Source organism: Microbacterium sp. NPDC055910, from assembly GCF_042271185.1.
Taxonomy (GTDB): Bacteria; Actinomycetota; Actinomycetes; order Actinomycetales; family Microbacteriaceae; genus Microbacterium.
In genome coordinates, this window is record NZ_JBHJZS010000002.1 from 50,606 (window position 1) to 107,176 (window position 56,571).

The 56,571-nt window shown below is 69.0% G+C and carries 52 protein-coding genes and 4 tRNA genes (1 of these 56 running past the window's edge); 35 read left to right on the forward strand and 21 right to left on the reverse strand.

All coding sequences use genetic code 11. The annotated features are described in order from the left end of the window. Positions 1–221 (forward strand): hypothetical protein (locus ACFC3F_RS01630; RefSeq protein ID WP_376125744.1); only part of this gene is annotated, 221 nt, incomplete at its 5' end. Between the two features lie 6 nt (positions 222–227). Here ACFC3F_RS01630 and ACFC3F_RS01635 read toward each other — a convergent pair. Continuing rightward, positions 228–935: a DUF4191 domain-containing protein gene (locus ACFC3F_RS01635; RefSeq protein ID WP_376125747.1), complete on the reverse strand. Its 708-nt coding sequence runs from the start codon at positions 933–935 to the stop codon at positions 228–230. A 122-nt stretch (positions 936–1,057) separates the two neighbouring features. Here ACFC3F_RS01635 and ACFC3F_RS01640 point away from each other — a divergent pair, with 122 nt between their 5' ends. Next, entirely contained in the window at positions 1,058–2,401 is a 1,344-nt protein-coding gene (locus ACFC3F_RS01640; RefSeq protein WP_376125750.1) for a hypothetical protein, read from the forward strand. A gap of 12 nt (positions 2,402–2,413) precedes the next feature. Here the strand turns inward: ACFC3F_RS01640 and sucB are convergent, their stop codons facing one another. From sucB to ACFC3F_RS01655, 3 genes are all read right to left on the reverse strand, one after another. Continuing rightward, the gene (sucB, locus tag ACFC3F_RS01645; RefSeq protein ID WP_376125752.1) at positions 2,414–4,141 is read right to left on the reverse strand and encodes a 2-oxoglutarate dehydrogenase, E2 component, dihydrolipoamide succinyltransferase; all 1,728 of its coding nucleotides are present in this window, start codon (positions 4,139–4,141) and stop codon (positions 2,414–2,416) included. Between the two features lie 64 nt (positions 4,142–4,205). Then, positions 4,206–5,579 (reverse strand): dihydrolipoyl dehydrogenase, encoded by a 1,374-nt coding sequence (gene lpdA / locus ACFC3F_RS01650; RefSeq protein ID WP_376125755.1) that lies wholly within the window; start codon positions 5,577–5,579, stop codon positions 4,206–4,208. Then, positions 5,576–7,048, reverse strand: a complete 1,473-nt coding sequence (locus ACFC3F_RS01655) for a leucyl aminopeptidase (protein ID WP_376125757.1) — start codon at positions 7,046–7,048, stop codon at positions 5,576–5,578. Before ACFC3F_RS01655 ends, lpdA begins: the two co-directional genes overlap by 4 nt. Positions 7,049–7,132: 84 nt before the next feature. Between ACFC3F_RS01655 and ACFC3F_RS01660 the strand changes: the two genes are divergently transcribed. From ACFC3F_RS01660 to ACFC3F_RS01675, 4 genes are all read left to right on the forward strand, one after another. Beyond that, on the forward strand, positions 7,133–8,053 hold the full coding sequence (locus ACFC3F_RS01660) for a proteasome assembly chaperone family protein (RefSeq protein ID WP_376125760.1): 921 nt from the start codon (positions 7,133–7,135) through the stop codon (positions 8,051–8,053). A 231-nt stretch (positions 8,054–8,284) separates the two neighbouring features. After that, positions 8,285–9,622: an RNA polymerase sigma factor gene (locus ACFC3F_RS01665; protein WP_376125763.1), complete on the forward strand. Its 1,338-nt coding sequence runs from the start codon at positions 8,285–8,287 to the stop codon at positions 9,620–9,622. Continuing rightward, complete coding sequence (locus tag ACFC3F_RS01670; RefSeq protein ID WP_376125766.1) at positions 9,619–10,926, forward strand: MurT ligase domain-containing protein; 1,308 nt, start codon at positions 9,619–9,621, stop codon at positions 10,924–10,926. Before ACFC3F_RS01665 ends, ACFC3F_RS01670 begins: the two co-directional genes overlap by 4 nt. Continuing rightward, positions 10,923–11,678 (forward strand): glutamine amidotransferase, encoded by a 756-nt coding sequence (locus ACFC3F_RS01675; protein WP_376125769.1) that lies wholly within the window; start codon positions 10,923–10,925, stop codon positions 11,676–11,678. The genes ACFC3F_RS01670 and ACFC3F_RS01675 overlap by 4 nt, the downstream gene beginning before the upstream one ends. Before the next feature lie 13 nt (positions 11,679–11,691). On the opposite strand, the gene ACFC3F_RS01680 is transcribed toward ACFC3F_RS01675, so the two are convergent. Further along, positions 11,692–11,916: a hypothetical protein gene (locus ACFC3F_RS01680; RefSeq protein ID WP_376125771.1), complete on the reverse strand. Its 225-nt coding sequence runs from the start codon at positions 11,914–11,916 to the stop codon at positions 11,692–11,694. Between the two features lie 169 nt (positions 11,917–12,085). On the opposite strand from ACFC3F_RS01680, the gene ACFC3F_RS01685 reads away from it, so the two are divergent. Both ACFC3F_RS01685 and ACFC3F_RS01690 read left to right on the forward strand, forming a co-directional pair. Next, positions 12,086–14,179 carry a type IIA DNA topoisomerase subunit B gene (locus ACFC3F_RS01685; protein WP_376125774.1) on the forward strand — a complete coding sequence of 698 codons (2,094 nt, stop codon included), beginning with the start codon at positions 12,086–12,088 and terminating at the stop codon, positions 14,177–14,179. Between the two features lie 286 nt (positions 14,180–14,465). Next, entirely contained in the window at positions 14,466–14,756 is a 291-nt protein-coding gene (locus ACFC3F_RS01690) for a GIY-YIG nuclease family protein (protein WP_376125777.1), read from the forward strand. Positions 14,757–15,018: 262 nt separating this feature from the next. Here the strand turns inward: ACFC3F_RS01690 and ACFC3F_RS01695 are convergent, their stop codons facing one another. Next, positions 15,019–17,478, reverse strand: a complete 2,460-nt coding sequence (locus tag ACFC3F_RS01695) for a DNA topoisomerase (ATP-hydrolyzing) subunit A (RefSeq protein WP_376125780.1) — start codon at positions 17,476–17,478, stop codon at positions 15,019–15,021. Between the two features lie 69 nt (positions 17,479–17,547). On the opposite strand from ACFC3F_RS01695, the gene ACFC3F_RS01700 reads away from it, so the two are divergent. Continuing rightward, on the forward strand, positions 17,548–18,666 hold the full coding sequence (locus tag ACFC3F_RS01700; RefSeq protein WP_376125782.1) for an alkaline phosphatase family protein: 1,119 nt from the start codon (positions 17,548–17,550) through the stop codon (positions 18,664–18,666). 1 nt (position 18,667) lies between these two features. Here ACFC3F_RS01700 and sepH read toward each other — a convergent pair whose 3' ends face one another. Beyond that, the gene (sepH, locus tag ACFC3F_RS01705; protein ID WP_376125785.1) at positions 18,668–19,708 is read right to left on the reverse strand and encodes a septation protein SepH; all 1,041 of its coding nucleotides are present in this window, start codon (positions 19,706–19,708) and stop codon (positions 18,668–18,670) included. Between the two features lie 210 nt (positions 19,709–19,918). Here sepH and ACFC3F_RS01710 point away from each other — a divergent pair, with 210 nt between their 5' ends. Continuing rightward, the gene (locus ACFC3F_RS01710) at positions 19,919–20,212 is read left to right on the forward strand and encodes a DUF4193 domain-containing protein (protein WP_376125788.1); all 294 of its coding nucleotides are present in this window, start codon (positions 19,919–19,921) and stop codon (positions 20,210–20,212) included. A gap of 34 nt (positions 20,213–20,246) precedes the next feature. Here ACFC3F_RS01710 and ACFC3F_RS01715 read toward each other — a convergent pair whose 3' ends face one another. Further along, a complete protein-coding gene (locus tag ACFC3F_RS01715) occupies positions 20,247–20,732 on the reverse strand; it encodes a DUF3093 domain-containing protein (RefSeq protein WP_376125791.1) in 486 nt (161 codons plus the stop codon). Between the two features lie 18 nt (positions 20,733–20,750). Between ACFC3F_RS01715 and dut the strand changes: the two genes are divergently transcribed. The 5 genes from dut to dxs all read left to right on the forward strand — a co-directional run bounded on the left by dut (position 20,751) and on the right by dxs (position 27,635). After that, positions 20,751–21,200, forward strand: coding sequence for a dUTP diphosphatase (dut, locus tag ACFC3F_RS01720; protein WP_376125793.1), 450 nt, complete (start codon positions 20,751–20,753; stop codon positions 21,198–21,200). Continuing rightward, positions 21,197–21,796 (forward strand): DUF3710 domain-containing protein, encoded by a 600-nt coding sequence (locus ACFC3F_RS01725; RefSeq protein WP_376125796.1) that lies wholly within the window; start codon positions 21,197–21,199, stop codon positions 21,794–21,796. Before dut ends, ACFC3F_RS01725 begins: the two co-directional genes overlap by 4 nt. After that, entirely contained in the window at positions 21,793–22,575 is a 783-nt protein-coding gene (locus tag ACFC3F_RS01730; protein WP_376125798.1) for a DUF3159 domain-containing protein, read from the forward strand. The genes ACFC3F_RS01725 and ACFC3F_RS01730 overlap by 4 nt, the downstream gene beginning before the upstream one ends. Positions 22,576–22,709: 134 nt before the next feature. Continuing rightward, positions 22,710–25,562, forward strand: a complete 2,853-nt coding sequence (locus ACFC3F_RS01735; protein WP_376125801.1) for an aconitate hydratase — start codon at positions 22,710–22,712, stop codon at positions 25,560–25,562. Positions 25,563–25,685: 123 nt separating this feature from the next. Further along, positions 25,686–27,635 (forward strand): 1-deoxy-D-xylulose-5-phosphate synthase, encoded by a 1,950-nt coding sequence (dxs, locus tag ACFC3F_RS01740; RefSeq protein WP_376125804.1) that lies wholly within the window; start codon positions 25,686–25,688, stop codon positions 27,633–27,635. Between the two features lie 71 nt (positions 27,636–27,706). Here the strand turns inward: dxs and ACFC3F_RS01745 are convergent, their stop codons facing one another. The 4 genes from ACFC3F_RS01745 to ACFC3F_RS01760 form a co-directional block, all read right to left on the reverse strand. Beyond that, the gene (locus ACFC3F_RS01745; RefSeq protein WP_376125806.1) at positions 27,707–29,851 is read right to left on the reverse strand and encodes a 3-hydroxyacyl-CoA dehydrogenase NAD-binding domain-containing protein; all 2,145 of its coding nucleotides are present in this window, start codon (positions 29,849–29,851) and stop codon (positions 27,707–27,709) included. Positions 29,852–29,864: 13 nt separating this feature from the next. Then, positions 29,865–31,070, reverse strand: a complete 1,206-nt coding sequence (locus ACFC3F_RS01750) for a thiolase family protein (protein WP_376125808.1) — start codon at positions 31,068–31,070, stop codon at positions 29,865–29,867. 77 nt (positions 31,071–31,147) lie between these two features. Beyond that, positions 31,148–32,347: a ribonuclease D gene (locus ACFC3F_RS01755; RefSeq protein WP_376125811.1), complete on the reverse strand. Its 1,200-nt coding sequence runs from the start codon at positions 32,345–32,347 to the stop codon at positions 31,148–31,150. Then, entirely contained in the window at positions 32,340–32,930 is a 591-nt protein-coding gene (locus ACFC3F_RS01760; protein ID WP_376125814.1) for a DUF3000 domain-containing protein, read from the reverse strand. The genes ACFC3F_RS01755 and ACFC3F_RS01760 overlap by 8 nt, the downstream gene beginning before the upstream one ends. A gap of 25 nt (positions 32,931–32,955) precedes the next feature. Between ACFC3F_RS01760 and ACFC3F_RS01765 the strand changes: the two genes are divergently transcribed. After that, on the forward strand, positions 32,956–34,167 hold the full coding sequence (locus ACFC3F_RS01765) for an alpha/beta hydrolase family protein (protein ID WP_376125817.1): 1,212 nt from the start codon (positions 32,956–32,958) through the stop codon (positions 34,165–34,167). Between the two features lie 7 nt (positions 34,168–34,174). Here ACFC3F_RS01765 and ACFC3F_RS01770 read toward each other — a convergent pair whose 3' ends face one another. Together ACFC3F_RS01770 and ACFC3F_RS01775 are read right to left on the reverse strand one after the other, a co-directional pair. Continuing rightward, positions 34,175–34,618, reverse strand: coding sequence for a SufE family protein (locus ACFC3F_RS01770; RefSeq protein WP_376125820.1), 444 nt, complete (start codon positions 34,616–34,618; stop codon positions 34,175–34,177). After that, positions 34,615–35,520: a sulfurtransferase gene (locus ACFC3F_RS01775; RefSeq protein ID WP_376125822.1), complete on the reverse strand. Its 906-nt coding sequence runs from the start codon at positions 35,518–35,520 to the stop codon at positions 34,615–34,617. Before ACFC3F_RS01775 ends, ACFC3F_RS01770 begins: the two co-directional genes overlap by 4 nt. Positions 35,521–35,638: 118 nt before the next feature. On the opposite strand from ACFC3F_RS01775, the gene zapE reads away from it, so the two are divergent. The 3 genes from zapE (at position 35,639) to ACFC3F_RS01790 (ending at position 38,647) form a co-directional block, all read left to right on the forward strand. Beyond that, entirely contained in the window at positions 35,639–36,667 is a 1,029-nt protein-coding gene (gene zapE, locus ACFC3F_RS01780; RefSeq protein WP_376125825.1) for a cell division protein ZapE, read from the forward strand. A gap of 163 nt (positions 36,668–36,830) precedes the next feature. Further along, positions 36,831–38,072, forward strand: coding sequence for an ammonium transporter (locus ACFC3F_RS01785; protein WP_376125827.1), 1,242 nt, complete (start codon positions 36,831–36,833; stop codon positions 38,070–38,072). 26 nt (positions 38,073–38,098) lie between these two features. Further along, positions 38,099–38,647 (forward strand): type II toxin-antitoxin system PemK/MazF family toxin, encoded by a 549-nt coding sequence (locus tag ACFC3F_RS01790; RefSeq protein WP_376125830.1) that lies wholly within the window; start codon positions 38,099–38,101, stop codon positions 38,645–38,647. A gap of 31 nt (positions 38,648–38,678) precedes the next feature. On the opposite strand, the gene ACFC3F_RS01795 is transcribed toward ACFC3F_RS01790, so the two are convergent. The 3 genes from ACFC3F_RS01795 to ACFC3F_RS01805 form a co-directional block, all read right to left on the reverse strand. Further along, positions 38,679–40,055: a CoA transferase gene (locus tag ACFC3F_RS01795; RefSeq protein WP_376125831.1), complete on the reverse strand. Its 1,377-nt coding sequence runs from the start codon at positions 40,053–40,055 to the stop codon at positions 38,679–38,681. Next, the gene (locus ACFC3F_RS01800) at positions 40,052–40,288 is read right to left on the reverse strand and encodes a DUF5658 family protein (RefSeq protein ID WP_376125832.1); all 237 of its coding nucleotides are present in this window, start codon (positions 40,286–40,288) and stop codon (positions 40,052–40,054) included. The genes ACFC3F_RS01795 and ACFC3F_RS01800 overlap by 4 nt, the downstream gene beginning before the upstream one ends. Positions 40,289–40,352: 64 nt before the next feature. After that, positions 40,353–41,096 carry a thermonuclease family protein gene (locus ACFC3F_RS01805; protein WP_376125835.1) on the reverse strand — a complete coding sequence of 248 codons (744 nt, stop codon included), beginning with the start codon at positions 41,094–41,096 and terminating at the stop codon, positions 40,353–40,355. 63 nt (positions 41,097–41,159) lie between these two features. Here ACFC3F_RS01805 and ACFC3F_RS01810 point away from each other — a divergent pair, with 63 nt between their 5' ends. The 3 genes from ACFC3F_RS01810 (at position 41,160) to ACFC3F_RS01820 (ending at position 43,968) form a co-directional block, all read left to right on the forward strand. Next, the gene (locus ACFC3F_RS01810) at positions 41,160–41,801 is read left to right on the forward strand and encodes a nitroreductase family protein (RefSeq protein WP_376125838.1); all 642 of its coding nucleotides are present in this window, start codon (positions 41,160–41,162) and stop codon (positions 41,799–41,801) included. A 71-nt stretch (positions 41,802–41,872) separates the two neighbouring features. Continuing rightward, positions 41,873–42,142, forward strand: coding sequence for a hypothetical protein (locus tag ACFC3F_RS01815; RefSeq protein WP_376125841.1), 270 nt, complete (start codon positions 41,873–41,875; stop codon positions 42,140–42,142). A gap of 197 nt (positions 42,143–42,339) precedes the next feature. Beyond that, on the forward strand, positions 42,340–43,968 hold the full coding sequence (locus ACFC3F_RS01820; protein ID WP_376125843.1) for an ABC-F family ATP-binding cassette domain-containing protein: 1,629 nt from the start codon (positions 42,340–42,342) through the stop codon (positions 43,966–43,968). Positions 43,969–44,018: 50 nt separating this feature from the next. On the opposite strand, the gene ACFC3F_RS01825 is transcribed toward ACFC3F_RS01820, so the two are convergent. Beyond that, a tRNA-Val gene (locus ACFC3F_RS01825) sits at positions 44,019–44,091 on the reverse strand. Positions 44,092–44,238: 147 nt separating this feature from the next. On the opposite strand from ACFC3F_RS01825, the gene ACFC3F_RS01830 reads away from it, so the two are divergent. The 7 genes from ACFC3F_RS01830 to ACFC3F_RS01860 all read left to right on the forward strand — a co-directional run bounded on the left by ACFC3F_RS01830 (position 44,239) and on the right by ACFC3F_RS01860 (position 48,823). Further along, positions 44,239–44,311 (forward strand) — tRNA-Gly (locus ACFC3F_RS01830). Between the two features lie 52 nt (positions 44,312–44,363). After that, positions 44,364–44,434, forward strand: a tRNA-Cys gene (locus tag ACFC3F_RS01835). Positions 44,435–44,462: 28 nt separating this feature from the next. Then, positions 44,463–44,537 (forward strand) — tRNA-Val (locus ACFC3F_RS01840). 136 nt (positions 44,538–44,673) lie between these two features. After that, positions 44,674–45,510, forward strand: coding sequence for an SDR family oxidoreductase (locus ACFC3F_RS01845; protein WP_376125846.1), 837 nt, complete (start codon positions 44,674–44,676; stop codon positions 45,508–45,510). Between the two features lie 159 nt (positions 45,511–45,669). Then, entirely contained in the window at positions 45,670–46,074 is a 405-nt protein-coding gene (locus ACFC3F_RS01850; RefSeq protein ID WP_376125849.1) for a hypothetical protein, read from the forward strand. 83 nt (positions 46,075–46,157) lie between these two features. Beyond that, on the forward strand, positions 46,158–48,182 hold the full coding sequence (thrS, locus tag ACFC3F_RS01855) for a threonine--tRNA ligase (RefSeq protein ID WP_376125852.1): 2,025 nt from the start codon (positions 46,158–46,160) through the stop codon (positions 48,180–48,182). Between the two features lie 107 nt (positions 48,183–48,289). After that, entirely contained in the window at positions 48,290–48,823 is a 534-nt protein-coding gene (locus tag ACFC3F_RS01860) for an HIT domain-containing protein (RefSeq protein WP_376126120.1), read from the forward strand. 131 nt (positions 48,824–48,954) lie between these two features. Here ACFC3F_RS01860 and pdxY read toward each other — a convergent pair whose 3' ends face one another. Together pdxY and ACFC3F_RS01870 are read right to left on the reverse strand one after the other, a co-directional pair. After that, positions 48,955–49,806: a pyridoxal kinase PdxY gene (pdxY, locus tag ACFC3F_RS01865; RefSeq protein ID WP_376125855.1), complete on the reverse strand. Its 852-nt coding sequence runs from the start codon at positions 49,804–49,806 to the stop codon at positions 48,955–48,957. A gap of 7 nt (positions 49,807–49,813) precedes the next feature. Continuing rightward, on the reverse strand, positions 49,814–51,157 hold the full coding sequence (locus tag ACFC3F_RS01870; protein WP_376125857.1) for an aminotransferase class I/II-fold pyridoxal phosphate-dependent enzyme: 1,344 nt from the start codon (positions 51,155–51,157) through the stop codon (positions 49,814–49,816). A 98-nt stretch (positions 51,158–51,255) separates the two neighbouring features. Between ACFC3F_RS01870 and pdxS the strand changes: the two genes are divergently transcribed. Continuing rightward, complete coding sequence (gene pdxS, locus ACFC3F_RS01875; RefSeq protein ID WP_376125860.1) at positions 51,256–52,146, forward strand: pyridoxal 5'-phosphate synthase lyase subunit PdxS; 891 nt, start codon at positions 51,256–51,258, stop codon at positions 52,144–52,146. A 46-nt stretch (positions 52,147–52,192) separates the two neighbouring features. Then, positions 52,193–52,774, forward strand: a complete 582-nt coding sequence (gene pdxT / locus ACFC3F_RS01880) for a pyridoxal 5'-phosphate synthase glutaminase subunit PdxT (RefSeq protein ID WP_376125862.1) — start codon at positions 52,193–52,195, stop codon at positions 52,772–52,774. Between the two features lie 2 nt (positions 52,775–52,776). Here the strand turns inward: pdxT and ACFC3F_RS01885 are convergent, their stop codons facing one another. Continuing rightward, on the reverse strand, positions 52,777–54,159 hold the full coding sequence (locus ACFC3F_RS01885) for a pyridoxal phosphate-dependent decarboxylase family protein (protein ID WP_376125865.1): 1,383 nt from the start codon (positions 54,157–54,159) through the stop codon (positions 52,777–52,779). 57 nt (positions 54,160–54,216) lie between these two features. Between ACFC3F_RS01885 and ACFC3F_RS01890 the strand changes: the two genes are divergently transcribed. From ACFC3F_RS01890 to ruvB, 4 genes are all read left to right on the forward strand, one after another. Next, on the forward strand, positions 54,217–54,975 hold the full coding sequence (locus ACFC3F_RS01890; RefSeq protein ID WP_376125868.1) for a YebC/PmpR family DNA-binding transcriptional regulator: 759 nt from the start codon (positions 54,217–54,219) through the stop codon (positions 54,973–54,975). A gap of 67 nt (positions 54,976–55,042) precedes the next feature. Continuing rightward, on the forward strand, positions 55,043–55,618 hold the full coding sequence (gene ruvC, locus ACFC3F_RS01895) for a crossover junction endodeoxyribonuclease RuvC (RefSeq protein ID WP_376125870.1): 576 nt from the start codon (positions 55,043–55,045) through the stop codon (positions 55,616–55,618). Between the two features lie 45 nt (positions 55,619–55,663). After that, a complete protein-coding gene (gene ruvA / locus ACFC3F_RS01900) occupies positions 55,664–56,287 on the forward strand; it encodes a Holliday junction branch migration protein RuvA (RefSeq protein ID WP_376125873.1) in 624 nt (207 codons plus the stop codon). Then, on the forward strand, positions 56,280–56,571 hold the 5' portion of the coding sequence (gene ruvB, locus ACFC3F_RS01905) for a Holliday junction branch migration DNA helicase RuvB (protein ID WP_376125876.1). 737 nt of this gene lie beyond the right edge of the window; the window shows 292 of its 1,029 coding nt (coding positions 1–292); the start codon lies at positions 56,280–56,282; its stop codon lies off the right edge, out of view. The genes ruvA and ruvB overlap by 8 nt, the downstream gene beginning before the upstream one ends.

Here is a 56,571-nt window from a genome sequence, read left to right on the forward strand (position 1 = left end):
CCGGTGCTCATCCGCGCCTGACCCACCCCACACGGATCTCGATACGCCGCATTCGCGGCTACTCGATCTCTCGCCGACGCGGCTCGACAAAGCAGCGGGCACGGTGCTCATCCGCGCCTGACCCACCCCACACGGATCTCGATACGCCGCATTCGCGGCTACTCGATCTCTCGCCGACGCGGCTCGACAAAGCAGCGGGCACGGTGCTGGTCCGCGCCTGACGCTCGTCAGCGCGGGCGCGGCGCCCGGGCCTTCGTGGGGTCGATCCCCTTGGGGATCGGCAGCGAGGCGAGCGACTGCGACACCGAATCGACACGCTTGATGACAGCGGCCATCGTCGCCCGATCGATCGACTTCGGCAGCGACTTGATGGTCGGCGCCAGCTTGCTGATGGGCACTTCGTCTTCACCGTGGCCCACGTAGAGCACCGTGATCGGCACGCCCGAGGCGACGCGCTGCACCTTCATGCGCTCGTCGTTCACAAGGCGCGTGAGGCGCCCGCGGGCACCTTCGCCGATGATGACGACGCCTCCGCGGCCGATCGCGCGGAACACGGCCTCCTGCGTCTTCGGGTTCACTCCGACGGGCATCTCGCTGGCCTGCCACTTGCGCCCGAGCGACGTCGAGATGACGTGGCCCGCGGCCCCCGGCATCCCGTCGAGTCGCGTGTACATCGCGCGTGTCGACAACCGCGTCATCACCATGAGCGAGCCCAGGATGCCGAACATGAGTCCCGTGACACCCCACAGGATGACACTCCAGACTGCCGTCGGAGGGATGAGGAGTCCGACGGTGACGCCGATTCCGATGCCCACCAGCAGAATGCCGACGAGGAGGAAGGGAAGCCACCGGAACGCCTTCTGTGTGAAGACGTAGAGGGTGCGGATCTGCGAGAAGAAGCCGGGCCGCTTCTCGGGAGCGGTACTGCGGGCCATGAGACCCAGCCTACCTTTTCCGCTCCTGTGACCGTTCCTCCCCAACCCGATCGACCGGCGCATCACCCACAGATGCTCCGCTCGCCCCTCGGCGTCATCCGATCGCAGGACACACTTCTCGTATGCCGACCGCCGCGAACGAGCGCCTGCTCGAGCCCTACCGCGTCGTGCGACGTGTGACGGCGGGCGTGGACGCGCCGTGGCCGGGTACCCTCGTGCGTCTTGCCGACGGACGATCGCGCGTGCTCACCGATGCCTCGGTGTTCGACGACTCGTGGCCGGGGTGGCATGCCTCGGAAGGCGGTCACGTGCTCGCCTGCCTCGATATCGCGCGCCGCACGGATGGCCATGACGTCGTCCTTCCGGCGTGCCCGCGCCGCGTGGCGGACGCGCTTCGTCGCCGACGCGAAGCACGTGTCGAGCTCACGAACGGCGAGCGGGTGACGATCGCCGTCAGCGTGCTGCGCGGTATCGCCGAGCTTGCTCGGATCCCTCGCACGCTCGACGAAGCGTCGGTGACAGGGGAGTGGTGGCTGACCGACGCCGGCAGGCCCGTGCTGGCGACCGGGCTCTCCTCCGACGACGCGGTCGAGGCCTCGACCCGACTGCTCGACGAGCTCGCCGAGCCGTCGTCCCCCGTCTGGCACGACCTGATCGAGACCATCACCACCCGCGCGCTCACCGATCCCGCCGTCGCACGGCTCGAAGACGAGCTGTTCGCACTGGCCCGACCCGAGCCGCTCGGCGACGCGGTCCTCGCTGCGCCGTCCGCGTCGTGGCGTTCGGAAGCGTCATCGACAGCGCGCGAGCGCTCCGTCACGACACCGGCCGAGGCACGTGAGCGAGGCACCCTCTTCGACAGTCTCGCCCGACACGTCGACGCCGACGTCTCCGACCTCGTGTCGCGCACGACGACGCGAGTATGGCGGCGATGGCGCGAACGCGGCACCCGCACGCACGGGCGGCCGTGGGCCGTTGCCGCCGGCGTCGCGGGCCTTGTCATCGCCGTCGGTGCCTTCTGGCCCGGTGACGCCGAGCCCGTCGCGGCGAACACGCCCGCGGCAGAGATGGCCGACGTCATCGAGACGGGCGAGGTCGTCGAGACGGCCGATACGGGCGAAGCCCCGTCTCTCGAGAGCGCGCCGCCGTCAGAAGAGAGCACATCACCGCCCGAGAGCGCGGGCGACGATCACGCCTCGGTCCTGGCCCGCCTTCTGACCGCGCGCGACGCCTGCGGCTCGTCGGTGGAATGCCTCACCGAGGTGCAGACGGATCCGCGCGCGACGTTCTCCGCCGGGCCCATCGACCGCAACGCGAGCGACCGCAGCGTCACGCTGCTCGACGACTTCGGAGGTGTGGCCGTGCTGAGAGTCGACGCACCGGACGAGGCGTCTCAACTCGTGGTCATCCAGCGCACAGACGACTCATGGCTGTTGCGCGACGTCTACGCCGCGCAACAGCCATGAGGATGCGTCAGATCAGGCGCCGAGCTGGCCCTCGAAGTCCGCCGCCTCGAGCCGGGACTTGACGGCCCCGAGGAAGCGGGCGGCGTCGGCTCCGTCGATGATGCGGTGGTCGTACGACAGCGCGAGGTAGACGTACGAGCGGATCGCGATCGCGTCCTTGCCGTCGACCGTCACAAGGCCGGGGCGCTTGACGACGATTCCGGTGCCGAGGATCGCGGACTGCGGAAGGAACACGACGGGCGTGTCGAAGAGCGCCCCGCGCGATCCCGTGTTCGTCAGCGTGAACGTGCCGCCGGCGAGCTCATCGGGCTTGAGCTTGTTCTCACGCGTGCGGGCTGCGAGATCGGCGATCTCGCGGGCGATCTGCGCGATGTTCTTGCTCGCGGCGTCGCGCACGACGGGCGTGAGCAGACCCCGCTCGGTGTCGACGGCGATCGAGAGGTTCTCGGACGCCGGGTACACGATGTCGGTGCCGTCGACCGTCGAGTTGACGACGGGGTAGGCCTGCAGTGCTTCCGCGGCCGCCAGGGCGAAGAAGGGCAGGAACGACAGCTTGTCGCCCGTCTTGGCGAGGAAGTCGGCCTTCGTGCGATCGCGGAAGGCGGCGAGCTTCGTCACGTCGACCTCGACGACCGTCGTCAGCTGCGCCGTCTGCTGCATCGAGGCGACAGCACGCTCCGAAAGCACCTTGCGCAGACGAGACATCGGCTGCGTCGTTCCGCGCAGAGGCGAGACCTCGAGCGAAGCGGGTGCGGCTGCGGGCGCCTCAGCGGCCGGCTTCGATGCAGCTTCGGCAGCCTTGAGCACGTCTTCCTTGCGGATGCGTCCGCCGACGCCCGTGCCGGTCACCGTCGAGAGGTCCACGCCCTGCTGCTGCGCGAGGCGGCGGACGAGCGGTGTCACATACGCGGGTGCGTCGGCCGTGCTTGCCGCGGGGGCAGGCGCGGCGGGTGCCGGAGCAGCGGCCTGTGCGGCGGGTGCCGGAGCAGCGGCCTGTGCGGCGGGTGCCGGAGCAGCGGCCTGCGCGGCCGGTGCCGCTGCGGGCTCGGGCTTCGCCTCGGGCTCGGGGGCGGCAGGCGTGTCGGCCGGGGCAGCGCTCGCACCGTCGCCGATCTCGGCGAGCACGGCGCCCACCTCGACGGTCTCGTCCTCTTCCGCGAGCACCTTCTGCAGCACGCCGGCGTAGGGGGACGGGATCTCGGTGTCGACCTTGTCGGTCGAGATCTCGAGCAGCGGCTCATCGACGGCGACCTCGTCACCGACCTGCTTGAGCCAGCGGGTAACGGTTCCCTCGGTGACGCTCTCGCCGAGTTCCGGCAGCACGACCTGCTTGCCTTCGGACGCCGCCTGGGCGGGGGCATCCGACTGCGCGGGAGCCTCCGCGGCCGGGGCCTCAGCGGGTGCGGCCTCGGCGGGTGCGGCTTCTTGTGCGGCCGGCTCGGGCGCGGGCTCCTCAGCCGGCGCAGCGGCTTCGGGTGCGGCATCCGAGGATCCCGCTCCTGAACCGTCGCCGATCTTCGCGAGCACAGCGCCCACCTCGACGGTGTCGTCTTCTTGCACGAGGATCTCTTCGATCACGCCGCTGACGGGGGAGGGGATCTCGGTGTCGACCTTGTCGGTAGAGATCTCGAGCAATCCCTCGTCCGCCTCTACGGTGTCGCCGACGTTCTTGAGCCAGCGGGTGACCGTTCCCTCGGTGACGCTCTCGCCGAGCGCGGGGAGGACCACGGAAGTGCTCATGGGCTTGTCTCCTTCAGGATGACTGATGTCGTATCTAGCTTAGTGATGCCGATGCGCGCGCAGGTCAGAGCGCGTGCAGCGGTTTGCCCGCGAGAGCCAGGAACGCTTCGCCGAGCGCCTCGCTCTGCGTCGGATGGGCGTGGATGAAGGGGGCGATGTCTTCGGGGTGCGCCTGCCAGCCCACCGCGAGCTGACCCTCGGTGATCAGCTCGCCGACGCGGTCGCCGAGCAGGTGCACGCCGACGATGGGGCCGTCCTTCTGGCGGACGACCTTCACGAGGCCGCCCGTGCCGATGATCTCGCTCTTGCCGTTTCCGGCGAGGTTGTAGTCGTATGACACGATCCCGTCGGCACCGTGCGCCTCGACCGCCTGCGCTTCGGTCAGACCGACCGAGGCGACCTCGGGGTGCGAGTAGGTCACCTTGGGGATCTGCACGTCGGGGATCACTTCGGGTTCGAGCCCGGCGATCTCCTCGGCGACGAAGATCCCCTGCTGGAATCCGCGGTGCGCGAGCTGCAGGCCCGGCACGATGTCGCCCACGGCCCACACGTTCGCCACCCCCGTGCGCAGACGCTCGTCGGTCACGACGAAGCCGCGGTCGACCGTCAGTCCTGCCTCTTCGAAGCCGAGCCCCGCCGTTGCAGGACCGCGTCCGACGGCGACGAGCAGGTAGTCGGCCTCGAAGCTCTTGTCGTTCTCGAGCGTCACCGTCACGGCGTCGTCGGTCTGCGTCGCGGACTGGAAGCGGACGCCCAGCGAGTAGGCGATGCCTCGGCGACGGAACGCACGCTCGAGGCCCTTGCTCAGGGCGATGTCCTCGTTGGGCACGAGGTGGTCCAGCGCTTCGATGATCGTCACGTCGACGCCGAACGAGCGCCACACGCTCGCGAACTCGACACCGATGACCCCGCCGCCGAGGATGATGACGCGGTCGGGGATCACATCGAGCGCGAGAGCCTGTTCGCTCGTGAGGATGCGCCCGCCGATCTCGAGACCGGGAAGCGTGCGGCTGTAGGAACCGGTGGCGAGCACGACATCGGTGCCCCGGTAGAGGTCATCGCCGACTCGGACGGCCGGTCCTGCCTCGAGGCGTCCTTCTCCCGGGACGACCGTGATGCCGCGCGCCTTGATGAGGCCCTCGAGCCCCTTGAACTTCTTCGCGACGATGCCCTCGCGGTAGGCGCGCACGCCCTCGGGGTCGATGCCGTCGAGCGTCGCGCGCACGCCCATGCTTGCGGCATCCCGTGCCGTGTCGGCCACTTCGGCGGCGTGCAGCAGCGCTTTGGTGGGGATGCACCCGCGGTGCAGGCACGTGCCGCCCACCTTGTCCTTCTCGATCAGGGCGACGGTCTTGCCGAGCTCGGCAGCCCGGAGCGCTGCGGCGTAGCCGCCGCTGCCGCCACCGAGGACGACGAGGTCGAAAGTGTGGTCAGTCATCGTGTTCCCTCTCCCGCGATGAAGCGGATGAGCGACCGCACGGTTGCGGCGGTCGGTCCCTTGTCAGTGAATCCGTAGCCGGAGCCCTTGTTCATGCCGACGCCGGCGATGTCCAGGTGCACCCACGGAATGCGCGGCGCATCCGCGTCGTCGCCGACGCGTCCGACGAAGCGCTGCAGGAAGAGTCCTGCGAACATCGACCCACCGGCGGGGTCGCCGATCTTGGCGTTCTGCATATCGGCGATGGGGGAGTCGAGATCCTCGGCCATGTGTGCAGGCAGCGGCAGCTGCCACGCGGGCTCGCCCACGGCCGCGGCGGCCGCGAGGTAGTCCGCCACCGCCTGGTCATCGCCCATCACGCCGGTGTGGCGCGTGCCGAGCGCGACGATGATCGCCCCGGTCAGCGTCGCGACGTCGACGATCACGTCGGGCTGGGTGCGGCTGGCGGCGACGAGCCCGTCCGCGAGGACGAGACGGCCCTCGGCGTCGGTGTTGGTGACCTCGACGCTCGTCCCGTCGAGCATGCGCAGCACGTCGCCCGGGCGCGTTGCCCTGCCGGACGGCATGTTGTCGGCGATGCACAGCCACGCGCTGACTCGAACGGGAAGACCGATCGCCGCGACCGCGCGCAGTACCGCGAGCACCGTCGCCGCGCCGCACATGTCGTACTTCATACCCACCATGGACGCGGGCGGCTTGAGCGAGAGACCGCCGGTGTCGAACGTGATGCCCTTACCGACCAGCGCCACGTGGCGCTCGGCGCCCTCGGGCGCGTACTCGAGCCGGACGAGGCGGGGCGGACGATCGGATCCCTGTCCGACGCCCAGGATGCCGCCGTACCCGCCTTCGGCGAGCTGGGTTTCGTCGAGCACGTCGACCGATACGCCGAGACCTTCCACGGCGGCGACGGCGCGCTCCGCGAAGTCAGCGGGACCGAGCCATTCCGCGGGGATCGAGACGAGGTCCTTCACGAGGGCCGCGGCATCGGCGATCGCCGTGATGTCGGCGATCTCTCCCGGTTCGGCCTCGGCCGTCCCGTGCACGACGACGCGCGACGCACGCGGCTTGGGCGCCTCGGACTTGTATCCCTTGAAGCGGTAGCCGCCCAGTCCGGCGCCCTCCGCTGCCGCGGACCACAGCTGCGGGTCGGCGAGAGGCGCGGCGACGGCGACGTGCTCGAATCCGACGAGAGAGCGGATGCCGGTGCCCACCGCATCGCGCAGCGCGGCGGCATCCGGATCAGACCCGGTGCCCACCAGCGCGAGCGGCAGGCTGGTGCTCTCGGGAGCGGAGACCCGGGCGTACGAGCCCGGAGCGCCCGTGAAGCCGATGGACGACAACGCCTGCGCGAGCCCCGGCCAGTCGGAGAGCACATCGTCGTCCTCTATAGGAGGAAGTGCGAGGAGGAGGGCGTCGGCGTCGGCCTCTCGGATCGGATCGGTGCGGTATTCGAGGTCGGGGAACGACATGTCCTCCATCCTAGAGATGGCGGCGTTCGCTGTGAGCGGGATCGGCGCGACCCGCGCGTCGGACGCGACTCGTAGCATGGACGCATGCCCTCGCACGGTCCGCTCTTCGAGCGCTCGGTATCGGCGCCGCCGGTTCCGGCGAGCCTGCCGCTCGTCATCGCGCTGACCGGCTTCACCGACGCAGGCGGAGCGGTCGGTCAGGTCGTCGACCACTTCCGCGACACCCTGCAGCCGATCCCGATCGCGGTGTTCCTCAACGACGCGCTGCTCGACTACCGGGCGCGGCGCCCCATCATCTCGTTCGAACAGGACCATCTGACGGACTACCGTCCGGCGCGGCTCGAGCTCTCGCTCGCGCATGACACGCTCGGCCAACCGTTCCTGCTGCTTTCGGGCTACGAGCCCGATTTCTCGTGGGAGGCCTTCGCGACGGCCGTCGTCGCGCTGGCGCACGAGTACTCCGTGGCATCCGTCACCTGGGTGCACGCGATCCCCATGCCCGTGCCGCACACGCGCCCGATCGGCACGACCGTGAGCGGCACGCGGAAAGATCTGACGGAGGCGCACTCGGTCTGGCAGCCGCACACGCAGGTCCCGGCGACGGCCGGGCACCTGTTGGAGTACCGGTTCGCCGAGGCCGGGGCCCGCGTCGCCGGCTTCGTGCTGCTCGTGCCGCACTACCTCGGAGATACGGAGTACCCCGCCGCGGCCCTGGCGGCACTCGACAGCCTCACCGTCGCGACGGGCCTCGTCTTCGCCGGCGACGATCTGCGCGACGAGAACCGCGACTATCTCACGCGCGTGCAGGAGCAGGTGGCCGCGAGCGACGAGCTGTCCCGCATGCTCCAGGCGCTCGAGGAGCGCTACGACGCCTATATGGCCGGTTCGACCCTCGCCGCGCCCATGGTGCACACGGGCGATCTGCCCAGCGCCGACGAGCTCGCCGCCGAACTGGAGCGCTTCCTCGCAAGTAGGCCGAGCGGCGACGACGACACACGCGGCTGACGCGGGGAATGCTTCGGGGCCCCTCGGGGTTGACCCAAGGGCACCCTGTTGCACACCCCTATCACGGCGGACGAATGTCGTGGGATGAGTATGCGATACTGGATGCATTGACCCGTTGTCAACCGTCCCACAGGCCCACCCTGTCGGGCCGCGGACTTGACAAGGGTCTTACTAGTGTCCGAAATCTACCGGCGCCGGACCCCTCCGGGTCTCACCGGTGAAAGGCAGAACGTGACTCCAGGCACGAACACGAAAGCCCGCTCGAGTGCCGCCAAGGCGGTCGAGTCGGACGAGACCACTGCTGCCGAGCAGGAGGCTGCGGCGAAGAAGCCCGCGGCGAAGAAGCCCGCGGCGAAGAAGCCCGCGGCGAAGGCACCCGCGACCAAGGCTCCCGCGAAGAAGGCGGCTCTCAAGAAGGCCGCGCCGAAGAAGGCGGCCAAGACCGAAGACGAGATCGACGAAGAGACCGAGGTCGACGTCGACGCCAAGCTCGCCACAGGCAAGGGCAAGGCTTCGGAAGACACCGACGACGTCGACGACGACGAAGAAGAGACGAAGACGCCGGCATTCACCGAGCCGCTGCCCACGGGCGCGATCGTCATCTCGTCCTCCGACGACGAGGACGTCCCGGTCTACTCGACGCAGATCACCGGCGCGACCGCCGACCCCGTCAAGGACTACCTCAAGCAGATCGGCAAGGTGCCGCTGCTGAACGCGGCCGAAGAGGTCGAGCTCGCGATGCGCATCGAGGCGGGTCTGTTCGCCGAAGAGAAGCTGTCGCACATGTCGGCGGCCGAGAAGTCGGCGCAACTGGGACTGGACCTGCAGTGGGTCGCCCGCGACGGACAGCGCGCCAAGAGCCACCTGCTGGGTGCGAACCTGCGACTGGTCGTCTCGCTCGCGAAGCGCTACACGGGCCGCGGGATGCAGTTCCTCGACCTCATCCAGGAGGGCAACCTGGGCCTCATCCGTGCCGTCGAGAAGTTCGACTACACGAAGGGCTTCAAGTTCTCGACCTACGCGACGTGGTGGATCCGTCAGGCGATCACCCGCGCGATGGCCGACCAGGCGCGCACCATCCGCATCCCCGTGCACATGGTCGAGGTCATCAACAAGCTCGCCCGCGTGCAGCGGCAGATGCTGCAGGACCTCGGTCGCGAGCCCACGCCCGAAGAGCTCAGCCGCGAACTCGACATGACGCCCGAGAAGGTCGTCGAGGTGCAGAAGTACGGCCGTGAGCCGATCTCGCTGCACACCCCCCTCGGCGAAGACGGCGACAGCGAGTTCGGTGACCTGATCGAGGACACCGAAGCGGTCGTCCCGGCGGATGCGGTGGGCTTCACGATGCTGCAGCGTCAGCTCGAGTCTCTCCTCGACTCGCTGTCCGAGCGCGAAGCGGGCGTCATCCGCATGCGCTTCGGACTCGGCGACGGCCAGCCCAAGACCCTCGACCAGATCGGCGACACCTTCGGCGTGACGCGCGAGCGCATCCGTCAGATCGAGTCCAAGACGATGGCCAAGCTGCGTCACCCGAGCCGTTCGCAGTCGCTGCGGGACTATCTCGAGTGAGCCCGCGCCACGGCAGCGGCCTCCGGTACGTTCCGGCGATCGTCGCCGGCAAGCTCGCGCGGTTCGCGACGCGCTTGCGCGGCGGCGGGTCGGCGTTCCCCGGGTACGTCGCGAATCGGCTGGCGCCGACGCTTCTGAACACGCTGGGCGGGCAGTTCCCGTACGGCGTCGTCTTCGTGCTCGGCTCGAACGGCAAGACGACCACGACCCACATGATCAGCGAGATCCTGCGGGCTCACGGACTGACGGTCTTCACCAACCCGACCGGCGCGAACCTGCCGCAGGGCGTCACGAGCGCCCTGCTGGCCGATGCGACGCTCACCGGGAAGGTGCGCGCCGATGTCGCCGTGCTCGAGGTCGACGAGGGCTTCGCGTCCGAGTTGGCGGACATCCTCGGCCCACGCGTCATCCTGGCCCTCAACGTCCAGGTCGACCAGCTGTACCGCTTCTATGAGACCGAACGCGTCGCCGACATGATGCTCGACGCCGCGACGCGCGCCTCGGTGCGCGTCGTCGTCAACGGCGACGATCCCTACCTGAGCAAGGTCGACGAGTCCTCGCTGCGGGCACCCGCATCGTTCTTCGGCGCCTCCGCCGAGGTCGTCGCCGCATCGGCCCACGGGCTCGTGAACGCGATCGACACGCGCAGCGGCGTCGCCGGCACGCACCAGCGCGTGTACGAGTCCGAGGTCGTGTCCATCGCAGGGCGCGACGTCGAGCTGGATCTCGCGGGCGAGCGCATCCGCATCACGCTCCCCGCGCGCGGTCTGCACTACGCTGTCGACGCAGCGGCCGCCGCGAGCGTCGCCCTGCACGTGCTCGGCGATCGCTTCCACGCGGATGCCGCGTCGGCGGGCTTCGCGCGGATGGCACCCGCCTACGGGCGCGGCGAGCTCGTGCCGCTGCGTCGCGACCCGGCAGGCGAGCAGGTCGAGTTCGTCATGTTCAAGAACGGACCGAGCCTGCAGCTCAACGTCGACGCCCTCGACGGGGCGCCGGAGCGCGTCCTGATGGCGATCGACGAGGGCACACCGGACATCTCGTGGCTGTACGACGTCGATCTGTCCGCGTTCGACCACGTCGATGTCGTGACGGGCGAGAAGGCCCACCAGATCGCGACCCGGCTCGCCTATGCGGGTATCCCGATCGGCGTCGTCGAGCCCGACATGGAGAAGGCGGTGCAGCTCATGCGCGCATTCCCCGAAACGGCGACGCGACGTCAGGTCTGGTTCGTCAACTACGAACTCATGATGAGCGGTCGCCGTGTGCTCGGCTACGGCGACCAGGAAGTGGCCCGGCGATGACGACGCTCACGATCGTGCAGCTGTATCCCGATCTCCTCGGTGTGACCGGAGACCGCGGCAACGTCGACGTGCTCGCGACACGTGCGCGCTTCGCGGGTCTGACACCGGAGGTGACGCGCGTCGGCATCGGCGACCCCGCCCCCGAGCACGCCGATGCGATCGTGATCGGCAACGGTCCGCTCTCCGCCATGCGCACAGTGCATGCCGACCTGCTCGCCCGACGCGAGTGGATCACGGCGCAACACTCCGACGGCACGGCGATCCTGTGCGTCGGCGGCGGCGCCGAGCTGCTCAGCGACGGGATCGACCTGCTCGATGACTCGCGGCTGGAAGGCCTGGGCCTGATTCCTGCCCGCGTCGCGCGCACGCGCACCCGCCGCGTCGGGTACATCGTGGCGGACACTCCCGATGGTCGTCTCGTCGGATTCGAAGACCATGCGTCGGAGTGGACGCTGCTCCCGGCAGCACCGGCGGATGCGCGTTACGGAACCGTCGTGTCAGGTCGGGGCGGTGTCGCGGGCGGCGGCGAGACTCTCCGCGTCGAGGGACTCTATGCCACGAACGTGCAGGGCCCCGTGCTGCCGCTCAATCCGCAGCTCGCCGACGCGCTCCTCCGCCGCGCCGCGGCGCGTGCGGGAGCGGAATACGTCGTCGCTGCCGAACACTCGACCCTCGATCAGCATGCCGATCTCGCCCGTGCAGCGATCGAGCGTCACGCACGGAACGCTCAGTTCACAGCCATCCAGCTCTGAACCGAGCGCGTCCTCAGCGGGTTTCGTCGAGCCGCGCGGTCTCGTCGTGCCACGACGTGGCGACGGCGCGCAGCTTCTCTTCGTACTTGCGCCCGTGGTGGGCGCAGAAGAGCATCTCGGTGCCGTTCACCTCGGCGGCGATGTAAGCCTGAGCGCCGCACGAATCGCACCGGTCGATCGCAGTGAGGCGGTGCTCGAGGACGGCCGTGTTCTCGGCAGGTGTCGAAAGCGTGGTCATCTCGGTTCCTCCTCGGGTATGCAGAGCCGACAGCTGGTCTGAGAAATACAACCATGGGTTCCGGCAGGGAATGCCCGGAACCGGTCGTCGTTCGCTGTCCGCGTACGGACCGCGGGGCTGCCGTGTGTCCCGGGCCCGCTGTCGCCGGGCGCGGATACCCTTGAGGATTGTGACTGCTGAGTACTCCGCCCATCACCTCCAGGTGCTCGAAGGCCTCGAAGCAGTCCGCAAACGGCCCGGCATGTATATTGGCTCGACCGACTCGCGCGGTCTCATGCACTGCCTGTGGGAGATCATCGACAACTCGGTCGACGAAGCCCTCGCGGGGCATGGCTCGCACATCGAGATCGTGCTGCACGCCGACGGCAGTGTCGAGGTGCGCGACCGCGCACGCGGCATCCCCGTCGATATCGAACCTCGGACGGGACTGTCGGGCGTCGAGGTCGTCTTCACGAAGCTGCACGCCGGCGGCAAGTTCGGCGGGGGGTCGTATTCCGCCTCGGGTGGGCTGCACGGCGTCGGCGCATCGGTGGTCAACGCCCTGTCCGAGCGTCTCGATGTCGAAGTCGACCGCGGTGGCAAGACGTGGGCGATGTCGTTCCACCGGGGCGAGCCCGGCATCTTCTCGGGCCCCGAACCGACCTCGGTCTTCACGCCCTTCGAGAAGAGCTCCGAGCTGCGTGTCGTCGGACGCGCACCGAAGGGCGTGACGGGCTCCCGCATCCGCTACTGGGCGGACGGCCAGATCTTCACGAAGGACGCCGCATTCAACCTGGTCGAGCTCGAGCAGCGCGCGCGACAGACCGCTTTCCTCGTCCCGGGGCTCGAGATCGTCATCCGCGACGAGCGCCCGTCGACCGTCGCCGCCACCGCCGACGGCGAACCCGTCGTGACGTCCTATCGGTTCGACGGCGGCATCTCCGAGTTCGCCGATTTCCTCGCGCCCGACACACCCATCACCGACACGTGGCGGCTGACCGGTGACGGTGAATTCACCGAAACCGTGCCGGTCCTGCAGAAGACCGGCGCGATGGTGCCCACCGAACTGCAGCGCACGTGTCACGTCGACATCGCACTGCGGTGGGGCACGGGCTACGAGACGGTGAACCGATCGTTCGTCAACATCATCGCGACGCCGAAAGGCGGAACCCACCAGGCGGGATTCGAAACCGGACTCGTCAAGGTCCTCCGCTCGCAGATCGAACAGAACGCACGTCGCCTCAAGGTCGGCAACGACAAGATCGAGAAGGACGACATCCTCGCGGGCCTCACGGTCGTGCTGACGGTGCGCCTGGCCGAACCGCAGTTCGAAGGACAGACCAAAGAGGTGCTCGGCACGCCGGCCGTGCGGCAGATCGTGGCGAACGTCGTCACGAAGCAGCTCACCGCGAAGTTCTCGTCGACCAAGCGCGACGACAAGGCGCAGAGCGCGCTGCTGCTGGAAAAGGTCGTCTCCGAGATGAAGGCCCGCCTCTCGGCGCGCGCACACAAAGAGACCCAGCGACGCAAGAACGCGCTCGAGTCGTCGTCACTGCCGGTCAAGCTCGCCGATTGCCGCACGAACGACGTCTCGGCATCCGAACTGTTCATCGTCGAGGGCGATTCCGCGCTCGGCACGGCCAAACTCGCCCGCAACAGCGAATACCAGGCGCTGCTGCCGATCCGCGGCAAGATCCTCAACGTCCAGAAAGCCTCGGTCGCGGACATGCTGGGCAACGCCGAATGCGCCGCCATCCTGCAGGTCATCGGCGCCGGGTCCGGCCGCTCGTTCGACATCGACGCGGCACGGTACGGCAAGGTCATCCTGATGAGCGATGCCGATGTCGACGGCGCGCACATCCGCACGCTGCTGCTGACGCTGTTCTTCCGCTACATGCGTCCGCTCATCGACGAGGGCCGCGTCTATGCCGCGGTGCCACCGCTGCACCGTGTCGTCGTCGTCAACCCGGGATCGAAGCCGAACGACACGATCTACACCTACTCCGAGCAGGAGCTGCACGCGCTCCTGTCGAAGCTGACGAAGTCGGGCAAGCGCTGGCAGGAGCCCGTCCAGCGCTACAAGGGCCTGGGCGAGATGGACGCCGACCAGCTCGCGACGACGACGATGGACCGCGCAGGGCGGACGCTGCGTCGCGTGCGCATGGAAGATGCGGAAGCGGCCTCGACGGTGTTCGAACTGCTCATGGGCAATGATGTCGCACCGCGCAAGGAGTTCATCATCGACTCGAGCGGCAGTCTCGCCCGCGAGCGCATCGACGCCTGACCCGCCGCGCCCTGGCCCCTGAGCCCGCCGAAGCGTCGTCCCTCGTCCGGTCCCTGAGCCTGCCGAAGCGTCGTCGCCGTTCGGCCCCTGAGCTTGCCGAAGGGTCGTCATTGACCCGGCCCCGGCCCCTGAGCTTGCCGAAGGGTCGTCATTGGCCCGGCCCCGGTCCCTGAGCTTGCCGAAGGGTCGCCACCAGCGGTTCCTCCCCACCCGCGGCATCCTGCTCTTCGTCCACCGGCCTTGACCCGCAGCATCCGCCCACGGTGATCCGCGGCACGATCGACACATGCCGCACGTTTACATCGCGAAATGCCGCGACGGCCGCCTCTATGTCGGCAGCACGAAGAAGGAGCCCGAGGCCCGCGTCTGGGAACACAACAATGACGAGGACCTCGCCGCTCGGTACACGATCAAGCGGCGACCGGTCGTGCTCGTGTACGCCGAGCACCACGAACGAATCGACGACGCCCATCGACGCGAGCGCCAACTGCACGGCTGGAGTCGCGCGAAGAAGATCGCTCTCATCGCGGGGCGCCTCGATGATCTACCCGCGTTGTCGCGGAAGCGGTCGAGGTAGAGGAGCGACCCTTCGGCAAGCTCAGGGACCAGACCGGCGACGACCCTTCGGCAAGCTCAGGGACCAGACCGGCGACGACCCTTCGGCAAGCTCAGGGACCAGACCGGCGACGACCCTTCGGCAGGCTCGGGGACCGGACGAGGGACGACCCTTCGGCAGGCGCAGGGACCAGACCGGCGACGACCCTTCGGCAGGCTCAGGGACCGGGCGGGTGAGGGACGAACCCGTCGTCCGGGTCGGGGAGCGAGGGGTGGGGGAGCGGTCAGCGGATGGGGAATCCCACGGCGCCGACGACGCCGTCGAGCGGGATGCCCGAGGCGTCACGTTTCGCACCCGACGGCGGAAGCGCTCGCACGCCGCCGTCGGAGCCCACCGCACGCGGGTCTTCGCCGGCCCACGCGAGAGTGAGCGCGTCTTCGCCTTTGAGGAACCGCTGCGCGCGCACGCCCCCGGTTCCGCGACCCTTGGCGGGGTACTCCTCGAACGATGAGACCTTGCCCGTGCCGGATTCGGCACCGAACAGGGCGTCGTTGCTTCCGGCGATCGTCACGACGCTCACGTCGGATGCCGCGGCATCGACGACGCCGAAGAACACGACGCTCGCACCGGCCGAGACCCGGATGCCGGCCATCCCACCGGCACCACGGCCCTGCGGCCGCACGGAAGACGCCTCGAACCGCAGCAGCTGTGCATCGCTCGTCACGAAGACGAGTTCGGCGTCGTCGGGCGCCGGCGCCGCGCCGACGACGCGGTCACCCGGCTTGAGCGCGATGATGTCGATGTCGGGCTTGTTCGCGAGTTCGCTCGCGGCGACGCGCTTGACGACGCCCTGCGCGGTCCCGAGAGCGACGGCGGGGGAGTCCACGAGCGGCACGATCGCGATGACGTGCTCACCCGATGCGAGGCCCAGGTACTGATCCGCCTTCGTGCCTGCGGCGAGCTGCACCGAGTTGCCCGGGACGGACGGCAGGTCGACGGGAGAGAAGCGCACCAGACGACCGGTGCTGGTGACCGCGCCCAGGTCGCCGCGGGTCGTCGCATCGACGGCTGAACGGATCGCGTCGTGCTTCGAGCGACGCCCCGGCGGCACGATGCCGCCTCCGGGAGTCTCGGCAGCCAGCTCGGCGCGCACCATCCGGCCCGTGGCGGAGAGGAGGACACGACACGGGGCATCCGCGATCTGAAGGTCCGCCGCCGCGGCGGCCGACCGGGATCGCGGGGCCACCGGCCCACCGTTGAGCAAGAGGGTGCGCCGCGGCGTGCCGAAGGTCTCGGCCGCCGCATCGAGCTCGCGCGCCACCTGCGCGTGCAGCAGAACGTCGCTCGCGAGCAGCTCTTCCAGCGCGGCGATCTCGGTCTTGAGCGCGTCGCGCTCGCCCTCGAGCTCGACGCGCGAGAACTTCGTGAGGCGACGCAGACGCAGCTCGAGGATGTATTCGGCCTGCAGCTGCGACAGGTCGAAGACCTCTTGCAGACGCGTGCGCGCCTGCTCGCTGTCGTCGGAGGCGCGGATGACCTGGATGACTTCGTCGATGTCGAGGATCGCGATGAGCAGACCCTCGACGAGGTGCAGCCGCTCCTTGCGGCGCTCGAGCCGATACCGGCTGCGTCGCGTGACGACCTCGATGCGGTGATCGAGGTACACCCGCAGCATCTCCTTCAGCCCGAGCGTCTGCGGCTGCCCTTTGACGAGCGCGACGTTGTTCATGCTGAACGAGTCCTCGAGCGGCGTCAGCCGGTAGAGGTGCTGCAGCACGGCGTCGGGATCGAAACCCGTCTTGATGCTGATGACCAGACGCAGGCCGTTGTGCCGGTCGGTCAGGTCGGTGACGTCGGCGATGCCCTGCAGCTTCTTGGCCTGCACGGCATCCTTGATCTTCTCGATCACGCGCTCCGGGCCGACGAGATACGGCAGCTCGGTCACGATGAGGCCGGTGCGACGCGGGCCGAGCGACTCGACCGAGACCTTGGCGCGCGTGCGGAAGCTGCCCCGGCCCTTGGCGTAGGCGTCTTTGATGCCGTCGAGTCCGACGATGATCCCGCCGCCGGGCAGATCCGGCCCGGGGACGAACTCCATGAGGTCCTCGACGCTCGCATCGGGGTTGTCGAGCAGGTGGACCGCGGCCCCCACGACCTCGATGAGATTGTGGGGGGCCATGTTCGTCGCCATGCCGACGGCGATGCCGGTCGTGCCGTTGACGAGCAGGTTCGGGAACGCGGCCGGCAGCACTTCGGGCTGCTGGAACTGGCCGTCGTAGTTCGGGATGAAGTCGACGACGTCTTCGTCGAGATTCTCGGTGAGGGCGAGGGCCGCGGGTGCGAGGCGCGCCTCGGTGTACCGCGCGGCGGCGGGGCCGTCATCGAGCGAGCCGAAGTTGCCATGCCCGTCGACGAGCGGGACGCGCAGCGAGAACGACTGCGCGAGTCGGACGAGGGCGTCGTAGATGGGCGCGTCACCGTGCGGGTGGAGCTTGCCCATGACCTCGCCGACGACACGCGCGCTCTTGACGTGTCCGCGGTCCGGGCGCAGCCCCATGTCGGCCATCTGATAGAGGATGCGGCGCTGCACCGGCTTGAGACCGTCGCGGGCGTCGGGCAGGGCCCGCGAGTAGATCACCGAGTACGCGTACTCCAGGAACGACGTCTGCATCTCGGTCGAGACGTCGATGTCCTCGATGCGTCCGTGATCGGCGGGGATGGCGGCGGAGCGGGATGCGGGCATGGTGCGGGTGCGACCTCGGGTGACGGCGGTCCGGAGAGGGCCTTCTGCGCATGTGCGAGACTGACCCGGATGTCACTCAGCCTACCCGCGGACCCGCCCCACGCTCGAAGCCTCACCGGTGTCGTGCCGCAGCTTTTCGCTTCGCTCGAAAGTCGATCTGAGTGGTTCGCTCCGGCGACGAGTGCCATCGTCTTCGTCGTCGACGGCCTCGGTGCGTCCTCTCTCACCGCGCGGGCGGGCCACGCGCGGTTCCTCGCGCAGTCCGGCACGAAGAAGGACGTCGCTCGCACCGTGTTCCCCTCGACGACGGCGACAGCGCTCACGAGCCTGCTGACGGGCGCACCGGCGGGGGTCCACGGCATCGTCGGCTACCGTGCGCGCATCCCCGGCACGGACGACGTCGTCAATCAGCTGCGCGGCTGGGACACCGACGAGCTGCCGCAGAGCTGGCAGCGCGCGGAGCGCCTCGTCGCCCGCCACGCCGACCGCCCCTGCTTCGTCGTGTCGAAGTCCGAGTACGCCGGCACCGGATTCACCGAGGCCACGATGGGCGAGGCGCAGTTCGTCGGCGAGAACGATCTGACGGCGCGGGTCGAACGGGCCACCGACCTTGCGGCGCGGCATCCCGGCTCGTTCATCTACCTCTATGCGAATGACCTCGACGCCATCGGTCATAAACGCGGATGGCAGTCCGACGAATGGATCGGCGCCCTCGAACGCGTCGACGCCGCCGCGCGGACGCTCGCCGCGGCGGCGGACCCGCAGACGGGGATCGTCGTGACAGCCGACCACGGCATGGTCGATGTGCCGCGGCACCGTCAGATTCTTCTGGCCGACGGCGACGCGCACCTCGACGGCGTCCGCCTCATCGGCGGAGAGCCGCGGATGCTGCACCTCTATGCCGAAGACGGTGCCGCCGCGGACGTGCTCGATACCTGGCGGCAGGCCGAGGGCGGACGCTCGTGGGTGCTCTCACGCACCGAGGCGATCGACGCGGGACTGTTCGGCAGCGTCTCGCCCGACGTCGCGCCGCGGATCGGCGATGTCCTCGTCGCCGCACGGTCCGGCATCGCGTACTACGACGACCGCGTCGACGACAAGGCGCCGCAGAAGATGGTGGGACAGCACGGCTCGCTCACGAACGAAGAACGCATCGTGCCTCTGCTGAAGCTCGGCGCGTACGCCTGAGTCAGTCGTCGCCGCGCGCGCCGAAGACGATCTCGTCCCACGAGGGCATCGACGTGCGCCCCTTGCGGCGCCCGCCGCCCTCGCCCACGACGGCTTGCGTCGACTCGGCACGGTCATCGGGGCGGTCTTCTTCGCCCGGCGCCTCGTCGTATCCGGGCTCGAGCGCATCGAACAGCGCGACGGGGGCGTGCGCGCGAGGCGTCTCGACTTCGGGCTCGGCCTCGGGGAGCGGTTCGCGCTGACCGCGACGGCGGCGCAGCGCCTCGAGCAGATCAGCCGTCTCGGCCGAGGTGACCGAGGTCTCGGTCGCGCGCTTGATCGCGGCCTGCTGCACGGCCGGCGTCGCGGGTGCCGGCAGGTCGGGGGTCTCGAGGTCCGCATCGGGCAGACGGCGCGGCCCGAACGCGCCGCTGTCGAACCGCGACTCGTCCTTGGGCGCCACGACGTCCAGCGCGCGCAGGCGGGGGATGAGTCCTTCGGGCAGCGACCCCTGACGGGAGAGCTGAATGGCATCGGAGTTCAGCGGCGAGAGCGTGCTGCGGCGTGGATCGAATCCCCAGCGCGCGTCGTGGTCGACCGCGCTCGCCGTGAACTCGAGCTTGACGATCCACCCCGTCTGCTCTTTCCAGCTCGTCCAGCGCTCGGCGCTGGCCCCCACACCGGCGAGCTTGGCGCGCACGGCTGCGCCGAACGTCGGGTTGGCATCACCGTCGAAGTCGCCGCCCAGCAGCACGGGTACCGCGAGGGCCTGACCCACGACGTGCTCACGCTCGGCGAGCACGGGCCCTTCGAAACGCACGATGTCTTCGACGCGGGCGCCGAGAAGCGTCGCCACCTCTTGCGCCGACAGCCCGGCACGGATCTGAGCCTGGATGTCGCGCGGGCTCGGACGATCGGCGCGCTGATCGGGCTCCCGGTCGCGCCGTGCCTTGCGCAGCTCGGCCCGCAGCGCCTCGTCGAGCGGCAGCGCGAATCGCTCGCCCGACTCGGTCGCCAGCACGAGCATGTCGTCCTCGGTTGCGATGACTTTGAGCTGTTCCATGCGAAACGCCCTCCGATCAAGATCTCTGCGGCCCATCGTGTCACGCGACATCGACATCGCCGGGAATATCGTGCGCGCGCCGTGAGTTTCACGCTCACGCATGCGGAGGCCGCCGATGGCATTTGCGAAATGGCCACCCGTCGTGCAAACTATCGCCGCCCCATGAGGTCGAGGCGCCCCCCACATACCCGGAAGTCGAGAAGTTCACGCATGGCCACCGATTACGACGCCCCCCGCAAGACCGAGGATGACAGCGAATCGATCGAGGCTCTGAAGGAGCGCGTTCCCGACAAGCTCTCAGGCTCGGTCGACGTCGAAGACGCCGACAACCCGACCGGATTCGAACTGCCCGGCGCGGACCTGTCCGACCTCGAGCTCGACGTCGTCGTGCTGCCTCCGCAGGAGGACGAGTTCACGTGCATGAGCTGCTTCCTCGTGAAGCACCGCTCTCAGGTCGACCACGAGTCCTCCGACGGACCCATCTGTCTCGAGTGCGCGGCCTGAACCGCATCCGCTGACATCCCGAAGGCGAGCGCTGCTACGAAGCGCTCGCCTTCGCCGTGTCCCGGCGCAGCGCCGCCCGCAGGCGATCGGGCGTACGAGTCGAGATGACCCAGTTCGGAGCCGGGTCGTCGATGTCGAGGATCGGCACGACGACGACGCCGTCGATGCCCCCTCGGATGACGTGCCACGCACGGGGATCCAACCCCGAGCCGCGCGCATGGCGAGCAGCCTCGCCCGCGTAGGCGACCGGTTCGCCCGTGAAGCCGATCTCGATCCGCGCGCGCCCGGCGCGCAGCATCCCGTCACGAACCTCGATGACGGGGGATGCCACCACGAGCAGTGCGACCAGGAGCACCGCCACGGCGATCCCGATCGCCAGTGCGAGCGTCGTGTCGACGGGCGAGAAGATGAGCGCGGCCATCGGCCCGCACAGTGCTGCGGCGACGAGCAGCCACAGCGAGGGACTAAGTCTTTCGCGGTAGACAGGCGCGCTGGCCGCTCCGCCGTGCGTGGATGCCATCTGCATTACCCTCGATGAGTGACCGAAACCGTGGACGTCCCCATTATCGCGCCCGTCCTGCCGGTGTACGCCCACCCCGGCGACGCCGGGGCGGATCTCGTCGCGAACGAGAGCGTGCGACTCGAGCCGGGGCGGCGCGCGCTCGTCGGCACCGGCGTGCGGATCGCGCTGCCCGACGGGTACGCCGCGTTCGTCGTGCCGCGCTCGGGTCTCGCCGCCAAACACGGCATCACGATCGTCAATGCACCGGGTACGGTCGACGCGGGATACCGCGGCGAGATCAAGGTCGCGCTGCTGAACACCGACATCGATAACGCCTACGACATCGCCATCGGCGACCGGATCGCCCAGCTGATCCTGATGCCGGTGCCGCGGGCGCGCTTCCTTCCGGTCGACGACCTGCCCGACAGCCCTCGCGGCGACGCCGGCTTCGGCTCGACCGGCTACCAGAACGGAGTCACGTCATGACTGACGCCACACCCACACCCACCCCCGCGGGCAAAGTCGCCCCCGACAATCGCTCCACGACCGGACCGTTCGACGAGTCCGAGGCCAACCCCGTGCGCCCGTACATCGACCTCGGCGGCATCAAGGTGCTTCCGCGCGAGGGACTCAACCTGCGTCTCGAGGTGGAGGAGCAGACGAAGCGCATCGTCGCCGTGGGCCTCGACTACGCCGGTTCGACCCTGCAGGTGCAGCCGTTCGCCGCACCGAGAACGGCCGGGCTGTGGGAAGAGACACGGGAGCAGATCCGCGAACAGGTGAGGCAGCAGGGCGGCCGCGTCGAAGAGCGCGAGGGTCCGCTCGGCCCCGAGCTGCTCGCTGAGGTCCCCGTGGCGACGGCCGAGGGCGAGCCGGGCAAGCGTTTGGCACGATTCGTCGGCGTCGACGGCCCGCGCTGGTTCCTGCGCGGCGTGATCGGCGGCGCCGCGACCGCCGATGTCGAGGCCGCCGAGAGCATCGAAGACCTCTTCCGCTCCATCGTCGTCGTGCGCGGGGGCACGCCCATGCCGCCGCGTGACCTGATCCCGCTGCGGATGCCGGCGACCCCGGGCACCGCGTGAACGACCGCCCCGACCTGACGCCGCCCGACCCCGGAGCGCCGGCGTCCGCCGATGCGGCACCCTCGGCGTCCGAGATCTTCGGGGCGGCACTCGGCGGCGCGGCGCGCCGGGCGGGCCTGGACCCTTCCGAGGGCAAGAGCACGGGACACGTCGTGTGGGGTGCGATGGGCGGCTGGCGCGGCGTGCTCGAATCCGTGCTTCCGGGCCTCATCTTCGTCGCGGTCTACACGGTCACGATCGACCCCGCGACCGGTGACGGCAACCTGTGGCTGTCGCTCGGACTCTCGGTAGGGATCGCCGCCGTCTTCACGATCGCGCGGCTCATCGCCCGCCAGCCCGTCACCGCAGCCGTCGGCGGGCTCGTCGCCGCCGGCGTCGCGGCCGCCTTCGCCGCGTTCACGGGTGAAGCCAACAACAACTTCATTCCCGGGTTCATCACGAACGTCGTCTACGGCTCGGCGCTGCTGATATCGGCGCTCATCGGATGGTCGATCATCGGCCTCGCGGTGGGGTTCCTGATGGGGGAGGGCACCGCCTGGCGCCGGGACAAGCGCAAGCGCCGCGTCTTCTTCTGGCTCACGATCGCGTGGGCCTCCCTGTTCGCCGCCCGGCTGATCGTTCAGGTTCCCCTCTACCTCGCCGACAACGTCACGGCCCTCGGAACCCTCAAGCTCGTCATGGGTCTGCCGCTGTTCGCACCGCTCGTCGCCGTCACCTGGCTCGTCGTGAGGGCCGTGTATCCCCGCAGCGAGGCAACGCCGGATCCCGCCGCCGAGTGATACATTTATCTTGACATCAAGATAAAACGTTCCTCTCCGCGTTAGGTGAACCTCACTAGCCACAGGGCTCTCGCGGGGGAAAGATGGGGGAGCGCGCTGTGCGTCGCGCTCCGCCGCCGATGAAGGAGACCCACGTGTCCACGGTTGACAGCTTCGGTGCGAAAAGCACCCTGACGGTCGGCAGCACCGACTACGAGATCTTCCGCCTCGACACCGTTCCCGGTTACGAGAAGCTCCCGTTCAGCCTGAAGGTGCTGCTCGAAAACCTTCTGCGCACCGAAGACGGTGCGAACGTGACGAAGGCCCAGATCGAGGCGCTCGGCGCCTGGAACCCGGGCGCTGAGCCTGACACCGAGATCCAGTTCACGCCGGCGCGCGTCGTCATGCAGGACTTCACGGGAGTGCCCTGCATCGTCGACCTCGCCACGATGCGCGAAGCTGTGGCCGGCCTGGGCGGCGACGCCGACAAGATCAACCCGCTCTCGCCGGCCGAACTCGTCATCGACCACTCCGTCATCGCCGACCTGTTCGGCTCGGAGAACGCGCTCGAGCGCAACGTCGAGATCGAGTACGAGCGCAATGGCGAGCGTTACCAGTTCCTGCGCTGGGGCCAGACGGCGTTCGACGACTTCAAGGTCGTCCCCCCGGGCACCGGAATCGTTCATCAGGTCAACATCGAGCACCTCGCCAAGGTCATCTACGACCGTGCTTCGACGAGCTCGGCAACCGGCGAAGCGGTGCTCCGCGCTTACCCCGACACGTGTGTCGGCACCGACTCGCACACCACGATGGTCAACGGCCTCGGCGTGCTCGGCTGGGGCGTCGGTGGCATCGAGGCCGAGGCCGCCATGCTCGGCCAGCCGGTGTCGATGCTCATCCCGCGCGTCGTGGGGTTCAAGCTCACCGGCGACATCCCCGCCGGCGTCACCGCGACCGATGTCGTACTCACGATCACCGAGATGCTGCGCCATCACGGCGTCGTCGGAAAGTTCGTGGAGTTCTACGGCGCCGGTGTCGCGTCCGTTCCGCTGGCCAACCGCGCCACGATCGGCAACATGAGCCCCGAGTTCGGCTCGACCGCCGCGATGTTCCCCATCGACGATGTGACGCTGGACTACCTGCGCCTCACGGGCCGCAGCGAGGATTCCGTCGCGCTCGTCGAGGCGTACTCGAAGCTGCAGGGCCTGTGGCACGACCCCTCGGTCGAGCCGGTCTTCAGCGAGTACATCGAGCTCGACCTCTCGACGGTCGTGCCGTCGATCGCCGGACCGAAGCGACCGCAGGACCGCATCCTGCTCTCCGAGGCCAAGACCCAGTTCGAGAAGGACATCGTCAACTACGCCGACCCGTGCGTGACGGACGACATCGTCGACCTCGAGTCGAAGCACTCCTTCCCCGCGTCGGACCCGGGCGCCGTGCCCGGCGAAGAAGACGTCGACACGCGCGACGTGCACATCTCCAGCGGCGGGCCCGCCGCGGCATCCAATCCTGTCAAGGTCACGACGCCCGAGGGCCTGAAGTACACGCTCGACCACGGCGCGGTCACCCTCGCCGCGATCACCTCGTGCACCAACACGTCGAACCCGTCCGTCATGCTCGCGGCCGGCCTCCTGGCGCGAAACGCGCTGCAGAAGGGCCTCAAGCAGAAGCCGTGGGTCAAGACGACACTCGGCCCCGGCTCGAAGGTCGTCACCGACTACTACGAGAAGTCCGGCCTCGACAAGGCGCTCGAAGGTCTCGGCTTCTTCACGGTCGGCTACGGCTGCACGATCTGCATCGGCAACTCCGGCCCGCTCATCGACGAGGTCTCGCACGCCGTCAACGAGCACGACCTCGCGGTGACGGCCGTGCTGTCGGGTAACCGCAACTTCGAGGGCCGGATCAGCCCCGACGTGAAGATGAACTACCTGGCGTCGCCGCCGCTCGTCGTCGCCTACGCCCTCGCCGGATCGATGCACTTCGACTTCGAGACCGACCCGCTCGGGCAGGACCCCGACGGCAACGACGTCTTCCTGAAGGACATCTGGCCCTCGCCCGAAGAGGTGCAGGCCACGATCAACTCCTCGATCTCGCGCGAGCAGTTCATCAAGCAGTACGCCACGGTGTTCGAGGGCGACGAGCGGTGGAAGAGCCTGCCGACCCCGGATGACTCGGTCTTCCAGTGGGATGAGAACTCGACCTACGTGCGCAAGGCGCCCTACTTCGACGGCATGACGATGGAGCTGACCCCCGTCACCGACATCACGGGCGCCCGCGTCATGGCGACGCTGGGTGACTCCGTCACGACCGACCACATCAGCCCCGCGGGCAACATCAAGATCGGCACGCCCGCCGCGAAGTACCTCGAGGAGCACGGCGTCCGCCAGAAGGACTTCAACTCCTTCGGCTCGCGTCGCGGCAACCACGAGGTCATGATCCGCGGCACGTTCGCCAACATCCGTCTGAAGAACCTGCTCGTGAGCGCCGTCAACGACGGTGCGGTCGTCGAGGGCGGCTACACGCGCGACTTCACGCAGGAGGGCGGCCCGCAGTCGTTCATCTACGACGCGTGCATGAACTACCAGGAGCAGGGCACTCCGCTCGTCGTGTTCGGCGGCAAGGAGTACGGCTCCGGCTCGTCGCGCGACTGGGCGGCCAAGGGCACGAGCCTGCTCGGGATCAAGGCCGTCATCACCGAGAGCTTCGAGCGCATCCACCGCTCCAACCTCATCGGAATGGGCGTCGTCCCGCTGCAGTTCCCCGAGGGTCAGAGCTGGGAGTCGCTGGGTCTGGACGGCACCGAGATCGTCTCGATCACGGGCCTCGAGCAGCTGAACGAGGGTGTCACGCCCAAGACGGTCAAGGTCACGGCCACTCCGAGCGAATTCTCGCCCGAGGGCAAGCAGACCGTCGAGTTCGACGCGGTCGTTCGTATCGACACGCCCGGCGAGGCGGACTACTACCGCAACGGAGGCATCCTGCAGTACGTGCTGCGCTCGCTCGTCTGACATCTCGCACAGAAGGTCCCGTGCCCGCAAGGGTGCGGGGCCTTCTGCTCTTCTTCAGCCGGTCGGCGTAGAATCGAGGGATGCCGCGCGAGCGGCGGCATCCGCTGACGAAGGGCATACGGAATGGGTCTTCTCCAGGCGATCCGCGGGCCTCGCGACCTCGACGCCCTCTCCACGGAACAGCTGGAAGAGCTCGCCGGCGAGGTTCGCGCGTTCCTGATCGAGAACGTCGCCCGCACCGGGGGGCACCTCGGTCCGAACCTCGGCGTCGTCGAGCTCACGATCGCGTTGCACCGCGTCTTCGATTCGCCGAACGACCCCGTCATCTTCGACACAGGCCACCAGTCGTACGTCCACAAGCTGCTCACGGGCCGCCAGGACTTCTCACAGCTGCGCACGCGGGGCGGACTCGCGGGCTATCCGCAGCGCTCGGAGAGCCCGCACGACGTCGTGGAGTCCTCGCACGCGTCGAGCTCTCTCAGCTGGGCCGACGGCCTGTCCCGAGCCTTGACCCGCACGGGCCACGACGATCGCCATGTCATCGCCGTGGTCGGAGACGGCGCTCTCACGGGCGGCATGACGTGGGAAGCGCTCAACAACATCTCCGACGACAACGAGCGCAATCTCGTCATCATCGTCAACGACAACGGCCGGTCGTACGCCCCCACGATCGGCGGCATGGCGAGGTACCTCAACCGCGTGCGCACCGCGGAGCCCTACCGTCAGCTGCACGAGGGATCGGCGACGCTGTTCCGCAAGCTCGGACCCGCTGCCCGCGCACTGTATCGGGGTGTGCGCGGCGGAACGCACGGCTTCCTCTCCCGCTTCACGAACAACACCGAGCTGTACTCGAACCTGGACATCAAGTACCTGGGACCCGTCGACGGACACAACCTCGAGACGCTCATCGAGACCCTCGAGCTCGCCAAGTCGTACGGTGCCCCGGTCATCGTGCACGCCATCACGGAGAAGGGTCGCGGCTATCAGCCCGCGCGCGACGACGAAGCCGATCAGTTCCACGCGGTCGGTCGCATCGATCCCGTCTCGGGCCGGCCGGTCGGCTCGTCATCGACCCTCGGCTGGACGGATGTCTTCGCCGACGAACTCGTCGCGCTCGGCGAAGCCCACGACGACATCATCGGCATCACGGCGGCGATGCTGCGGCCCACGGGCCTGCTGCGCTTCGCGCAGCGCTTCCCCGACCGCGTCTACGACGTCGGCATCGCCGAGCAGCACGCCGTCACCTCGGCGGCGGGTCTCGCCTACGGCGGATTGCATCCCGTCGTCGCCGTCTACGCCACCTTCATGAACCGCGCGTTCGACCAGGTGCTGATGGATGTCGCGCTGCACAAGGCCGGCGTGACCTTCGTGCTCGATCGGGCCGGCGTCACGGGCCCTGACGGACCGAGCCATCACGGCATGTGGGATCTCGCGATGCTGCAGATCGTGCCGAACATCCGCATCGCCGCCCCGCGCGACGAGACGACGCTTCGCGAAGAGCTGCGCGAAGCGGTCGCCGTCGATGACGCGCCCACCGTCATCCGCTACCCCAAGGGCTCGGTGAGCCCCGATCTGCCCGCTCTCGAGCGGCTCTCCGACGGTGTCGACGTGCTCGCCCGCGACGACGCGGAAGACGTGCTGATCGTGGGCATCGGCACCATGGCGCACCTCGCCGTCGACGTGGCCGAGCGCCTGCGGGCGCAGGGGATCGGCGCGACCGTCGTCGACCCGCGATGGGTCGTGCCGGTGCAGCCGTCGCTGGTCGAACTCGCGGCATCCCATCGCCTCGTCATCACGATCGAGGACGGCGTCCGCGTCGGCGGCATCGGCACGCGCGTGCGACAGGTGCTGCGCGAGGCCGGAGTCGACACGGCCGTCGACGAGCTGGGGCTTCCGACCGAGTTCATCGACCACGCATCACGCGAGCAGATCCTCGAGGATGCCGGGCTGACGCCCGCGAAGATCGCGCAGGACGTCGTGGCGCAGGTGCTCGGCACCCGCATCCCCATCGCGCGCGCCGCGACGACGGAGATCCCGACGCTCACCGACTGGGAGCGTTCGCCCCGCGCCTGACCGGGAGCCTGTCCCGGGCGGGGCCGGGAACGGGAGCGGCCCCGAGCCGAAGCCCAGGGCCGCCGTCCGTCTCAGGCGTGGATCCCGCGGATCGGCGGGTGATGGAACGTGTCGCCGAAGACCCGCTCCGACGCCCCCTCGCGATCGAGGTACGGCGACGCGCCGCCATCGATGAAAGGCCAGCCGGCGCCGAGGATGAGGCACAGATCGATGTCTTCGACCTCGGGCACGACGCCCTCGTCGAGCATGATCTTCATCTCCTGCGCAAGACCGTCCTGCACGCGCCGGAGGATGGTGTCGGCCGACGCGGGCGAGGACCCGACGTGGCCCTTGATCGTCTTCTCGGCGGCCTTCGTGAATCCCGTGACGCGGCCGCCCTTGTCCTTCTCGACGACGGCGGACAGCTCAGCCAGCGCGTGGAAGTTGTCGTTGGCGTAGAACCGGTCGGGGAAGGCGCGCACCATCGTGTCCTGCACGTGGGCCGCGACCTTCCAGCCGACGAGGTCGATGAGCTGGAAGGGCCCCATCGGCAGGCCGAGCGGGCCGAACGCCTTCTCGACATCGGCGATGGGCGTTCCCTCGTAGACGGCGCGTGCCGCTTCGCCCATGACCTTCGCGAGGAGCCGGTTGACGACGAAGCCCGGTGCGTCGGCGGTGAGCACGGCGTTCTTACCGAGCCCCTTCGCCACGACGAACGCGGTCGACAGCGCGGCATCCGCGGTCTGGGGGGTCTTCACGATCTCGATGAGCGGCATGACCGCGACGGGGTTGAAGAAGTGGAAGCCGACGAGACGCTCGGGGTGCTTCAGCTTCGCGCCGATCTCCTCGACCGACAGCGACGACGTGTTGGTGGCGAGGATCGCGTCTTCGGCGATGATGCCCTCCAGCTCGGCGAAGACGGCCTGCTTGACGCCGACCTCTTCGAACACGGCCTCGATGACGAAGTCGCAGTCGGCGTACTGGCTCTTGTCGACGGTTCCCGTCACGAGCGCCCGCAGCCGGTTCGCGGTGTCTCCGTCCAGGCGCCCCTTGGCCTCGAGCTTCGCGATCTCGTCGTGGATGTAGGCGATGCCCTTGTCGACGCGCGCCTGGTCGAGGTCGGTGATGAGCACCGGCACCTGCAGTCTGCGCACGAAGAGCAGCGCGAACTGGCTGGCCATGAGACCCGCGCCGACGATGCCGACCTTCGTGACCTTCTTGGCGAGCGCCTTGTCCGGTGCTCCGACGGGACGCTTCGCTCGCTTCTGCACGAGATCGAAGGCATACATGGATGCCGCGAACTGGTCGCCCGTCGCCAGTTCCGCCAGCGCGTCCTCTTCGCGCGCGAAGCCCTCGGCCTTCGTGCCGCTCTTGGCCTTGTCGAGAAGGTCCAGCGCGACGTAGGGGGAGCGGGGGACCGTGCCGATCTTGGACTCGAGCATGCCGCGGGCCATCTTGATCGCGATGGGCCACTTCGTCAGTCGTTCGATCTTGCCGGGTTCGTTCTTGCGGTCGACCTTGATGGTGCCGGCGAGCACACCGTCGGCCCAGCGGAGGGAGTCCTCGAGGTAGTTGCCCGCGGGGAAGATGGCGTCCATGATCCCCAGGTCGAAGGCCTGCTTCGGCTTGAGCATCCGGTTCTGCTTCAGGGGGTTCGAGATGACGACCTCGAGCGCGTTCTCGATGCCGATGAGGTTCGGCAGCAGGTACGCCCCGCCCCAGCCCGGGATGATCCCGAGGAACACTTCGGGCAGGGCGATCGCGGCCGCGGACGCGTCGACCGTGCGATAGGTCGAGTTGAGCGCGATCTCGAGCCCGCCCCCGAGCGCGAGCCCGTTGACGAACGTGAACGACGGCACGCCGAGGTCACCCAGCATCCCGAACACCTTGTGCCCGAGCTGAGCGACCAGACGCGCGTTGTCTTTCGATCCGACCCGCGAGATGTCCGACAGGTCGGCGCCCGCCGCGAGGATGTACTGCTTGCCCGTGATCGCGACAGCGTGGATCTCGCCCGCCGCAGCACGGGCTCTGAGGCCCACGAGGGTCTCACCGAGCTCGGTCAGCGTCGCGGGGCCGAGCGTGTTGGGCCGGGTGTGGTCGCGCCCGTTGTCGAGGGTGACCAGGGCCAGCGTCTTGCCCGAGGGCAGGGTGATGTCGCGGACGAGGGAGTGGGTGACCACCTCGTCGCCGGCGAGGGCCACGAGGGGAGAGAAGTCGATGTCGTCGTAGTTCGTCATTGGTCCGCGTCCCTTACTTGCGCTTCTTGCCGTCGTAGTGGGGGTTCTCCCAGATGACCGAACCGCCCTGGCCGAGACCGACGCACATCGCGGTCAGGCCGTAGCGCACGTCGGGTCGCTCGGCGAACTGCGCCGCGAGCTGGATCATGAGACGGACACCGGATGCCGCGAGCGGATGGCCGAACGCGATCGCGCCGCCCCACTGGTTGACGCGCGGGTCGTCGTCGGCGATGCCGAAGTGGTCGAGCAGCGAGATGACCTGGACGGCGAACGCCTCGTTCAGTTCGAACAGCCCGATGTCGCCGATCGTGAGCCCGGCCTTCTTGAGGGCCTTCTCGGTCGAGGGGATGGGTCCGATGCCCATGATCTCGGGCTGTACGCCGGCGAAGGCGAAGGACACGAGTCGCATCTTGGGAGCGAGGCCGAGCTCCTTGACGGCGCCGCCTCCGGCCAGCAGCGACATCGTCGCGCCGTCCGTGAGCGGCGACGACGTGCCGGCCGTCACGCGCCCGTGCGGGCGGAACGGCGTCTTGAGGGCCGCGAGGTCGTCCATCGTGGTCTGCGGACGGCGTCCCTCGTCTTCGGTCGCGAGCGCCCAGGCTCCGTCGGCGTCCTTGACGGCCACCGACACGAGGTCGGGCTGGATCTTGCCGGCATCGTAAGCCGCCTGCACCTTGTGCTGGCTGAGCATGCCGAACCGATCGGAACGCTCCTTCGTCAGCTGCGGGAACCGATCGAAGATGCGCTCGGCCGTGACACCCATGTTGAGCGCGCCCGGGTCGACCATCTTCTCGGCGACGAATCGCGGGTTGGGGTCGGCGTTCGTGCCGATCGGGTGGTGCCCCATGTGCTCGACACCGCCCGCGAGGGCGATGTCGTACATGCCGACGCCGATCGAGCCGGCCATCGTCGTGACGCTCGTCATGGCGCCCGCGCACATGCGGTCGATCGCGAAGCCGGGGACGGTCTGCGGCAGTCCCGCGAGGATCGCGACCGAACGACCGAGCGTGAGCCCCTGATCGCCCGTCTGCGACGTCGCCGCGATGGCGACGTCATCGACGCGGTCGGCGGGAACGCCCGGGTTGCGTTCCATGAGTCCGATCGTCGCCTTGACGGCGAGGTCATCCGAGCGTGTGTTCCAGTACATGCCCTTCTCGCCGGCGCGCCCGAACGGGGTGCGCATTCCATCGACGAAGAAGACGTCTGAGATTTCGGCCACTGAAGCCTCCAAGAGAGTGTGGGATGAGTTCAGCCTACGAACCGGCCCGCTCCCGCGGGCAAACGGGTGGGGAGAATCTACGAAGCCGCTTCCGAGCCCGACGAGCTCGATTGCACGGAACCGACAAAAGCATCGGTGATCCGCTGTGCGGTTTCCTCAATTTGCCAGCGGCGTGCGCCGAGGGCCTCGAGCGCGGTGGAGATGGATGCCGCATCCCATGACTCCGGCGGCGCCCACGCGATCCGGCGCAGCGTATCCGGCGTCAGCAGATTCTCCATCGGCATGTTCAGCTCTCCGGCGCGCGCTTCGAGAGTCGGGCGCACCGCCTTGAGCCGTGCATCCGCTTCGGGATTGCGGTCGGACCACGCGCGCGGCGGCGGCAGCGAGTCGCCGCCACGAGCGCGTTCGAGGGGCAGCTCGGTCGCCGCGCGGCCCTCTTCGATCGCGGCCCACCAGCGGTCGAGCTGCGACCGGCTCGCGCGACCGGTGAACTCCTTGATGGCGGCCAGGGCCTGCTTGCTGTCGGGCTCGGCGAGAACAGCGGCCACGAGCGCTCGATCCGGCACGAGCCGACCCGGGGAGACGTCCTCGGCGCGGGCGAAGTCCTCACGCGCGGTCCACAGTGCGCGCGCGACGGCGAGGTTGCGGCGCCCGCGCACCGTGTGCAGGCCGCTGAGCCGACGCCACGGCTCTTCGCGCGGCGGCTTCGGCAGGCGTTCGAGCGTCGCCTGGAACTCCTCGGCGGCGATCGCGGTCTTGTCCTGGGCGATGAGCTCTTCAACGAGGACGTCACGCACATCGACGAGGTGCTCGACGTCGAGGGCGGCGTATTCGAGCCAGGACTGGGGGAGCGGCCGTGTCGACCAGTCGGCGGCGGAATGCGCCTTCGCGAGCGCGATTCCGAGCGTGTCTTCGACGAGGGCCCCGAGACCGACCCGTTCGTGACCGAGCAAGCGGGCAGCCAGTTCGGTGTCGAACAGCTGCGCGGGCTCGAGCGCCGCTTCACGCAGGGACGGCAGGTCCTGACTCGCGGCGTGCAGAATCCACTCCTCGCCGCCGATGAGCTCCTGCAGTGGCGTGAGGTCGCCGATCGCCGGCGGGTCGAAGAGGAACACCCCCGCTTCACGACGGAACACCTGCACGAGGTAGGCGCGCTGCGAGTATCGGAACCCGGAGGCGCGTTCGACATCGACCGCGACCGGACCGGACCCCCCGGCGAGTGTGTCAAGGGCACGGGACAAGCCGGCGGCATCCTCGATCACGACGTACTCAGTCACGTGTCGACCTGCGATTTGCGAGCATCGCAATCCCTTCCGATCCAGGTGGCAGCCCGGCGAGCATGCAGACGAGCTCAGCCCACGCTTCGATGTGCGGGCCGAGAGGTCCTTCCGGCGACCACGAGGCACGCAGTTCGATCTGCGCGCCCTCTCCCTCGGCGGCGAGCGAACCGAAACCCTTCGAGATGATCTTGGTCGCCGTGCCCGACTCGGAGTGGAAGCCGGCGCGCCGGGATGCAAGCGCATCGGTGAGCCACGCCCACGTGACATCGGCGAGCAGCGGATCGACGCCGATGTCGCGCTCGAGCGGGGCCTGCGCGAAGCACACGATCCGCCACGGGCCCTTCCACGGATCGGGTTCGTCGGGGTCGTGGAGCAGGATGAACCGCCCCGTCCCGAAGGGCGATTCCTCCGCGCCGGGCTCGGGTCGCACATCGCCCGCAAAGGCGATCGCGTCGGGAGCGAGACCTGTCGGCGCGGGAATCTCACGCACCGCCAGGTCGTCCCGGAATCGGGTCTCGCGCACCTCGTCGGCCGCACGGGCGAACGACGATGTGGACGCGGGAGAACGCTGGTCTGCCACGCGGACAGACTAGAGTGAGGCCTCGATGCACGCTCCCAGGCGCGCCGCGATCCGCGGCGCCTCACCTCGCTACATCCCCGGCATCCGCATCGGTCTGCTGCTGTTGACGGGCGCCGTCGCCGCGGCCGCGGCGATGCTGGGCGCCGTCGCCGCGCGCGTGGCACGCCTGGTCGTGACCCCCGCACCGCGCGTGGCGGACACGCGGATCCTGTCGCTGGACACGGCGGCGCAGACCATCACGCTCGAGCGCACGCCCGACACGGCGCTGCCCGGGCGCTACGGTCTGTTCACCGCCGACCCTGCCGGCTACGTCAAGCTCGGCTCGGTGCTCTCCGAGGATGCGACGAGTGTCACCCGCAAGCTCCTCACCCATGTCGGCGCCGGGGCGACGCCGGCTGCCGAGGCCGCCTTCAGCGGCTGGTACTTCGAGCGACCCGATGAGCTTCATGTGCCGTTCACTCCCGAACTCATCGGCTCGACGATCGGTCCCTGCCCCGCATGGCTGTTCCCCGGCGGCGACGGCGACGTCTGGGTCATCCAGATCCACGGTCGCGGCACGACCCGGTCGGAGTGCCTGCGGGCGGTTCCCGTCTTCCACGCGCTCGGCATCACGAGCCTCGTCGTGTCGTATCGCAACGACGGCGAAGCACCCCGCAGCCGCAGCGGCACGTATGCGCTTGGCGCGACCGAGTGGCGCGACATCGACGTCGCGATCGGCTTCGCGCGGCGCCGCGGCGCGAAACGGGTCATCCTCATGGGCTGGTCGATGGGCGGTGCCGTCGCACTGCAGGCGTCGCTCACCTCGGCGCATCGCGACATCATCGCGGGCCTGGTCCTGGAATCGCCCGTCATCGACTGGCGGGTCGTGCTGGCCTATCAGGCGAAGCTGCAGCGGATCCCCTCAGCGGTGGCGGGGCTCGCCCTGGAAGCCCTGGGACACGAGTGGGCGACGCCGGTGACGCGGACGGGCTCGGCCATCCCGTTCGATCGGCTGGATATCGTCGCCCGCGCGGCCGAGCTGCGGCATCCGATCCTCATCCTGCATTCGGACGATGACGGTTTCGTGCCCTCGGATGCCTCGCACGACCTGCTCGTCGCGCGGCCCGATCTGGTGGAACTCGAGGTCTTCGACGTCGCGCGGCACGCGAAGCTGTGGAACTACGACCAGGAGCGCTGGAGCACGCGTATCCGCGCCTGGCTCGCCGCGCGAGGCCTGTCGTCCGAGAGCGCGGACTGACGAAGGCTCACTGCGCCGCGCGCTTGGCCCGAACCTGGCGCTTCGCGCGCAGCAGCATGCCCGTCATGCCGGCGATGCGCAGCGGCGAGACGGCGCGCGTGAGTCCGATGCTCTGCGGGTAGTCCTCGGGGATCGCGAGCACGTCGTCGGCGCTCAGACCCGTGATGCCCTGCGCCAGGATGCTCGCGAAGCCGCGCGTCGTGGGAGCCTCGGGGGGCGCCGTCGCATGCATCGCGACGATGTCGTCCTCGTCGACGTCGACGACGATGTACACGGGGGACTGGCACTCCGCGACGCGCTCCTGCAGCTCGGGGTGGCCTTCGTACTTCGCAGGCACGGCGGGCAGCTCGTGCGAGAACTCCAGCAGCAGCTGCAGCCGGTCGGCTTCGGGCAGCTCGAGGAACTCGTCGCGGATCTCGGCGAGGGCGGCGGGCAGCATCGCGTCGCTCATCGTCGGACGGGAGCCTCACCCGGCTCGGCGCCGGTCACGATCGGCACGCGCACGGCGCTGCCCCACTCGGTCCACGACCCGTCGTAGTTGCGCACGTCGTCGAAGCCCAGCAGATGCTTGAGCACGAACCACGTGTGGCTCGAGCGTTCGCCGATCCGGCAGTACGCCACGATCGGCTCGTCGTCGGTGAGGCCTGCCTCGCCCCGGTAGATCGCGTCGAGTTCGGCGCGCGAGCGGAAGCCGCCATCCTCGGCGACGGCGCGGCCCCACGGCACGCTCTGCGCCGATGGGATGTGGCCGGCGCGGAGGGCCCCCTCTTCGGGGTAGGCGGGCGCCGTCGTGCGCGTGCCGTCGTATTCCTCGGGGGAGCGCACGTCGATGAGGGGGTAGCCGAAGTGCGCCAGGACGTCGTCCTTGTATGCGCGAAGCGCGGTGTCGTCGCGCATAACGACGGGGTAGTCGGTGACCGCGGGCGCGGGCGCGTCGGTCGTGAGCGGGCGGCCCTCGGCGATCCAGCGGTCGCGCCCGCCGTCGAGCAGTCGCACATCCTCGTGTCCGAAGAGCGAGAAGACCCACAGCGTGTACGCGGCCCACCAGTTGCTCTTGTCGCCGTAGATGACCACGGTGTCATCGCGCGAGATCCCCTTGCGGCTGAGCAGTTCGGCGAAGCCCGCCCCGTCGACGTAGTCGCGCACGACCGGGTCGTTGAGCTCGGTGTGCCAATCGATCTTGACGGCACCCGGGATGTGGCCCGTCTCATAGAGCAGCACGTCTTCGTCGGATTCGACGACGACGAGCCCGGGACGGCCCAGGCGCTCCTCGAGCCAATCGCCGCTCACCAGCCGTCCGGGCTCGGCGTACTCGGCGAACTTGGGGGATGACGTGTCGAATTCGACGGCCACGGAGTCTCCTCGGGTCGGGGATCGCGGAAGGGACGGCGTAGGGTTGAACCGCCCTTCGACCCTATAGATTCCCGGGCGAGGGAGCGCATCCGTCCGTCACACTCCCACGAGGACCCGCATGACCGCGCCCGCCACCGGGATCGTCCGCCTCACCGAACGTTCGCCGCAGCTGACCGGCGCCGAGATGGTCGCGGCGCTCGTGCCGCCACCTCAGTTCGCCGACGCGACCTTCGAGACGTATCGCACGGATGCCGCCTACCCCTCGCAGCAGGAGGCCAAGGAGCGTCTCATGTCGTTCTCGGGCGTCGGCGCCCCCGCGGCGAAGGGCGGCCTGTTCCGCCGCGCGAAGCGGGCGCCCGCGCTCAAGCCGGGCGTCTACCTCGACGGCGGCTTCGGTGTCGGCAAGACCCACCTGCTGGCATCCGTCTTCCACGCTCTCCCGGCCCGCCGCAAGTACTTCGGGTCCTTCATCGAGTACACGGCGCTGGTCGGCGCGATCGGCTACCAGAACACCGTCGAGCTCTTCCGCGGCGCCGATCTGCTGTGCATCGACGAGTTCGAGCTCGACGATCCGGGCGACACGATGGTCATGACGCGTCTGCTCGGCGAGCTCGTGTCCTCGGGCACGCGTCTCGCGGCCACCTCGAACACGCCCCCCAACGCGCTCGGCGAGGGGCGCTTCGCGGCGCAGGACTTCCTGCGCGAGATCCACGCGATGGCATCGAGCTTCGACACGCTGCGGATCGACGGCGTCGACTACCGCCACCGCGCGCTCGACGGGCATGCCGCTGTACTGGATGAGGCGCAGTACACCGCGGCGATCGCGGATGCCGCGACGCAGAGTGTCGCCGCCGACGACGGCTTCGATGAGCTCGTCTCGCACCTGGCTCGCGTGCATCCGTCTCGCTACATCCGCCTCATCGACGGCGTCTCGGTGATCGGGCTGCGCGATGTCGCGCCGTTCACCGACCAGTCCTCGGCGCTGCGCTTCGTCGCCTTCATCGACCGCGTATATGACGCGCAGCTGCCGATCAGGGCGACGGGCGTGTCGCTCGACCTCGTCTTTCCCGACGAGATGCTCGCGGGCGGCTACCGCAAGAAGTACCTGCGGGCGATCTCGCGCCTCGTCGCCTCGACGCTCGCCTGACGCGAAACGTGATGTTCACACCCGCACCGACGGTGTAACCAGCCCGAAACGCGCGACGCACGTCGCCCGAAACGCGCACTGGTCACACTGACGTCAGTGCGAGGCGATCTCGACGTCGCGATCGCCTCGCCTCTTCGTCACCCGATCGATGCGAGGTAACACCATGGATGCACCCGGCAACATCGCGTGGGCGGTCACAGCGACCGCCTTCGTCCTTCTCATGACGCCGGGAGTGGCGTTCTTCTACGGGGGACTCGTCAAAGCCAAGAGCGTCGTCAGCATGATGATGATGAGCTTCGGCGCCATCGGCCTCGTGGGCGTGCTGTGGATCCTGTTCGGGTTCAACATGAGCGCCGTCGACTCGCCCACCGCGTTCGCGGGCAACCCGTTCAGCGATTTCGCGCTGTCGGGGCTCGCGTCGGGGGAGGACGCGAACGTGGGCCTGCTGGGCGTCGCGTACAGCGCGACATTCGCCATCATCACGGTCGCGCTCATCTCGGGTGCGATCGCCGACCGGGCCAAGTTCGGATCGTGGATGATCTTCGCGGGCCTGTTCGCAACGCTCGTGTACTTTCCCGTCGCGGCGTGGGTGTGGGGTGGCGGCTGGGTGTACGAGCTCGGCACGACGCTCTTCGGTGAAGACAGCGGCATCGCCGTGATCGACTACGCCGGCGGCACGGCGGTGCACATCAACGCGGGCGCCGCGGCGCTGGCCTTGGCGCTCGTGCTCGGCAAGCGGATCGGGTTCCAGAAGGGAATCCTCAAGCCCCACAACGTTCCGCTCACGCTGCTGGGCGCCGCGCTGCTGTGGTTCGGCTGGTTCGGCTTCAACGCCGGTGCCGAGTGGATGTCCGAGGACATGGGCGGCGTCGGGCTCATCGCGATCAACACGCTCGGTGCGACGGCGGCATCGGTCATCGGCTGGATCGTCGTCGAGAAGCTCAAGGACGGCAAGCCCACCTCGGTCGGCGCCGCGTCGGGTGCCGTCGCTGGACTCGTCGCGATCACTCCGGCCTGCGCGAACCTGACGCCCGGCTGGGCGCTGCTGCTCGGCGCGATCACCGGTGTCGTGTGCGCCTTCGCGATCGAGCTCAAGTTCCGCCTCGGCTTCGACGACTCGCTCGACGTCGTCGGCATCCACCTCGCCGGCGGACTTCTCGGCACGGTGTTCCTCGGCTTCTTCGCGACGGAGACGGGCCTGCTCGTCGGAGGAGGGTTCGAGCAGCTGATCGTGCAGGTCATCGCCGTCGTCGGCGTGCTGCTGTACTCGCTCGTCGTCGCCTTCGTGCTGGGCTTCGCGATCGAGAAGACGATCGGCTTCCGAGTGAAGGACGAAGACGAGATCGCCGGTGTCGACACGGTCGTGCACGGTGAGGAGGGCTACCTGCTCGAAGAGCGGGTGTGACGCACACGCAGAAGTAGGGTGGGCGGATGGCACCGCGCTCCGGCATCCTCGGCACCCTGTCGCGACTTCTGCGCACGGTCACCTCGACGAAGACCCCGACACGCGTCGCCGCGTCGGGGTCTTCGTCGTCGAGGGGCACGCAGTCGCGGGGCCACGGCGGTTCGACCGCAACGATCGAGATCGTGCCGCCTCCGGCTTCGAAGCTGCGCATCACGTATGCGCCCGAGATGGACGGCGACCCCGACGCCGGCGAGATCGTCTGGACGTGGGTGCCGTACGCCGAGAACGACGGTCGCGGCAAGGACCGCCCCGTGCTGGTCATCGGCCGCCAGAATGCCGAGCGCGTCTATGCCGTGCGTCTGACGAGCAAGGCTCGTGACGGCGACCGCGACTACCTGCCGATCGGCTCGGGCCCGTGGGACTCGAAGGGACGCCCGTCCTGGGTCGACATCGACCAGTTGTACAGCGTGCACACGACGGGCATGCGCCGCGAGGCATCCGCTCTCGATCTGGACCGATTCGCCCGCATCGCGCAGGCACTGCAGCACCGCTACGGCTGGAGCGTCGGGGACTGACGCGAGGCGGTGGACGCGCCGCCGGGGACGTTCAGGTGATCCACTCCGCGGGGTCGCTGCCCCAGGTTCCTCCCACGCGCCCGTAGTCCGACGCCGCACCCGAGAACGCGAGCGTCGGGGGCGCGTAGGTCAGCGAGATCGGCCGCGGTTCGATGAGGTCCCGCTTCACGACGGGCAGCACGGGCATGTCGGCCACGGTGAGAACGGAGTCGGTGGATTCGAGCAGTGCCTGCCCGGTTCCTGCGATCGAGATCCGCACGTCGGGCGACCCGCCCCAGCGACGCTGTTCGATGAGGGCGAGCACGATCGCCGCGGCCAGGAGATGACCGGTGGCGTGGTCCAAGGCCTGCACGGGCAGCACCCCCGGCGTGACGCCGTCTGCGCTCTCGGCGATGGATATGCCGCTCACGGCCTGCACGATGCTGTCGAAGCCTCGTCGCAGCGCCCACGGGCCTCTGGATCCCCAGGCCGACACGGATGCGGTCACAAGTCCCGGATGCCGCTGCGCCAGGGTGTCGGCGTCGATGCCGAACCGGCTCAGCGCCTCGGGGCGGTACCCGGTGAGCACCACGTCAGCGCGGGACAGGAGCGCGTCGAACGTCGCGCGATCTCGGGAATCGCCGAGGTCGAGGAGCGTCGAGCGCTTGTCCTGACCGGTGTCGAGATACGTCCATCCGGCCTCCGCGAGCGCGGGCGGGTCCACTCGCAGCACATCGGCGCCGGCGAATGCCAGATCTCGGCTGGCCACCGGTCCCGCGAGAACCCGCGTGATGTCGAGGATCCGAACCCCTGCCAGCGGCGCATCACCCGGCCCCCACTCGCGGGGCCGTGCACCCTCTGTGCGGCGCCGCTCGATGAGGGGCGAGGTGCGCACCGTCAGTCCTTGCGGATGCTGCGCCCAGGCCTGCGGCGTCCGTGCGGCGCCGACGACGGCGCCGCACTGGGCCGCGCGGTCTTCGAGCTCGATGGCGGTCCAGCTGAGGAGCGCGGCCGAGACCTCTGCCGTGCTCGCGTCTGCGGTCGCGCCCAGCAGGCTGCGCAGCGCCCGCTCGTGGTGAGGGTAGTTCGCGTGGGTCCGCACCCACCCGTCCTCGACCATCCAGAAGCCGGACAACGGTGACCATACCGACGGCGCCTGCCCGTTGATCCGGAGAAGCCGGTCGCTCCCGAAAGAAGCGGCGACGCGGACGCGCTCCACCTGCACGGGCGCCGCGTCCCGACCGGATCGCGCCGCCAGAGCGAGGTTCAGCGCGAGCGACGCCAACGCGACACTGTCGACGGCGAGCGCGGCGATCGGAAGCGACGAGGGCCACGACGGCGCCCCCGTGGGCGGCAGCACCAGGTCGGTGGCCGCGGCGGTGAGCCCGAGCGCGTCAGCTGCCCGTCGCCCGACCGCCCCGAGGCTCATCTCCGGTCCGCGACGAGCGCGCGTCGGCCCACTGCGATCCAGCTGAGCGACCCCAGAACCGGGACGAACAGGATCACCGCTGTCCAGACGACCGCTTGAGTCGTCGAGAGGCGCGAGGCGGCGCGGGCCAGGAGGACCAGCCCGACGATGGTGAAGATGATCACCGCGGCGACGGTCGCCGACCAGGCGATGTCGTACCACGCGGGGATCAACGGGTTGTGCTCGGAGCCCATGAACTGAATCTACTGGGCCGGTGGCCGGCAGCGGGCAAGAGATTTCGGTCGCCCGTGGTGACGGTCACTCGCAGGCGAGCCCGTCGCCGTCGCCATCCCCACGATGTCCGGTGCCGTTCTGGAACCAGTCGTACAGCGCAGCCTCGTCCGGGTTGTCGACGTTGAACGGGCCGACCGGATGACCGTTGGCGTTCTTCTTCAGTTGTGAGCAGGACCGGTACTGCCGCCACCACTCATCGACCACAGGTGTCGCGGCATCCTCTGCGGCGCGCTGCTCAGCAGCGATCCGCTCTTGCTCCGCGGCGTCTGCCGCGGCCTTGCAATCGACCGTCACCACGGATCCGTCCGCGCCCGACGTCGCCGTCTGCGCGGCACGATAGGCGGACTCGCGGGGGTGCGCGGGGTACCCGTCGGTCGAGTCGTAGCGGGCGACGGCGAGACCCGCCTCAACCAACGAGAGCCCCACGTCGACGCTCGCGGCCGTGTCGACGTATCGGATGAGCCGCCCATGCTGGTCGGTGTCGTTCTGACCATCGGGAAGACCAAGATCGACGGGATCACCCGCTGTGAGGAGCGACGAGACGAGCGCGGAGGCTTCCTGGTACCCGCAGGCACCGCTCTCAGGCGCATCGATGCCGATCAGCCGAACCCTGCCCTCGCTCGTCTCGATCGTGTCTCCATCCACGACAGAGGCGAAGGTGACGGCGGCCGTCGGCGTCGGCGTCGGCGTGGCCGACGACTCCGGCGTGCACCCCACGAGAGCCGCCATCACGACGACGCCGAGCGCTGCAGCCAGAAACCTACCCATGCCCCGAGCCTAGGGGCGGCGAACACTGCCGCCGATCGCGCGAACGCCCGATATCGTCGGGCCATGAGCGACGTCCTTCCCCTGAGCCCCGACGAGCTGCTGACCACTACCCGCTCCGTGCGGCGGCGGCTGGATCTCGAACGCTCCGTGCCGCTCGATGTCATCCGAGAAGCGCTCGAGGTCGCGCTCCAGGCGCCGACGGGAAGCAACGCCCAGACATGGCACTGGATCGTCGTCACCGACCCCGAGAAGCGCGCGGCGATCGCCGGGCTGTACGCGCGATCGTTCGCCCGATATCGCGCGTCCGGTGCCCGAACCTACGCCGACCCGACGCGCGAAGCGGTGCAGCAGCGGGTCTCGTCGAGCGCTGACTACCTCGCCGAGCACATGGCCGAGGTCCCGGTCCTCCTGATCGGCGCGATCTTCACGGGCGCCGAGGAGTTCGACCCCGGAAGTCAGGCCGGTCTGTGGGGGTCGCTGCTCCCCGCCGCATGGAGTGTGCAGCTCGCGCTACGGGCGCGCGGTCTCGGCAGCGCCTGGACGACCCTGCACCTCGCGTACGAGCGCGAGATCGCGCAGCTCCTCGGCATCCCCCCGACGGTTCACCAGGGCGTGCTCCTGCCCGTCGCCTACACCGTGGGAACGGACTTCCGACCCGCGCACCGCGCGCCGCTCGACGACGTACTCCACATCGACGGCTGGTGAGAGCCCGGTGCCGTATAGCTCGACAGCTGGGGGACACGGACCTGTCGTTCGCCGAGTGAGGGGAAGAGCCGATGCTGACGTTCGATGACGCGCGAGAGATCGCTGCTGCGCACTACGGCGAGCCTTTCGCGGGCGAGGGCATGCAGGACGACGGCGTGTGTCTCGTGACGCCGCAGCGTGTGCGCGATGAGGAGGCTCGCGGACTCATCGGGGTCGGCGGCGCGTGGATCGTGGTCGACAGGGAGACGGGTCAGGTCGCCGAATGGCCGCATCTCGATCATCTCGATCGCGTGCAGCAGATGGATCGCGCGAGCGCTCGACGGTTGGAGGGTGGGGGCTGAGCTCCACCGTCGTGTTTCCGGTTAGAATCGTCCGGTGCATTTGTACTTCCTGTGACGGCTGAGTAGGCGCGTCGTGCTCGTTGAGTCATCCGAGTTCGCGACGGCCGCTCATTCCTGACCCCGCACGGGGTCGCCGTCATCTGTGTGCCTCCGGCCCTCGCGGGCTCCGTTGAGGTGCGCCGCCTCGAAGGAAGCGAATGCTCACGCCCACGAACCCTCAACCCGCGCGCCATAACGCGCAGCTCATCGCGTCTGACGTCTCGGTCATGCGCGGGACGACACCCGTCCTCAACCACGTCGACCTCACCGTCACGCCCACGTCGCGGATCGCGATCGTGGGCGAGAACGGGCGCGGAAAGTCGACGTTGCTTCATGTCTTGGAAGGGTCGCTCGAGCCCGACGCCGGCACGGTGCAGCGAATCGGAACCCTCAGCATCGCGGAACAGGAACTGCCCGCCGATGACGGTCGAACCGTCGGGCAGGCGGTGGCCGACACGATCGCAGTGCCCCTGGCGACACTTGCCACGCTCGACGCAGCCGCGCTTGCGCTGTCGACCGGCGACGCCGGAGGTGCAGACAGGTATGCCGCGGCGCTGGAACACGCAGAGACCCTCGACGCCTGGAACGCGGAACGGCGCGTGCACATCGCGTTGGAAGCCCTCGATGCCGAGACCGATCCCGACCGTCGCCTCGCCGATCTGTCGGTGGGACAGCGGTATCGCGTCCGGTTGGCCTGCCTGTTGGGGGCCGACGACGACTTCCTGCTGCTCGACGAACCCACCAACCACCTTGACCGCGGCAGCCTCGACTTTCTGACCGCGCAGCTGCGCGACCGCAAGGGCGGCGTCGTCGTCGTCACGCATGATCGGGCGTTGTTGTCCGACGTGGCGGAGACGATCGTCGATCTCGATCCGACGCCCGATGATCGCGTGCGCGTGTACCGCAACGGGTACGCGGGCTACCGGGAGAGCCGGGAAGCCGAACGGGAACGGTGGCAACAGGATTATGACCGTCAGCAGGGGGAGCTCGCGCGGCTGCAGGACAGCCTCAGCGCGGCGCAGAACCGGCTCGTCTCGGGGTGGCGCCCCGAGAAGGGCACGAACAAGCACGGCCGCGCGACCAGGGCGGGCGGCCTCGTGCAGAGCGTGCACCGTCGCCGGGAGCAGCTCGATGCCCACGCGGTCACGGTGCCCGAACCCCCGCAGCGCTTCCGTTTCCCGGATTTGTCGACGCGTACGGGGGCGACGCTCCTTTCCGTCGACGACGTGAGTGTCGTGGGACGGTTGCCGCATCCGGTGTCGTTCTCCCTCTCGCACCGGAGCCGGCTCGTCGTGACCGGACCGAACGGCGTCGGCAAGTCGACGCTGCTGAGCGTCGTCGCGGGAGAGCTGGATCCGGACACGGGTTCAGTACGCCGACCGCAGAACGTCCGTCTCGGGTTCCTCCGTCAGGAATCTGCCCTGCCCATGCAGCGACGCGTGAGCGACGTCTATGCCGCCCGCGTGGAAGCACTCATCGCCACCGGCGCCGTCCAGCCGACGGCGGCGGTCGGCCTGTCCGAGCTCGGGCTCCTGCGCCCTCGAGAATCGAGCAAACGGGTCGGCGAGCTCTCGATGGGGCAGCAGCGCCGCCTCGACCTGGCGCTGGTGCTCGCGGCGAAACCGCACGTGCTGCTTCTGGACGAACCGACCAACCACCTCTCGATCGCGCTCGTCGACGAGCTCACCGATGCCCTCGGCACGACCCGGGCCGCGGTGGTTCTGTCGAGCCACGACCGGCAGCTGCTCCGTGACGTCGATGACTGGCCGTCCTTGCGCCTGTCATGAGGTGAAATCGCGAAACCCCCGGGATTCCGGGGGTTTCGCGAGTACTTCGGTGGGCGATACCAGACTCGAACTGATGACCTCTTCCGTGTGAAGGAAGCGCGCTACCAACTGCGCCAATCGCCCATGGCCCACTCGGGACCGAGACTCGATGTTACCGGATGCCGGGGGCGCGAGCGAACACTCGGGCGCGACACGCTCGGCATGTCACTGGTTTGGCGAGTCCGAATTCTTCGGCTAAAGTTGCTCAAGTGCCCGGGGCAGCCCGGAAACGCGGATGTAGCGCAGTTGGTAGCGCACAACCTTGCCAAGGTTGGGGTCGCGAGTTCGAGTCTCGTCATCCGCTCGAGTGCAGGGGTTCCTTCCGGGGAACCACGGCACGTGGGGTCAAACCACACGGTGGCGTGGCCGAGCGGCTAGGCACCGGCCTGCAAAGCCGTTTACACGGGTTCGAATCCCGTCGCCACCTCGCCTGCATAACTTAATAGCCCAAACGGGCGCGATTGGCGCAGCGGTAGCGCGCTTCCCTGACACGGAAGAGGTCACTGGTTCGATCCCAGTATCGCGCACCACGATAAAACCCCTGATTTATCAGGGGTTTTTCTGGTTCTTGCGACCTTGCCCGCTTTCGGGGCGGGAATAGTTCCACCTCCACCAGTGTATTCACATGCATACGCATTTTCGCTGAGACACATGGAGGTCTACATCATGACCAATCACGTTGACGGTCGCGTCATCATCATCACCGGGGCAGGGAGCGGCTTCGGCAAGCTCGTGGCCGGCATGACTGCAGAGCTCGGTGCACACGTCGTGGCATCCGACATCAATGAGGACAGCCTGAAGGAGGTCGTCGACGAGATTCGCGCCAAAGGCCAGAGCGCAGAGTACAAAGTCGCCGACGTGACCGACAAGGATCAGATGGATGCCGTCGCCGCGTTCGCCGTCGAGAAGTTCGGCCGCATCGATGTCATGCTCAACAACGCCGGCATCATGCCTCTCGCGTTCTGGTCCGACCACAAGGCTGCGTGGAGGGCCTGGGACAAGTCGATCGACATCAACATCAAGGGTGTCGTCAACGGCATCGCCGCCGTCTACGACCAGATGATCGAGCAGGGCCGCGGACAGGTCGTCAACATCTCCTCGATCTACGGCAACGCCGGTATGCCCGGATCAGGTGTGTACAGCGCGACCAAGGCAGCAGTGAAGATCATCTCCGACTCGCTGCGCATCGAAGCACACGGCAAGATCAAGGTCACGACGCTCAAGCCGACCGGCGTTCCCGGCACCAACCTCGCCAGCGCCGTCGTCAACGACACCGCGATCTCCGGGCTTGCGGGACAGAATGCGGCCGACTACTTCGAGAGCACCGAGAAGTTCATGAAGGGCGAGCTTCCTGCGGACAAGACTGACTCCGACAGCATCGAATACTGGGCCATCACTCCGGAAGAACTCGCCGAGAACGTCGTCTACGTCATCAACCAGCCGTGGGGCGTGAACATCAGCGACATCACCGTCCGCGCGAGCGGTGACGTGTTCATCCACTGACCCACCCCGCGTCCCGCGTCCGGCGCCCGACCGGTTAGGCTCTCACAGCGGCTGCGCCAACGGCCGCCGTCACGACACCGAGCCCGCCGGCCCCAAGCGGCGGCACAGGGGGTAGCCATTTTCCGGACCATCACGAAGCGGTCCGCCGCCGCCGCAGCGGTGGCACTCGGACTCGTCGCCGTCGCGGGCTGCTCAGGCGTCCCGGGAGGGCCGGACGACCAGTCGGTCGCGGATGCCTGCTCGCAGGCATCCGCATCCGTCTCGGCCGCGCAATCCGATCTGTCCGATATCACCACCGATGTCACGGAGGGCAACTTCTCGGTCGTCGCCGAGCAGCTCGGCGCGCTGCATACGAACCTCGCCGAGACCGCCGAATCGCTCGGCAATGCCGATGTCAGGCGAACCCTGAATGCGCTCGCGAACAAGGTGGGCGACTTCGCCCGCATCTTCGACGGCGCCCCCGACGGAGACCTCACGGCGATCGCCGACAGGGTCACCGAGCTGCAGAGCGTCTCCCGGGATGTCGCGGCCGCCGGCCAGGCGATGAGCGATCTCTGCAACTGATCACAGCGGCTCATCTGCCGGGCTGCGCGGAATCACTTCGCGCAGCCCGGTAGCCTTTACGCACGCCCTCTTCTGGAGTTTCTGTGACTGACGCTGCCGCACCGTCCGACGTGGTCTATCCCGCCGACGGTTTCGCCCTGTTCCCCGACCGTTCCGTCGTCGCGCTTCGCGTCAACGGCGAGCTGAAAGACCTCGCCACTGTCGTGCACGACAGTGACGAGGTCGAGCCCGTCACGATCGACAGCCCCGACGGCCTCGCGATCCTGCGCCACTCGACGGCCCACGTGCTCGCACAAGCGGTGCAGCGCCTTCACCCGCAGGCCAACCTGGGCATCGGTCCGCCCATCACCGACGGGTTCTACTACGACTTCGGCGTCGACGAGCCGTTCACGCCCGAAGACGTCAAGGCGATCAGCAAAGAGATGCAGCGCATCGTGCGCGAGGGCCAGCGGTTCGTCCGCCGCGTCGTCACCGATGACGAAGCGCGCGCCGAACTCGCCGACGAACCGTTCAAACTCGAACTGATCGGCCTCAAGGGCAGTCCTTCGACCGGCTCCGGAGCCGGTGCGGTCGAGGGCGCCTCGGTCGAGGTCGGCGCGGGCGAAATGACGATCTACGACAACGTCACCCGCGACGGTGAGGTCGCATGGAAGGACCTCTGCCGCGGGCCGCACCTGCCGAGCACCCGCATGATCGGCAACGGCTGGGACCTCACCCGCATCGCGGCGGCGTACTGGCGGGGGAGCGAGAAGAACCCGCAGCTGCAGCGCATCTACGGCACCGCGTGGCCCACCAAGGACGAACTGCGCGCCTACCAGCACCGCCTCGAAGAGGCCGCCAAACGCGACCACCGCCGCCTCGGCAGGGAACTCGACCTGTTCTCGTTCCCGGATGAGATCGGATCGGGCCTGTCGGTGTGGCACCCGCGGGGTGGGATCGTGCGCGGCGAGATGGAGCAGCACGCTCGCCGCCGGCACATCGAGGGCGGTTACACCTACGTCTACACGCCGCACATCTCGAAGCAGGACCTGTTCCTGCAGTCCAACCACCTCGTCACCTACCGCGAGGGCATGTTCCCGCCCATCCACCTCGACGAGGAACGGGATGCCGCGGGCGAGATCACCAAAGCAGGGGTCGACTACTACCTGAAGCCGATGAACTGCCCCATGCACATCCTGATCTTCAAGGAGCGTGCGCGCAGCTACCGCGACCTGCCGATGCGGCTCGCCGAGAACGGCACCGTCTACCGCAACGAGCTCTCGGGAGCCCTGCACGGTCTCACGCGGGTGCGCGGCTTCACGCAGGACGACTCCCACCTCTTCGTGACGCCGGAGCAGCTGGAAGCCGAGACGACCCGCGTCCTCGAGTTCGTCATCACGATGCTGCGCGATTTCGGTCTCGACGACTTCGAGCTCGAACTGTCGATGCGCGACGACGAGAAGGAGAAGTGGATCGGCACCGACGAGTTCTGGGAGTACTCGACGAACGCCCTGCGCAACGTCGCCCTCGCCAGCGGACTGAAGCTGACCGAGGTTCCCGGCGAAGCCGCCTTCTACGGCCCCAAGATCGACCTCAAGACGAAGGACGCCATCGGCCGCACCTGGCAGCTGTCGACCGTGCAGGTCGACCCGAACCTGCCCGAGCGCTTCGAGCTCGAGTACACCGACCGCGACGGCCAGAAGAAGCGTCCGATCATGATCCACCGTGCGCTCTTCGGATCGATCGAGCGCTTCTTCGCGATCCTGCTCGAGCACTACGCGGGAGCTTTCCCCGTGTGGCTCGCACCCGTGCAGGTGGTCGGCATCCCCGTCGCCGAGGATTACGCCGACTATCTCGAGGATGTCATCGCCGCACTCGCCGTCGCGGGTGTGCGCGCGGAACTCGACCGCAGCGACGACCGCATGCAGAAGAAGATCCGCAACCACACCACGGGGAAGGTGCCGATCATGCTGATCGCGGGGGAGCAGGACCGCTCCGCCGGCACCGTGTCGTTCCGATTCCGCGACGGATCGCAGGAGAACGGCGTTCCCATCGCCGACGCCGTGCGACGCATCCGCGACGCCGTCGACACGCACGCCCTGGTCAACACGGCGGAAGATCTGGCGTGATCGACCCTTCGGCGAGCTCAGGGACCGGGGGCGAGCCCGGGACCGGGGGCGACCCTTCGGCGGGCTCAGGGGCCGCCGGGGCGGAGCCACGGGGCGCGGCGGAGGGCGTGGACGGACTCGCCGACGCCGCGGCGCTGCCGGGTACGCCGGACGGGTTCCAGCGGCTGTGGACGCCGCACCGCATGGCGTACATCAACGCCGGACCCGAGCCGCTGCGCGAAGTGTGCCCCTTCTGCGCGGCACCCGACAAGACCGACGAAGACGGCCTGATCGTCGCGCGCGGCCGCACCGCCTACGTGCTGCTGAACCTCTTCCCGTACAACTCGGGGCACCTTCTCGTGTGTCCCTACCGTCACGTGTCGACCTACGACGAGGCGACGCCCGAAGAGGTCGCCGAGATCGGCGCGCTCACCCAGCGCGGCATGCGGGTGCTGCGCTCGGTCTCCCGCTGCGACGGCTTCAACCTCGGCATGAACCAGGGACACGTCGCGGGAGCCGGCGTCGAACGCCACCTGCATCAGCACATCGTGCCGCGCTGGCGCTCCGACGCGAACTTCTTCCCCATCATCGCCCAGACCAAAGCCCTGCCGCAGCTGCTGGGCGACGTGCGGCGCACCGTCGCCGAGGCGTGGGACGCCTGAGCTCGCCGCGACGCGGAGCGCGCGGCATCCGCTGAGAACAGCCGTTCCTGCCGACGCAGGCCGATCCGTTGGCAGAAACCACCTGCTCCCGCCAGCTCACCTGACCGCCGGCGCAGCAGCCGGCGCGCCGCTCAGCGCACCTGGCGTGCCGCGAACTGCATGCGCGGGTGCGCGTAGAACTCCTGGGCTTCGACGAGCCGCAGTTCGCGGTCCTGCGCCTCGAGCGTGAGGGAGAGCAGGTCGAAGACGCTCGATGCTGTGCGCTCGAGCGCGAGGGCAGCGTTCTGTTCGCGCCGGTAGTGGGCCGTGAACAGAGCCGCCGTCACGTCGCCGGATCCGTTCGCCTTCAGGGGGAGCAGCGGCGTCTGCACGATCCAGGCTCCCGAGTCGTCCGCGACGAGCATCTCGATCGTGTCGGGTTCGCGGTCGGGGCGCTCCACGCTCGTCACGAGCACGGTCGACGGCCCCATTGCGCGCGCAGCGTCGACCGCGTCGAGGGTCGACTCGATCGTGTCGGGCTCGGACTCGGTGAGGAACCCGAGCTCGAACTGGTTGGGCGTGATGATGTCGGCCACGGGAACGACCCGCTCGCGCAGCAGCACCGGGATGGCCGGTGCCACGAAGCATCCGGATTTCGCGTTGCCCATGACGGGGTCGCACGCGTATACGGCGGCGGGGTTGGCCGCCTTCACACGTGCGACGGCGTCGATGATGACGTCGGCGATGCCCTCGCTGCCCTGATATCCCGACAGGACGGCGTCGATCCCCGAGAACACGCCGCGCTCCTCGATGCCGGTGATGACATCGCGCACGTCGTCGGGCGAGATGAGCGGCCCGCGCCAGGCGCCGTAGCCGGTGTGGTTCGAGAAGTTGACCGTGTAGACCGGCAGCACATCGACGCCGATGCGCTGCAAGGGGAACACGGCAGCCGAATTGCCGACGTGACCGTGGGCGACGGCGGATTGAATCGAGAGCACCTTCACGGGACGATCATGCCACCTCTCGCGCACCCGCTCCCACGCGCACGGCCTCGATCGCCGCCGCGACATCTCGCGCGAGAGCGTCGGCGGACGTCTCGTCGAGATCATGGACCGTGAGGCGCAGCCGTCGCGACGGGCCCGTCGACGCGAGCGCGAACTCGTCGCCCGCGCGGGCGAGCCAGCCCCGACGCATGAGCTGCTCGACGACCACTCGTGCGGCGACGGGCAGCTCGACCCACAGGTTGAGTCCGTCACCCGGTTCTGTCACGACGCCGTGCTCTGCCAGCCGCCGGGCGAAGTCGATGTTGCGCTCGGCGTAATGCGCTCCGGCACGGTCGATCGCCGCACCGACGTCCGGATCGCTCACGAGCGCATGCGTCAGGCGCTGCAGCAGGTGGCTCACCCATGTCGTGCCGGGTGTGAGACGCATCGCGAGGCGCTCGGCCGTCTCCGGGTCGGACGCCGTCACGGCCAGACACATATCGGGCCCGAGGAACTTCGACACCGAGCGGATGAGCGCCCACCGACGATGCTCCCCGCCGATGACCGAGTGATACCGCGACCGCGACAGCATCGAGAAGTGGTCGTCTTCGATCACGAGGACATACGGATGCCGCGCCAGCACGTCGCGCAGCTGGGCGGCGCGCTGCGCCGACAGACTCGCACCCGTCGGGTTCTGCGCCCGCGGGGTGCAGACGATGGCCCGCACACCGTCGTCGAGGGCCGCCCGGAGCCCGTCGACCGTCATGCCCTCATCGTCGACGGGGATCGGAACGGGGCGGTAGCCGCCCAGGCGCACCGTGTGGATGCTCGTCAGGAAGCACGGATCCTCGAGCCCCACCGCGTCGTCGCGCGTGAGCGCCTGGGCGAGCAGCCGTTCCACGGCGTCGGCGGCGCCGCTCGTGATCGTGATGCGGATGTCGTCCTCGCGCACGAGGCCGTCACGCATCCAGCCGCGCGCCCACGTCTCGAGGCCGGGATCGACGACGGGCTCACCGTAGAGCACCGGGCGCCCGGTGACCCGCGCGAGCGCGGACGACACGTCGGGGATGAGGTCGGGGTCGGGGTTTCCCGTCGCGACATCGCGCAGCACACTGTCGGCGGCGAAGCCCTCCTGCGCAACGGGGGAGCCCCCCGCGACACGCGTGCCGGCACGGCCGCGCGTCACGATGGCCCCCGCCTGAGTGAGCTGGCGGTAGGCGGCGACAGCGGTGTTCCGGTTCACGCCGAGTCGTTCGGCGAGGGTGCGCACCGGGGGGAGCGGATCGCCCGGACGGAGGCTCCCTCGTTCGACGAGGGCGCGCACGCTCTCGGCGATCTCGGTCGCGGTGCCGCCGCTGATGGCGAGGTCCATGCCGCTCCTTCCGACGTCTCGATCCTACGAGGTGGATCATGCTACGTTTTGGCATAGGCCAATCAACGGATTGGCTGTGCCCATTCCAGGAGGACCAGATGTCGACCGCCGCCACCGGGACCAACCGCGTCAAGCGCGGACTCGCCGACATGCTCAAGGGCGGCGTCATCATGGACGTCGTCACCGTCGAGCAGGCTCGTATCGCCGAGGACGCCGGCGCCGTGGCCGTCATGGCCCTCGAGCGCGTGCCCGCCGACATCCGGGCGCAGGGCGGCGTGTCGCGCATGAGCGACCCCGACATGATCGACGGCATAAAGGCGGCCGTCTCGATCCCGGTCATGGCCAAGGCCCGCATCGGGCACTTCGTCGAAGCGCAGGTGCTGCAGCAGCTCGGCGTCGATTACATCGACGAGTCCGAAGTGCTCTCGCCCGCCGACTACGTCAACCACATCGACAAGTGGGGCTTCGACGTGCCGTTCGTGTGCGGTGCGACCAACCTGGGAGAGGCCCTCCGCCGCATCAACGAGGGTGCCGCGATGATCCGATCGAAGGGCGAGGCCGGAACCGGCGACGTGTCCGAGGCGACGAAGCACATCCGCACCATCTCCGGCGAGATCAATGTCCTGCGCTCCATGACGAAGGACGAGCTCTACGTCGCGGCGAAGGAGCTGCAGGCGCCCTACGATCTCGTGGCCGAGATCGCCGAGACGGGTCAGCTGCCCGTCGTGCTGTTCGTCGCCGGTGGTGTCGCAACCCCCGCGGATGCCGCCATGATGATGCAGCTCGGCGCGGACGGCGTCTTCGTGGGTTCGGGCATCTTCAAGAGCGGCAATCCCGCTGAGCGCGCCGCCGCGATCGTGAAGGCCACGACGTTCTTCGACGACGCGAAGGTCGTCGCGGACGTGTCGCGCGGCCTGGGCGAGGCCATGGTCGGCATCAACGTCACCGACCTGCCGGCCCCGCACCGCCTCGCCGAGCGGGGCTGGTGATCTCGATACGGTCGCTGCGCGACCTACTCGATCCACGGGGGCACGCGTGAGGGTCGGCGTCCTCGCGCTGCAGGGTGACGTGCGCGAGCACGTCAGCGTCCTGACGGATCTCGGGGCCGACGTCGTGCGCGTGCGCCGGCCCGACGAGCTCGCCGCCGTTCGCGGGCTCGTGATCCCCGGCGGCGAGTCCAGCGTCATGGACAAGCTCGCCCGCGCGTTCGGGCTGCACGAGCCGCTGCGCGACGCGATCGCGAGCGGCATGCCCGTGTACGGCACGTGCGCGGGCCTCATCATGCTCGCCGACCGCATCACGGGTGCGATCGACGGTCAGCAGAGCCTCGGCGGTCTCGACATCACGGTGGCCCGCAACGCCTTCGGCAGTCAGGTCGACTCGTTCGAGACCGAACTCGATGTCGACGGATTCGCCGGGCCGCCCGTGCATGCGACGTTCATCCGCGCACCGCTCGTGACCGACGTGGGTGATCGCGTGCGCGTGCTCGCGTCGCTGCCCGATGGGGGAGTCGTCGCCGTCGAGCAGGGCGCATTGCTCGGCACCTCGTTCCACCCCGAGATGAACGGCGAGACGCGCTTGCACGCCCGCTTCCTCGAGCACGTGCGCGCGAGCTGACATCACGCCCGGGTCGGCACCGCTTCGATGAGCCGTTCGATCGCCTCGAGCGTGCGGTCGATGTCGTCGTCGGTCGTCACCCACGACGACATCGAGCAGCGCAGCGTCGCCCGCCCGTCCCACTCCGCGCCGGTGAGCGCCGCCGTGCCGTCGGTGAGGATCGCCGCGCCGAGCTGCCGCGTCGCGTCGTCGTGCTCGAGGCGGAACATCACCTGGGTGTACGACACCTCGTTGACGACTGTGACCCGCGGCATCCGTCGTAGCCCCGCCTCGAGACGCACGGCGTTGCGGTGCAGCCGCTCGACGAGCTCGGCGACGCCGCGACGGCCGAGACTGCGCAACGCGGCCCACGCGGGCACGCCCCGGGCACGGCGCGACAGCTCGGGGTTGACGTCCCAAGGGTCGAGGCTCGTGTACATGAGGTAGTCGCCGCCCGTGCGGAACATCGCTATCGCGTCGGCGGGGTCGCGGATGATCGCCATGCCGCAGTCGTACGGCACATTGAGTGTCTTGTGCGCGTCGGTCGTCCAGGAGTCCGCGCCGTCGACGCCCTCGGTGAGCGATCGCAGGGCGGGAGAGGCGGCGGCCCACAGACCGAACGCGCCGTCGATGTGCACCCACGCCCCGTGGGCGCGGGCGAGCGGAACGAGCTGCGCGAACGGGTCGAACGCCCCCGTATGCACCTCGCCGGCCTGCAGGCACACGATCGTGGGGATGCCGCGCCCACTCGCCAGCGCCGCGGCGAGGCCGTTCGGCAGCATCCGCCCCTCGTGATCGGCGGGCACGACGACGAGCTCGTCGGCGCCGATGCCGCAGAATCGCGCAGCCCGGTCGACCGATCCGTGGCGCTGCGCTCCGACGACGAGCCGGACCGGCGGCGCACCCCGCAGGCCCTGGCGGGTCAGGTCCCACCCGGCGCGGCGCAGCACGGCGTGCTGAGCGGTGGCGAGGCAGACGAAGTTCGACATCTGCGCTCCCGTGACGAAGCCGACGGCCGCATCGGCCGGCAGCCCGAGGAGCTCGCATGTCCAGCGGCCCGCGATGCGTTCGAGCGCGACGGTCGCGGTCGTCATCGTGCTCGACCCGGCGTTCTGGTCCCACGCCGAGACGAGCCAGTCGGTCGCGAGGGCGGCGGGAAGGGTCCCACCGATCACGAAGCCGAAGAACCGGCCGCCCGGGATGGCGACGAGTCCGGGGTCGGCCCGCTCGGCGAGATCGGCGACGAGCTCGGCGGCATCCTGCCCCTCGTCCGCGAGCGGTCCGCCGAATACACCGAGCATGTCGTCGAGACTCGCGCGCGGCCACACGGGCCGCTCAGCGAGCGAGTCGAGGAATCGGGATGCCGCGTCATGAGCCGCCTCGAGGGCATGCGCCCGGTCGTCCATGCCTCGAGTGTCCTCCCCCTTCGGGCCGTGGGCAACGGGACCCGTAGAATCATCTGCATGTCCGGCCACTCCAAGTGGGCGACGACCAAGCACAAGAAGGCCGTCATCGACGCGCGTCGTGCCAAGTCGTTCGCCAAGCTCATCAAGAACATCGAGGTCGCCGCCAAACTCGGCGGCGCTGACCTCGCAGGCAACCCGACCCTGTACGACGCGGTGCAGAAGGCGAAGAAGACCTCCGTCCCCAACGACAACATCGACCGCGCCATCAAGCGCGGTGCGGGCATCGGCGGCGAGTCCATCGAGTACCTGTCGATCATGTACGAGGGCTACGGGCCCAACGGCGTCGCGCTCATGATCGAGTGTCTGACCGACAACAAGAACCGCGCCGCCGCCGAGGTGCGCACGGCGCTGAGCCGCAACGGCGGCAACCTGGCCGACCCCGGCAGCGTCGCGTACAACTTCACGCGCAAGGGCGTCATCGTGGTGTCCGGTGAAGGCACGTCCGAAGACGACGTCATGCTCGCCGTGCTCGAGGCGGGAGCCGAAGAGGTCGAGCCGCACCCGCAGGGATTCGAGGTCGTCACCGAGCCGACCGACCTCGTGACCGTGCGCACGGCGCTGCAGGACGCGGGCATCGACTACGAGTCCGCCGACATCGAGTTCGTTCCGAACCTCAAGGTCGAGATCGACGCCGACACGGCGCGCAAGGTGTTCCGGCTGATCGACGCGCTCGAAGACAGCGACGACGTGCAGAACGTCTTCAGCAACTTCGATCTGAGCCCCGAGGTGCAAGCCGAGCTCGAATCCGACGACTGATCGGGCGGATGACGCCGCTCGGGCGCGCCTGGGCGGTGCAGGTCGCGCGCTCGCTTAGCGTGGGGCCGTGACCTCTTCTTCCGCGCGCGGCGTGCTGCGTGTGCTCGGGATCGACCCGGGCCTCACGCGGTGCGGCATCGGTGTCGTCGACGTCGCGCGCGACCGATCGGCGACGCTCGTGCACGTCGGGGTCGTGCGGTCCCAGCCGGGCGACCCGATCGAGACGCGGCTCGCGGCGATCGCCGCCGGCATCCGCGGCGTCGTCGATCGGCATTCCCCGGCGGTCATCGCGGTCGAGCGCGTCTTCGCGCAGCAGAACCTGCACACCGTGATGGGAACGGCCCAGGCGAGCGGCATCGCGCTGCTCGTGGCGGGGGAGCGAGGCCTTCCCGCCGCGACGCACACCCCGAGCGAAGTGAAGGCCGCCATCACCGGCTACGGCAGCGCCGACAAGCGCCAGGTGCAGACGATGGTGGCCCGCATCCTGCGGCTCGACGAGCTGCCCAAGCCCGCAGACGCCGCCGATGCCCTCGCGCTCGCCCTCTGTCACGCCTGGCGCGGAGGCCCTGCCTCGGCCCCGTCGGCACCGCTCACGCCCGCGCAGCGCGCCTGGGCCGATGCGGAGCGTCTCACGCGGCGGTAGCGTGTCGGTCGAACATAGCTCCGAATACCCGCGTAGGCTCGCCTCATGATCTCCTCGCTCCGCGGCACAGCCGTGCACGTCGACACCGATGCCGTCGTCGTCGAGGTCGGCGGAGTCGGCCTCGCCGTCGCCGTGACGCCTCAGATCGCGCGGAGCACGCCGGTCGGCGCCGAGATCACGCTGCACACGACGCTCATCGTGCGCGAAGACGCCCTGTCGCTCTTCGGGTTCGAGACCCGCGACGACCTGGCCGTCTTCGGACTGCTGCTGGGTGTCACCGGCGTCGGGCCGAAGTCCGCGCTCGGGGTGCTCTCGACGCTCACCGTCGCGCAGATCGCCGATGCCGTCGCCGCCGAAGACGACGCCCCGTTCCGGCGCGTGTCGGGCATCGGCCCGAAGACGGCGAAGCTCATGGTCGTGCAGCTGGCCGGCAAGATCGACGCGCTCGCCGCCACGACCCCGACGACGGATGCTGCGGCCACAGCCGGCATCCCCGCTCAGGTCGTGCAGGCCCTCGTCGGGCTGGGCTGGTCCGAGCGCATCGCGACCGAGTCGGTCACGACCGTCGCCGAGCGCGCGAACGACGCCGACCGTGCTTCGGTGCCGGCTCTGCTGAGACTCACGCTGTCCGCGCTCGGCCCGGCGCGGAAGGAGCCCGTCGGTGGATGAGCTGAGAGACACCGGCGAACCGGTCGACGAGGGAGAGCTGGCGATCGAGGGCGCCCTGCGGCCGGCGTCGCTGGCCGAGTTCGTCGGCCAGCAGAAGGTGCGCGGTCAGCTGCAGCTGCTGCTCGATGCCGCCCGAATGCAGCAGCGGCCCGCCGATCACATCCTGCTCTCGGGACCCCCGGGACTGGGCAAGACGACGCTCGCCATGATCGTCGCGCACGAGAGTGCGCGACCCCTGCGCTTGTCGAGCGGGCCGGCCATCCAGCACGCGGGCGACCTCGCGG

Excerpts from the sequence above, each read along its gene's own strand:
- ACFC3F_RS01815 (WP_376125841.1), top strand. The coding sequence starts at position 41,873 with ATGCTGACGTTCGATGACGCGCGAGAGATCGCTGCTGCGCACTACGGC.
- ACFC3F_RS01785 (WP_376125827.1), top strand. The coding sequence starts at position 36,831 with ATGGATGCACCCGGCAACATCGCGTGGGCGGTCACAGCGACCGCCTTC.
- ACFC3F_RS01655 (WP_376125757.1), bottom strand. The coding sequence starts at position 7,048 with ATGTCGTTCCCCGACCTCGAATACCGCACCGATCCGATCCGAGAGGCC.
- sucB (WP_376125752.1), bottom strand. The coding sequence starts at position 4,141 with ATGAGCACTTCCGTGGTCCTCCCCGCGCTCGGCGAGAGCGTCACCGAG.
- ACFC3F_RS01810 (WP_376125838.1), top strand. The coding sequence starts at position 41,160 with ATGAGCGACGTCCTTCCCCTGAGCCCCGACGAGCTGCTGACCACTACC.
- ACFC3F_RS01845 (WP_376125846.1), top strand. The coding sequence starts at position 44,674 with ATGACCAATCACGTTGACGGTCGCGTCATCATCATCACCGGGGCAGGG.
- ACFC3F_RS01805 (WP_376125835.1), bottom strand. The coding sequence starts at position 41,096 with ATGGGTAGGTTTCTGGCTGCAGCGCTCGGCGTCGTCGTGATGGCGGCT.
- ACFC3F_RS01820 (WP_376125843.1), top strand. The coding sequence starts at position 42,340 with ATGCTCACGCCCACGAACCCTCAACCCGCGCGCCATAACGCGCAGCTC.
- ACFC3F_RS01695 (WP_376125780.1), bottom strand. The coding sequence starts at position 17,478 with ATGCCCGCATCCCGCTCCGCCGCCATCCCCGCCGATCACGGACGCATC.
- ACFC3F_RS01725 (WP_376125796.1), top strand. The coding sequence starts at position 21,197 with ATGACTGACGCCACACCCACACCCACCCCCGCGGGCAAAGTCGCCCCC.
- ACFC3F_RS01690 (WP_376125777.1), top strand. The coding sequence starts at position 14,466 with ATGCCGCACGTTTACATCGCGAAATGCCGCGACGGCCGCCTCTATGTC.
- ACFC3F_RS01675 (WP_376125769.1), top strand. The coding sequence starts at position 10,923 with ATGACGACGCTCACGATCGTGCAGCTGTATCCCGATCTCCTCGGTGTG.
- ACFC3F_RS01640 (WP_376125750.1), top strand. The coding sequence starts at position 1,058 with ATGCCGACCGCCGCGAACGAGCGCCTGCTCGAGCCCTACCGCGTCGTG.
- ACFC3F_RS01770 (WP_376125820.1), bottom strand. The coding sequence starts at position 34,618 with ATGAGCGACGCGATGCTGCCCGCCGCCCTCGCCGAGATCCGCGACGAG.
- ACFC3F_RS01890 (WP_376125868.1), top strand. The coding sequence starts at position 54,217 with ATGTCCGGCCACTCCAAGTGGGCGACGACCAAGCACAAGAAGGCCGTC.
- ACFC3F_RS01715 (WP_376125791.1), bottom strand. The coding sequence starts at position 20,732 with ATGGCATCCACGCACGGCGGAGCGGCCAGCGCGCCTGTCTACCGCGAA.
- dxs (WP_376125804.1), top strand. The coding sequence starts at position 25,686 with ATGGGTCTTCTCCAGGCGATCCGCGGGCCTCGCGACCTCGACGCCCTC.
- zapE (WP_376125825.1), top strand. The coding sequence starts at position 35,639 with ATGACCGCGCCCGCCACCGGGATCGTCCGCCTCACCGAACGTTCGCCG.
- ACFC3F_RS01795 (WP_376125831.1), bottom strand. The coding sequence starts at position 40,055 with ATGAGCCTCGGGGCGGTCGGGCGACGGGCAGCTGACGCGCTCGGGCTC.
- ruvA (WP_376125873.1), top strand. The coding sequence starts at position 55,664 with ATGATCTCCTCGCTCCGCGGCACAGCCGTGCACGTCGACACCGATGCC.
- ACFC3F_RS01700 (WP_376125782.1), top strand. The coding sequence starts at position 17,548 with ATGTCACTCAGCCTACCCGCGGACCCGCCCCACGCTCGAAGCCTCACC.
- pdxS (WP_376125860.1), top strand. The coding sequence starts at position 51,256 with ATGTCGACCGCCGCCACCGGGACCAACCGCGTCAAGCGCGGACTCGCC.
- ACFC3F_RS01765 (WP_376125817.1), top strand. The coding sequence starts at position 32,956 with ATGCACGCTCCCAGGCGCGCCGCGATCCGCGGCGCCTCACCTCGCTAC.
- sepH (WP_376125785.1), bottom strand. The coding sequence starts at position 19,708 with ATGGAACAGCTCAAAGTCATCGCAACCGAGGACGACATGCTCGTGCTG.
- ACFC3F_RS01870 (WP_376125857.1), bottom strand. The coding sequence starts at position 51,157 with ATGGACCTCGCCATCAGCGGCGGCACCGCGACCGAGATCGCCGAGAGC.
- ACFC3F_RS01635 (WP_376125747.1), bottom strand. The coding sequence starts at position 935 with ATGGCCCGCAGTACCGCTCCCGAGAAGCGGCCCGGCTTCTTCTCGCAG.
- ACFC3F_RS01660 (WP_376125760.1), top strand. The coding sequence starts at position 7,133 with ATGCCCTCGCACGGTCCGCTCTTCGAGCGCTCGGTATCGGCGCCGCCG.
- ACFC3F_RS01710 (WP_376125788.1), top strand. The coding sequence starts at position 19,919 with ATGGCCACCGATTACGACGCCCCCCGCAAGACCGAGGATGACAGCGAA.
- lpdA (WP_376125755.1), bottom strand. The coding sequence starts at position 5,579 with ATGACTGACCACACTTTCGACCTCGTCGTCCTCGGTGGCGGCAGCGGC.
- ACFC3F_RS01745 (WP_376125806.1), bottom strand. The coding sequence starts at position 29,851 with ATGACGAACTACGACGACATCGACTTCTCTCCCCTCGTGGCCCTCGCC.
- ACFC3F_RS01885 (WP_376125865.1), bottom strand. The coding sequence starts at position 54,159 with ATGGACGACCGGGCGCATGCCCTCGAGGCGGCTCATGACGCGGCATCC.
- ACFC3F_RS01680 (WP_376125771.1), bottom strand. The coding sequence starts at position 11,916 with ATGACCACGCTTTCGACACCTGCCGAGAACACGGCCGTCCTCGAGCAC.
- ACFC3F_RS01800 (WP_376125832.1), bottom strand. The coding sequence starts at position 40,288 with ATGGGCTCCGAGCACAACCCGTTGATCCCCGCGTGGTACGACATCGCC.
- ACFC3F_RS01790 (WP_376125830.1), top strand. The coding sequence starts at position 38,099 with ATGGCACCGCGCTCCGGCATCCTCGGCACCCTGTCGCGACTTCTGCGC.